At 70.9% G+C, this 57,671-nt stretch carries 48 protein-coding genes (2 of these 48 only partly in view); 11 read left to right on the top strand and 37 right to left on the bottom strand.

Going from position 1 to position 57,671, the window contains the following annotated elements; translation table 11 throughout:
* The 5 genes from KZ813_RS06270 to KZ813_RS06290 form a co-directional block, all read right to left on the bottom strand.
* Positions 1-815 carry the 5' portion of an N-acetylglucosamine kinase gene (locus tag KZ813_RS06270; RefSeq protein ID WP_219754107.1) on the bottom strand. Its footprint begins 118 nt before the window's first position, so the window shows 815 of its 933 coding nt (coding positions 1-815); it begins with the start codon at positions 813-815; the stop codon falls past the left edge of the window.
* On the bottom strand, positions 812-1,954 hold the full coding sequence (locus KZ813_RS06275; RefSeq protein ID WP_219754108.1) for an SIS domain-containing protein: 1,143 nt from the start codon (positions 1,952-1,954) through the stop codon (positions 812-814). Before KZ813_RS06275 ends, KZ813_RS06270 begins: the two co-directional genes overlap by 4 nt.
* Positions 1,947-3,230: a D-tagatose-bisphosphate aldolase, class II, non-catalytic subunit gene (locus KZ813_RS06280; RefSeq protein WP_219754109.1), complete on the bottom strand. Its 1,284-nt coding sequence runs from the start codon at positions 3,228-3,230 to the stop codon at positions 1,947-1,949. Before KZ813_RS06280 ends, KZ813_RS06275 begins: the two co-directional genes overlap by 8 nt.
* Before the next feature lie 71 nt (positions 3,231-3,301).
* The gene (locus tag KZ813_RS06285) at positions 3,302-4,246 is read right to left on the bottom strand and encodes a DMT family transporter (protein WP_219754110.1); all 945 of its coding nucleotides are present in this window, start codon (positions 4,244-4,246) and stop codon (positions 3,302-3,304) included.
* Complete coding sequence (locus tag KZ813_RS06290; protein ID WP_219754111.1) at positions 4,243-6,336, bottom strand: glycoside hydrolase family 36 protein; 2,094 nt, start codon at positions 6,334-6,336, stop codon at positions 4,243-4,245. The genes KZ813_RS06285 and KZ813_RS06290 overlap by 4 nt, the downstream gene beginning before the upstream one ends.
* Before the next feature lie 133 nt (positions 6,337-6,469).
* Between KZ813_RS06290 and KZ813_RS06295 the strand changes: the two genes are divergently transcribed.
* Entirely contained in the window at positions 6,470-7,555 is a 1,086-nt protein-coding gene (locus KZ813_RS06295) for an amidohydrolase family protein (protein WP_219754112.1), read from the top strand.
* A gap of 91 nt (positions 7,556-7,646) precedes the next feature.
* On the opposite strand, the gene agaR is transcribed toward KZ813_RS06295, so the two are convergent.
* Positions 7,647-8,426: a transcriptional repressor AgaR gene (gene agaR, locus KZ813_RS06300; protein ID WP_219754113.1), complete on the bottom strand. Its 780-nt coding sequence runs from the start codon at positions 8,424-8,426 to the stop codon at positions 7,647-7,649.
* Positions 8,427-8,581: 155 nt separating this feature from the next.
* Between agaR and KZ813_RS06305 the strand changes: the two genes are divergently transcribed.
* Positions 8,582-11,500 carry a TonB-dependent receptor gene (locus tag KZ813_RS06305; protein WP_219754114.1) on the top strand — a complete coding sequence of 973 codons (2,919 nt, stop codon included), beginning with the start codon at positions 8,582-8,584 and terminating at the stop codon, positions 11,498-11,500.
* 430 nt (positions 11,501-11,930) lie between these two features.
* Here the strand turns inward: KZ813_RS06305 and KZ813_RS06310 are convergent, their stop codons facing one another.
* From KZ813_RS06310 to KZ813_RS06335, 6 genes are read right to left on the bottom strand one after another with little or no spacing between them, the layout of a single operon-like run.
* Complete coding sequence (locus KZ813_RS06310; RefSeq protein ID WP_219754115.1) at positions 11,931-12,773, bottom strand: RDD family protein; 843 nt, start codon at positions 12,771-12,773, stop codon at positions 11,931-11,933.
* On the bottom strand, positions 12,760-13,770 hold the full coding sequence (locus KZ813_RS06315; protein WP_219754116.1) for a stage II sporulation protein M: 1,011 nt from the start codon (positions 13,768-13,770) through the stop codon (positions 12,760-12,762). The genes KZ813_RS06310 and KZ813_RS06315 overlap by 14 nt, the downstream gene beginning before the upstream one ends.
* Complete coding sequence (locus tag KZ813_RS06320) at positions 13,767-15,053, bottom strand: DUF58 domain-containing protein (protein ID WP_308461798.1); 1,287 nt, start codon at positions 15,051-15,053, stop codon at positions 13,767-13,769. Before KZ813_RS06320 ends, KZ813_RS06315 begins: the two co-directional genes overlap by 4 nt.
* Before the next feature lie 14 nt (positions 15,054-15,067).
* Positions 15,068-16,024, bottom strand: coding sequence for an AAA family ATPase (locus tag KZ813_RS06325; protein WP_219754118.1), 957 nt, complete (start codon positions 16,022-16,024; stop codon positions 15,068-15,070).
* Positions 16,021-17,238 carry a DUF4350 domain-containing protein gene (locus tag KZ813_RS06330; RefSeq protein WP_219754119.1) on the bottom strand — a complete coding sequence of 406 codons (1,218 nt, stop codon included), beginning with the start codon at positions 17,236-17,238 and terminating at the stop codon, positions 16,021-16,023. Before KZ813_RS06330 ends, KZ813_RS06325 begins: the two co-directional genes overlap by 4 nt.
* A complete protein-coding gene (locus tag KZ813_RS06335) occupies positions 17,235-17,960 on the bottom strand; it encodes a DUF4129 domain-containing protein (protein WP_308461799.1) in 726 nt (241 codons plus the stop codon). Before KZ813_RS06335 ends, KZ813_RS06330 begins: the two co-directional genes overlap by 4 nt.
* Before the next feature lie 141 nt (positions 17,961-18,101).
* Between KZ813_RS06335 and KZ813_RS06340 the strand changes: the two genes are divergently transcribed.
* Positions 18,102-18,863, top strand: a complete 762-nt coding sequence (locus KZ813_RS06340; protein WP_219754120.1) for a hypothetical protein — start codon at positions 18,102-18,104, stop codon at positions 18,861-18,863.
* Positions 18,864-18,948: 85 nt separating this feature from the next.
* Complete coding sequence (locus KZ813_RS06345) at positions 18,949-19,242, top strand: helix-turn-helix transcriptional regulator (protein WP_219754121.1); 294 nt, start codon at positions 18,949-18,951, stop codon at positions 19,240-19,242.
* A gap of 247 nt (positions 19,243-19,489) precedes the next feature.
* Here the strand turns inward: KZ813_RS06345 and KZ813_RS06350 are convergent, their stop codons facing one another.
* Positions 19,490-20,848 (bottom strand): sensor histidine kinase, encoded by a 1,359-nt coding sequence (locus KZ813_RS06350; RefSeq protein WP_219754122.1) that lies wholly within the window; start codon positions 20,846-20,848, stop codon positions 19,490-19,492.
* Positions 20,845-21,564 (bottom strand): response regulator, encoded by a 720-nt coding sequence (locus tag KZ813_RS06355; protein WP_219754123.1) that lies wholly within the window; start codon positions 21,562-21,564, stop codon positions 20,845-20,847. The genes KZ813_RS06350 and KZ813_RS06355 overlap by 4 nt, the downstream gene beginning before the upstream one ends.
* Positions 21,565-21,685: 121 nt before the next feature.
* Here KZ813_RS06355 and KZ813_RS06360 point away from each other — a divergent pair, with 121 nt between their 5' ends.
* Positions 21,686-24,028, top strand: a complete 2,343-nt coding sequence (locus KZ813_RS06360) for a porin family protein (protein WP_219754124.1) — start codon at positions 21,686-21,688, stop codon at positions 24,026-24,028.
* A gap of 211 nt (positions 24,029-24,239) precedes the next feature.
* Positions 24,240-24,587: a lysozyme inhibitor LprI family protein gene (locus KZ813_RS06365; protein ID WP_219754125.1), complete on the top strand. Its 348-nt coding sequence runs from the start codon at positions 24,240-24,242 to the stop codon at positions 24,585-24,587.
* Between the two features lie 180 nt (positions 24,588-24,767).
* On the opposite strand, the gene KZ813_RS06370 is transcribed toward KZ813_RS06365, so the two are convergent.
* The 8 genes from KZ813_RS06370 to KZ813_RS06405 form a co-directional block, all read right to left on the bottom strand.
* Positions 24,768-25,973, bottom strand: coding sequence for an ABC transporter permease (locus KZ813_RS06370; protein WP_219754262.1), 1,206 nt, complete (start codon positions 25,971-25,973; stop codon positions 24,768-24,770).
* Positions 25,974-26,336: 363 nt separating this feature from the next.
* Positions 26,337-27,272, bottom strand: a complete 936-nt coding sequence (locus KZ813_RS06375; protein WP_219754126.1) for an aspartyl/asparaginyl beta-hydroxylase domain-containing protein — start codon at positions 27,270-27,272, stop codon at positions 26,337-26,339.
* The gene (locus KZ813_RS06380) at positions 27,262-29,184 is read right to left on the bottom strand and encodes a tetratricopeptide repeat-containing sulfotransferase family protein (protein ID WP_308461800.1); all 1,923 of its coding nucleotides are present in this window, start codon (positions 29,182-29,184) and stop codon (positions 27,262-27,264) included. The genes KZ813_RS06375 and KZ813_RS06380 overlap by 11 nt, the downstream gene beginning before the upstream one ends.
* Positions 29,181-29,804, bottom strand: coding sequence for an aspartyl/asparaginyl beta-hydroxylase domain-containing protein (locus KZ813_RS06385; protein ID WP_219754127.1), 624 nt, complete (start codon positions 29,802-29,804; stop codon positions 29,181-29,183). Before KZ813_RS06385 ends, KZ813_RS06380 begins: the two co-directional genes overlap by 4 nt.
* Positions 29,801-30,439, bottom strand: a complete 639-nt coding sequence (locus KZ813_RS06390; protein WP_219754128.1) for a sulfotransferase family 2 domain-containing protein — start codon at positions 30,437-30,439, stop codon at positions 29,801-29,803. Before KZ813_RS06390 ends, KZ813_RS06385 begins: the two co-directional genes overlap by 4 nt.
* Before the next feature lie 23 nt (positions 30,440-30,462).
* A complete protein-coding gene (locus KZ813_RS06395) occupies positions 30,463-33,246 on the bottom strand; it encodes a TonB-dependent receptor (RefSeq protein ID WP_258046459.1) in 2,784 nt (927 codons plus the stop codon).
* A gap of 258 nt (positions 33,247-33,504) precedes the next feature.
* Positions 33,505-34,269, bottom strand: a complete 765-nt coding sequence (locus KZ813_RS06400) for a UTRA domain-containing protein (protein ID WP_219754130.1) — start codon at positions 34,267-34,269, stop codon at positions 33,505-33,507.
* A 68-nt stretch (positions 34,270-34,337) separates the two neighbouring features.
* Positions 34,338-34,904 carry a phosphonate degradation HD-domain oxygenase gene (locus tag KZ813_RS06405; protein ID WP_219754131.1) on the bottom strand — a complete coding sequence of 189 codons (567 nt, stop codon included), beginning with the start codon at positions 34,902-34,904 and terminating at the stop codon, positions 34,338-34,340.
* 88 nt (positions 34,905-34,992) lie between these two features.
* On the opposite strand from KZ813_RS06405, the gene KZ813_RS06410 reads away from it, so the two are divergent.
* Positions 34,993-37,107, top strand: a complete 2,115-nt coding sequence (locus KZ813_RS06410; protein WP_219754132.1) for a phosphocholine-specific phospholipase C — start codon at positions 34,993-34,995, stop codon at positions 37,105-37,107.
* 269 nt (positions 37,108-37,376) lie between these two features.
* On the opposite strand, the gene KZ813_RS06415 is transcribed toward KZ813_RS06410, so the two are convergent.
* From KZ813_RS06415 to KZ813_RS06430, 4 genes are read right to left on the bottom strand one after another with little or no spacing between them, the layout of a single operon-like run.
* The gene (locus KZ813_RS06415; RefSeq protein WP_219754133.1) at positions 37,377-38,114 is read right to left on the bottom strand and encodes a fimbrial biogenesis chaperone; all 738 of its coding nucleotides are present in this window, start codon (positions 38,112-38,114) and stop codon (positions 37,377-37,379) included.
* Positions 38,102-40,588, bottom strand: a complete 2,487-nt coding sequence (locus tag KZ813_RS06420; protein WP_219754134.1) for a TcfC E-set like domain-containing protein — start codon at positions 40,586-40,588, stop codon at positions 38,102-38,104. Before KZ813_RS06420 ends, KZ813_RS06415 begins: the two co-directional genes overlap by 13 nt.
* A gap of 1 nt (position 40,589) precedes the next feature.
* Positions 40,590-41,054, bottom strand: a complete 465-nt coding sequence (locus KZ813_RS06425; RefSeq protein WP_219754135.1) for a hypothetical protein — start codon at positions 41,052-41,054, stop codon at positions 40,590-40,592.
* A gap of 29 nt (positions 41,055-41,083) precedes the next feature.
* Positions 41,084-41,659 (bottom strand): hypothetical protein, encoded by a 576-nt coding sequence (locus tag KZ813_RS06430; protein ID WP_219754136.1) that lies wholly within the window; start codon positions 41,657-41,659, stop codon positions 41,084-41,086.
* A gap of 247 nt (positions 41,660-41,906) precedes the next feature.
* Here KZ813_RS06430 and KZ813_RS06435 point away from each other — a divergent pair, with 247 nt between their 5' ends.
* On the top strand, positions 41,907-42,167 hold the full coding sequence (locus KZ813_RS06435; protein ID WP_219754137.1) for a hypothetical protein: 261 nt from the start codon (positions 41,907-41,909) through the stop codon (positions 42,165-42,167).
* A 61-nt stretch (positions 42,168-42,228) separates the two neighbouring features.
* Here the strand turns inward: KZ813_RS06435 and KZ813_RS06440 are convergent, their stop codons facing one another.
* Complete coding sequence (locus KZ813_RS06440) at positions 42,229-47,061, bottom strand: YadA-like family protein (RefSeq protein WP_219754138.1); 4,833 nt, start codon at positions 47,059-47,061, stop codon at positions 42,229-42,231.
* Between the two features lie 683 nt (positions 47,062-47,744).
* Between KZ813_RS06440 and KZ813_RS06445 the strand changes: the two genes are divergently transcribed.
* Positions 47,745-48,128 (top strand): response regulator transcription factor, encoded by a 384-nt coding sequence (locus KZ813_RS06445; RefSeq protein WP_219754139.1) that lies wholly within the window; start codon positions 47,745-47,747, stop codon positions 48,126-48,128.
* A 569-nt stretch (positions 48,129-48,697) separates the two neighbouring features.
* Here the strand turns inward: KZ813_RS06445 and KZ813_RS06450 are convergent.
* Positions 48,698-49,417: a Crp/Fnr family transcriptional regulator gene (locus tag KZ813_RS06450; protein WP_219754140.1), complete on the bottom strand. Its 720-nt coding sequence runs from the start codon at positions 49,415-49,417 to the stop codon at positions 48,698-48,700.
* Between the two features lie 172 nt (positions 49,418-49,589).
* On the opposite strand from KZ813_RS06450, the gene KZ813_RS06455 reads away from it, so the two are divergent.
* Complete coding sequence (locus KZ813_RS06455) at positions 49,590-49,874, top strand: hypothetical protein (protein ID WP_219754141.1); 285 nt, start codon at positions 49,590-49,592, stop codon at positions 49,872-49,874.
* 47 nt (positions 49,875-49,921) lie between these two features.
* Here KZ813_RS06455 and KZ813_RS06460 read toward each other — a convergent pair whose 3' ends face one another.
* From KZ813_RS06460 to KZ813_RS06475, 4 genes are all read right to left on the bottom strand, one after another.
* Positions 49,922-50,104: a hypothetical protein gene (locus tag KZ813_RS06460; protein ID WP_219754142.1), complete on the bottom strand. Its 183-nt coding sequence runs from the start codon at positions 50,102-50,104 to the stop codon at positions 49,922-49,924.
* 78 nt (positions 50,105-50,182) lie between these two features.
* Complete coding sequence (locus KZ813_RS20465) at positions 50,183-50,608, bottom strand: BLUF domain-containing protein (RefSeq protein WP_373369260.1); 426 nt, start codon at positions 50,606-50,608, stop codon at positions 50,183-50,185.
* A gap of 445 nt (positions 50,609-51,053) precedes the next feature.
* A complete protein-coding gene (locus KZ813_RS06470) occupies positions 51,054-51,887 on the bottom strand; it encodes a kinase (protein ID WP_308461801.1) in 834 nt (277 codons plus the stop codon).
* A complete protein-coding gene (locus KZ813_RS06475) occupies positions 51,877-52,848 on the bottom strand; it encodes a 2-hydroxyacid dehydrogenase (RefSeq protein WP_219754144.1) in 972 nt (323 codons plus the stop codon). Before KZ813_RS06475 ends, KZ813_RS06470 begins: the two co-directional genes overlap by 11 nt.
* Before the next feature lie 165 nt (positions 52,849-53,013).
* Between KZ813_RS06475 and lldD the strand changes: the two genes are divergently transcribed.
* Positions 53,014-54,183, top strand: coding sequence for an FMN-dependent L-lactate dehydrogenase LldD (gene lldD / locus KZ813_RS06480; protein WP_219754145.1), 1,170 nt, complete (start codon positions 53,014-53,016; stop codon positions 54,181-54,183).
* Between the two features lie 76 nt (positions 54,184-54,259).
* Here the strand turns inward: lldD and KZ813_RS06485 are convergent, their stop codons facing one another.
* The 5 genes in view from KZ813_RS06485 to KZ813_RS06500 are tightly spaced (at most 6 nt apart) and all read right to left on the bottom strand, a layout consistent with a single transcriptional unit that may run on beyond the window.
* On the bottom strand, positions 54,260-54,670 hold the full coding sequence (locus KZ813_RS06485; protein WP_219754146.1) for an L-rhamnose mutarotase: 411 nt from the start codon (positions 54,668-54,670) through the stop codon (positions 54,260-54,262).
* Positions 54,667-56,754: a right-handed parallel beta-helix repeat-containing protein gene (locus KZ813_RS06490; protein ID WP_219754147.1), complete on the bottom strand. Its 2,088-nt coding sequence runs from the start codon at positions 56,752-56,754 to the stop codon at positions 54,667-54,669. Before KZ813_RS06490 ends, KZ813_RS06485 begins: the two co-directional genes overlap by 4 nt.
* Positions 56,744-56,905, bottom strand: a complete 162-nt coding sequence (locus tag KZ813_RS20060) for a hypothetical protein (RefSeq protein ID WP_258046460.1) — start codon at positions 56,903-56,905, stop codon at positions 56,744-56,746. Before KZ813_RS20060 ends, KZ813_RS06490 begins: the two co-directional genes overlap by 11 nt.
* A 1-nt stretch (position 56,906) precedes the next feature.
* Complete coding sequence (locus tag KZ813_RS06495) at positions 56,907-57,251, bottom strand: hypothetical protein (RefSeq protein ID WP_258046461.1); 345 nt, start codon at positions 57,249-57,251, stop codon at positions 56,907-56,909.
* Between the two features lie 6 nt (positions 57,252-57,257).
* Positions 57,258-57,671 carry the end of an MFS transporter gene (locus tag KZ813_RS06500; RefSeq protein ID WP_219754148.1) on the bottom strand. 882 nt of this gene lie beyond the right edge of the window, so only the last 414 of its 1,296 coding nucleotides appear in the window; its start codon lies off the right edge, out of view; the stop codon is at positions 57,258-57,260.

The following is a 57,671-nucleotide window of genomic DNA, read 5'->3' on the forward strand; positions in this document are numbered from 1 at the left end:
GCGGGCACGTTGGCGAGCACGCCGCCCGACCAGGACACCGGCACGCGCTCGCCCGGATCGAAGCCGAGCCGCTCGCGCAGCGCGGCGGCCAGCAGCACCAGCTCGGCGGCCGCCTCGGCCAGGATGGCGCGGGCGGCGGCGTCGCCCGCGTCCGCGGCGCGCGACACGATCGTGGCGAGCGCGGCGATCTCACCGCGCGCCATGCCGCGCTCCCCCATCACGCGCTCGCACAGCGCGAGGTCGTCGTCGAGCCCGAGCGCCTCGCGCAGCAGCGCGTGCAGCGGGCCGACCGAGATACGCCCGTCGCTCATCCGCGAGAAAGCGGCGAGCCCGGCGCGCGCGATCCAATAGGCCGAGCCCTCGTCACCGAACAGCTCGCCCCAGCCGCCCGCGCGCGCGCCGCGGCCGCCGCGCTCGCCGTAGGCGATCGAGCCCGTGCCCGCGACGACGTTGATCCCGTCGGCGCACGCCAGCGATCCCGCCCAGCCGCACACCATGTCATTGTCGCAGCGGTAGCGCGCGTGACCCAGCAGGTCGCGCACCGCGGCGTCGAGCCGCGGGTCGACGACGCTGTCCTCGCCGTAGGCGGGCAGGCCGAGGAAGACGTGGTCGAGGTGCGCGGGCGCGGCGCCGATCTGGGTGCAGATCGCGCTCACGCCCTCGGCGATGCGCCGCACCGCCTCCTCCTCGCCGACCTCGAGGTGGTAGGTGGTGCCCGTCACCGCGCGCGTGATCACCGCGCCCGCGGCGTCGATGAGGACGAACTCGGTCTTGGTCCCGCCGCCGTCGACGCCGAGGTAGCGGCCCGTACTCATGCCTCCTCGGCGTGGATCCGCACGCCCTGCACCACGCGGTTGACCGTGCCGCTCGCGTTGGGCTGGTCGGGCGTGAGCCCGAGCGCGAGCGAGACGTGGAGCGCGAACAGCTGCGCCGGCACGATGAAGGGGAAGAGCAGGTCGACGTCGGGCGCGTCTTCCATCCCGGCGAGCGCGATCGTGGCGCCCTCGTCCGCCCGCGCCGAGACCAATGCCACCTCGCCCGCGCGCGCGTCGGCGCGCAGCTCGGCCACGATGTCCAGGTCGTAGCGGCGCGTCAGCGGGTCGTTGGCGACGAACACCACCACCAGCGTACGGTCGGTGACGATCGTCTTGGGCCCGTGGCGGAAGCCGAGCGCGCTGTCGAAGGCGGTGACGACCGCGCCGTCGCTCAGCTCCATCAGCTTGAGCGCCGCCTCGCGCGCCAGCCCGCTGAACACGCCGCTGCCGAGATAGACGACGCGATCGAACCCGCGCGCCGCCAGCGCCGCGGCGACCGGCTCGGCGCGCGCCAGCATGTCCTGCACGCCTGCCGCGATCGCCTCGATCCGCGCGTCCATCGCGGCGATGCCGCCGAGCGCCGAGAGCGCCGCCAGCGTCATCGCGGTGAAGCTCGACGTCATCGCGAAGCTGCGGTCGTGCGTCGCCTCGGGCAGCACGATCACGTGCGCGCGCGCGCCGCCGCGTCGCGCCAGCTCGCCCTCGGCATTGCACGTCACGATCAGGTGATGCGCCTCGGCGACGCGGCGGTCGACCAGCTCGACCGCGGCGACGCTCTCGGGGCTGCTGCCCGAGCGGCCGAACGAGACCAGCAAGGTCGGCGCGTCGGCGCGCAGGTGCAGGTCGGGCGCGCCGACGATGTCGGTGGTGGCGATCGCCTCGACCGAGCGGCCGAGCGCGCGCGACAGCCAGGGCGCGAGGCACCCGCCGATGAAGGCCGAGGTGCCCGCGCCGGTCAGCACCACGCGCAGCTCGGGGCGGGCGAGCAGCGGCGCGAGGAAGGCCTCGATCGCCGCACGCGAGTCGCGCAGCAGCGCCTGGGTGGCGCGCAGCGTCGCGGGCTGCTGCGCGATCTCGCGCCGCGTCCAGGAGGAGTCGCCGGGCTCCGCGGAGGGGGCGACGATCAGCGTGTCAGTCATGGGGAAAGCAGGCTCCGTGATAGGCGTCGAGCGTGGCGCCGACGTGCGCCATCACGAGCTCGGCGGGATCGAGGCCGGCGCGGCCGGCGCGCACCGCGGCATAGGCCGCGGGCAGATACTGGCTCAGCAGCGGCAGCGGCGGCGGGGTCTCGCGCAGGTTGGCGAACAGCCCCTCCTGCGCCGCCACGATCTCCGCGTCGGGCCAGTAATAGCGGATCCGGTCCGACAGGCTGTACTGCAGCTGCAGGTCGAGCGCGGCACCGGTGGCATGATAGTATCTCGCCCAGTTCCTCGGCTCGGCGCGCAGCCGCCCGATCGTGACCGCGCGCAGGTTCGCGCGTGCCCCCTCGGCGACGGTCTCGCGCTCGATCGCGTCGAGCGCCCACAGCGCCTCACGCAGCGCGAAGGTGACGCCGGGGCCGACCTTGAGGATGGCGTAATGGTCGCGCACCAGCGCGGCGAGCGCCCGCGGAGTCTGATAGTCGGTCGAGTGCGCCTCGTAGACGAGGTGCGGCACCGGCTCGATCGCGCGGCTCAGCGCCGCCGCGCGCTCGGGCCGATAGTCGACCACCTTGTCATGGTCGAACTCGACACCGGGCTGCACCACGGTGGCGATCACGCGCTCCCAGGCATCGGCGAGCCCCGCGGCGCGGAACAGGTCGCGGTGCATGTCGACGGTGGCGATCGCCGCTACGGGGTCGGTCACCGCCAGCTCGTCGAGGTCCTCGGCGGCGCCGCCCGGCACGGGCACCTCGGTGCCGATGACATAGACCGGGGCGGCCGCGGGATCACCGGCATAGGCGTCCTCCGCGGCGCGGCACAGCCGCGCGGCGCGCTCGGCGATGGTCCGCTCGGGCAGCGGCACGGGATCGTCGGCGCAGCTCATCGAACAGTCGAGATGGATCTTGGCGAAACCGGCCCGGACGTAATCGGCGACCATCACCTCGGCCTTGTCCATCGCCTCGGCGGCGGGCAGCGCGGTCCAGGCGTTGGGGCCGAGATGGTCGCCCCCCAGTACCAGCCGCTCGAGCGGGAAGGCGATGCGATCCGCGATGCGCTCGACGAAGGCGCGGAAGTCGGCCGGGACCATGCCGGTATAGCCGCCGTCCTGGTTCACCTGGTTGGAGGTCGCCTCCACCAGCGCGAACGGCGCCTCATTCGCCAGCGCGTGGCGCAGCGCCGCCTCGATCACCAGTGGGTGCGCCGAGCAGACCGAGGTCACGCCGACGCGCTCCCCCGCCTTGTGCCGGTTCACCAGGTCGAGAAGTATCTGCACGTGCGTCTCCCTTAACGCGCCCGACATAGCGCCAGACACAGCAGAACACAAGAAAACGAAACTTGGCGAAACTAAATTGCTGCGGGGCTGGGCTCGACCTCGGTCTCCGGATCGGCCGCGTCGGGCTCGATCGCGAGCAGCAGCGACGCGGTCAGCGCGAGCACGATCCCCAGCGTCTTGAGCGGTCCCGGCACGACGTGCAGCACCGCGAGCGAGATCAGCGCGGTGGCGAGCGGCGCGCCCGCGTTGGCGAGCGGCGCGACGATGATCGCCTTGCCGTAGCGGAAGGCGAACACCAGGGTCAGCGCGCCGATCGCGTTGAGCAGCTGGATTGCCGCGGCCAGCCCCGGTCCGTCGAGCCCCCAGTTGATCGCGCGGCCGGTATCGGTCATCGCCCAGGCCACGGGCGCGAGCGCGAGGCCGGACAGCGTCATATAGACGAAGATGCTCTCCGCCGAGGTCACGTGGTTGGCCGCCTTCATGAAATAGGCCTGGACGCCCCAGCACAGCATCACCGCCACCGCGGGCAGCAGCCACGCCGCCGACGCCCCTGCTCCGCCCGCGCCGGGCGCGAAGTCGAAGGTGGGAAGCGCCAGCAACGCGAGCAGGATACCGATCGCGCCGAGCCGGCCGGTGCGCTCGCCCATCAGCAGGAAGGACATCGCGATCGTCACCACCGGCGACAGCGAGATGATCGGGAAGATCAGATAGGCCGGCCCGCGCGCCACCGCGTAGAACAGCAGCATCTGCCCGCCCGCGCCGAGCAGCCCCACCGCCAGCCCGTAGCCGACCGCGCGCGGCGAGCGGTCGAGCCGCCAACCCGCCTGCCTCAGCACCACCAGCGCAGGCGGCACCATCGTCAGCGCCCAGACGACATAGACCAGCGTCTCGGGGAAGCCGCGCTGCGGCGACAGGCCCGAGAAGGCGCCCCACACGCCCCACAGCACCACGGTGACGAGCGCGTTGACGAGCCAGCCGCGCCCCCCCGACCCCGCCCCACTCGCCCCCGCGCTCATGCCGCGCCCCGTGCGATCGGGGTGGCGCGCACCAGCAGCGCGCGCTCGAACGTCGCCGCCAGCGTCGGCCTCGCACGCGAGGCGGTGCCCAGCGAGCGGCCGGTGAAGCTGTCCACCAGCGCGTAGCTCCCCTCGCCCAGCCCGCGCAGCGCGATCAGGCCGGACCAGCTGTCCGCGTAGAAGGCGTAATGGAGCACGCCCTGCTTCTCGATCGCGTGCGCCTCGGGCTTGTCGAAGCCGATGTCGTACAGCCCGCCGAGATACTGGCCCTTGGGCAGCATGTGCTCGCGGTACAGCGCGACCCACTTGCCCCAGAGCGCCTCCTTGGCGGGGGTGAGGACGAAGCCGCCCGGCGGCAGCTTCTCCATCGGCCTGGGCGTGTCGCGCGGCCAGGTGAACTTGGTCGACGGGATCGCGCCGATGCCATAGGCCGAGGCGAAGTCGTCGCCGCCGTCGCTCAGCTCGACATGGTCGCCCGAGTAAGGCGCGGACGGGCCCATCAGCGCCTTGAAGGTCTTGCCCTTCAGCCGGATCTGCCAGGACGACAGCGGGTCCGAGGCGGGCGTGTTGTTGGTGGCGGGCAGGTTGTGGAAGGCGAAGCTGTCGCCGCACGGGCACAGCTCGAGCACGGCTTCCGAGTTGGCAGCGACCGCCTCGTCGTGGATCGCCTTCCAGAAATCCTGGAGCTTCTCGCTCGATTCCTCGGGACGCGCGTGCCGATGTGCGGGATTGTAGCAGGGCGCGACGCCGTTGAGATGCTGGCCGTCGAGCTTGAGCCCGTCATAGCCCCAGTCGGTGACGATCCGGCGGACCAGCGCGCGGAAATAGTCGACCGTCGGCTGATACGCGGGGCAGAGCGTGAAAGCGTTCCAGAAGCTGACGTTCTGCGCCGAGCCGTCGCGGTCGAGCAGCAGCATGTCGGGATGGTCGCGCAGCAGGTCGGTGCCGGGATCGACCGCGAGCGGCGCCAGCCATAGCCGCGGGCGCATCCCGTCCGCCTTGATGCGATCGGTGAAGGCGCGCATGTCGGCGTCGCCGCGCGGGAATTTGGCGGGGTTGAGCTTCCAGTCGCCCTCCGCGGTCTGCCAGCCGTCGTCGAGCACCGCCCATTCGAAGCCGAGCGCCTTGGCCTTGGGCAGCGTGCCGTAGACCTGGTCGAGCGTGAAGTCGCGCTCATAGCCCCAGGCGCACCAGATCGGCCCGTAGCTCGACTCGGGGATCGCGGGCGCCGCGACCCCGCGCTCCGCCATCAGCCGGCGATAGGCGTCGAGCGGGCGGAAATGGTCGCCGGTATGCGCCATCAGGAAGGCGGTCGGCAGCGTCAGCGTCGCGCCCGGCGCGAGCAGCGCGGGCTGGTCGCCGCTCAGCCCGATCCGGGTGGCCCCGGGCTGCGCCGCCACCGGCAGCGCGACTTGGCGCGGGCTGGTCTCGAGAAGGCCGACGGCGAGCCCGACGTCGCGCCGCCACACCACCGCCACGGGCGTGCCGCCGCCATAGTCGGAGGCGTTCATCCCCATGAAGTTGCGCTGCTCGAACCCGGGCGCGACCTTCTGCACCCAGTCGCGCCGGTCGGGGTAGGAGGCCCCCGCGAAGGTCCAGGCACCGTCGGCGTGTGCGCTCAGGTCGTGCGTCGCGACGCGCCAGCCGGCGACCGCGAGCGGCGCCGCGCCGGTGTTGCGATAGCTCACCTCGTAGAGCGCGAGGCCGGGGTAGGCGTCGAGGAAGGTCACCGCGAGCGTCTGCTCGACCTGACCTCCGGCGGTGGCGCGCAGCAGGTGGCGGCGCCCGTTGCCATGTGCGCCGGCGGCGGCCTCCTCGCGGTGGTCGAGCAGCAGGAAGCTGCCGAGCGGCGCGCCGCCCGCGAGGAACAGCGCCTCGGGCCGCGCGCGCGGCGTGATCGCCAGGCCGCGATACGAGACCGTGGCGCGCATCGCGCGGTCATAGTCGATCGTCAGCGTGCCGTCGCCCAGCCGCACGCCCGCGGGGGCCGCCGCCCACACCGCGCCGCCGAGATCGGGCAGCGACACCGCCGCGCCGCCGACGAGCAGGCGAGCGAGCAACGATCGGCGCGTGACAGGGGTGAACGGCATCGCTGACTCTCTCCCGTGCGGCTCGACGGCCGATGAGAAAGAGCTTGCACCAACGCGGACGCGCGCGCAAACGAAAACCGCAACATCAACGCGCGTTTTCTTTCGTTACGTGCGAGTGTGGGAGAGAGAGACGATGAGCCTGATCGCGGCCCTGCTGATGGCGAGCGCGGCGACGCCCGCGGCGCATTATACCGAGGCCGACTTCGCGCGCGTCGCCAAATTCGACTCGCACTTCCACGCCAACGTCGAGGACCCGCGCTTCCTCGCCTTGGCCCGGCGCGACCGTTTCGAGGTGCTGTCGATCAACGTGGACTATCCGGATTTCCCCGCGCTCGCCGATCAGGCGCGGATCGCGCGCGCGATGCGCGCCGCCGACCCCGCGGATTTCCGCTACGCCACCACCTTCTCGATGGCGGGCTTCGGCACCCCGGGTTGGACCGAGCGCACGATCGCGCAGCTCGACCAGGCCTTCGCGCGCGGCGCGATCGCGGTGAAGGTGTGGAAGAACATCGGGATGGTCGCCAAGGATCCGAGCGGCAAACGCGTGTTCCTCGACGATCCGCGCTTCGACGGCGTGATGGCACACCTGGAGCAGCGCCATATCCCGCTGATCGCGCACCAGGCCGAGCCCAAGAACTGCTGGCTGCCGCTCGACCAGATGACCACGGACAACGACCGCGACTATTTCAAGGCGCACCCGGAATATTACATGTACCTCCACCCGGAGGAGCCGAGCTACGAGGCGCTGATGGCGGCGCGCGACCGCTTCGTCGCGCGCCACCCCAAGTTGGCGTTCGACGGCGCGCACATGGCCAGCCTGGAGTGGAGCGTCGACGAGCTGGCGCGCTTCCTCGACCGCTATCCCAACGCCGTGGTCGACCTCGCCGCGCGGCTCTCCAACCTCCAGGTCCAGTCGAACGCGGACCTCGCCAAGGTACGCGCCTTCTTCATCAGATATCAGGACCGTATCCTCTACGGCACCGACCTCACCGACAGCCCGCCCGACCCCGCCGCGCGCGCGCAGAACCCGCCCGCGACCAGCGACTTCCCCAGGGAGGCCGACCGCGTCTGGCGCGCCGACTGGCGCTATCTCGCGACGCCGCTGCCGCAGCGGGTCGAGGCGATCGGCGCCGATGCCCGGGGGCTCAACCTGCCGCGCGCGGTGATCGACAAGATCTACTGGGGCAACGCGCGGCGGTTCTTCCATCTGGCGGGGTGAGGCGGCGGGGCGGGATGACGGGCGTTCCTACCAGCCCGCCACCCCGGCGTCCGCCGGGGTGGTCAGCGTTGGGGAACGGCGGCCGCGCCGCTCAGGCCACGTGCAGGCGGAACCCCAGCCGCTCGGCCGCGGCCTGCAGCCCCTCGGGCGCGCTGGCGTCGGTGACGAGGTCGTCGATCTCGGCGACGTTGAGGATGCGGTGGAGGCAGACGCGACCGAATTTCGACTGGTCGGTCACCGCGATCACCTGGCGCGCCGCGCGCACCATCTTGCGGTTGAGCATCGCCTCGGGCTCGTAGTGGGTGGTGATGCCGCGCTCGAGATCGAAGCCGTCGACGCCCAGGAAGAGCTTGTCGACGTGCAGGTCGTCGAGCGCGGCCTCGGTCTGTGCGCCGTAGAAAGCGCGGTTGCGCCGGCGCAGCGCGCCGCCCAGCATCACCACGCGGATCCGCTCCTTGCGCGCGAGCGCGCACAGGATGTCGAGGTCGTTGGTGAGGACGGTGATCTCCTCGTCGTCGGGGAGATGGTGCGCGATCTGCAGCGTGGTGGTGCCCGAATCGAGCACCACCGACTCGCCCGGCCGCACCATCGCCGCCGCCAACGCGCCGATCCGCGCCTTCTCGTCGACATGCGCCGCGCGCTTCGCTTCCACCGCCGGTTCGGCGATCACGTTGACCGCGTCGGCCACGATCGCACCGCCGTAGGATCGCTCGGCGACGCCGCGTTTCGCAAGGAAATGCAGGTCCTTGCGGATCGTCTGCATCGACACGCCGAAGCGCTCGGCGAGCGGCGCGACCTGCACGCTGCCGCGCTCGCGCACCATCGCGCTGATCTGCTGCCGCCTGCCGCTGGTGTCCCGTGCCGTCGACATCGCATCCTCCCGCTCACGCGCCGGCTTACCAGCCGCGACCGATGGCTACAATGCTCCGTCCAGGTTTCGTTTCTTTTCTATTTGACAGTATTGCTACGCTCACGATAGCAAGTCGCAACGTATCGCACTGGGTGCGGGGAAGAGGGAGAGTGGCGATGACGCAGCTGCAGCACGGGCGCGGCAAGATCCTGGCCGGCGCGAGCCTGGTCGCGCTGCTCGTCGCCGGTCAGGCCGCGGCGCAGGACGCCACCGCCCCGGTCGACGGCACGCAGCGATCCTCCACCGCCTCGCCCGACCCGCAGGCGGTGCTGTCCGACCCGTCGCAGCAGCCCGGCGAGACCGGCCAGCCCGACGGACCCGTGACGACCGGGGGCGATATCGTCGTTCGCGGCGTCCGCGGCAGCCTGCTCCGCTCGATCCAGGCCAAGCGCGACGCCGACACGATCGTCGACGCGATCTCCGCCGAGGAGCTCGGCAAGTTCCCCAATCGCAACGTCGCCGAGGCGCTCGCCAACATCCCGGGCGTGACGGTCGGGCGCGACGGCCGCGGCGAGGGGCGCGACATCACCGTACGCGGGCTCGGCTCCAATTTCGCGATCACCACGCTCAACGGCCGTATCCTGCCGACCGACGGCACCGATCGCTCGTTCCAGTTCGACGTGCTGCCGTCGGAGATCATCTCGGGCGCCGAGGTGAAGAAGGCGGTGCGCGCCTCCGAGCTGGAGGGCAGCATCGGCGGCAACGTCGACCTGCGCACCGCGCGCCCGCTCGACCGCCCCGGCTTCCACGCCTCCGCGGCGCTCGAGGGGCAGTACAACGATCTGGTCGACAAGGGCGGCTATAAGGCGAGCGGGGTCGTCAGCACCACCTTCGCCGACGACACGATGGGCGTGCTGGTCGGCGCCAGCTACAACAAGTACAAGTTCCGCACCGACAATTTGGGCGAGTACTCGATCACCGACGGCACCGAGGCGGGCTATGGCCTCGACTTCAACCGCGACGGCAAGGTCGACCCGAACGCCGCCGGCCCGGCCTATATCTGGCCCGATTACTACAGCGTCGGCTATGTCACCGGCGAGCGCGAGCGGATCGGCGCGGCGGGCGCCTTCCAGTGGAAGCCGTCGAGCCGCTTCGAGCTGACCATCGACGGCGTCTACAGCCATTTCAACGTCACCCAGCACAATTACCGCTCGTCCAACTACCTCAACCCGCTCGGCGACGACGGGTCGCCGCGGTGGGACCCCGCCTCGATCCAGGTCGATCGCAACAACGTGGTCACCGGCTTCGCGATCAACGACCTCGTCTCCGAGGTGCTGACCACCGACGAGCCGCGGCAGAGCCAGACCTATCAGATCGGCGCGCGGATCGACTGGCGCCCGGTCGACCAGCTCAAGCTCGCCGTCGACGGCTATTATGGCAAGGCGACCGACACCACGGGCGGCCGCAACCGCTTCGTGGTCGCGGGCATCCCCGGCGCCTCGGCGACCTTCGCCACGCGCGACAACGGTCTACCTGACCTGGCGATCACGCTGCCGGGCGGGCGTACGATCGACCAGGCGACCAACGACGACTATCGCGCGCATTATATCGGCATCCAGGGACAGGATGTCGCGGACGAGATCAAGAGCGCGAAGGTGGACGGCGAGTATCGAGTCGACAACGGTGCCTTCAAGGCGATCAGCTTCGGCGCCGCCTGGACCGACCGCCGCAAGACCGTCACCACGATCGACAATCAATATACTACCTCATGCAATTATTGCGGCTATCCCTTCACCTTCGGCCAGATCGGCGCCGACGTGGTGCGACCCGGGCAGGCGAACATCCTCGACAAGCTGCCGGGCAACTTCCCGCGCAACTTCCCCTCGTTCGACATCGACACCTATCTCGCCGCGCTGCCGCGCGCGGACAACAACCCGGCGGTGCTCAACCCCAACAGCTGCCTCGACTCGAGCGGCGCGACGATCGATGGCTGCGCGCTGTCGCCCTATCCCGCCGGCTACTCGACCCAGATCATCCAGGACGACCTGCCGGCTTCCTATCGCATCCGCGAGCGCACCTGGGCGGGCTACGTCCAGTTCAACCTCGCCGGCGAGCGCTGGCGGGCCGACATCGGCGGCCGACTGGTCGCGACCAAGGTGTCCTCGGTCGGCTACGGCGCCTCGATCGCGACGATCATCCCGCGCGCGGGCACGCAGGACAATGCGGTGGCGTTCAACCCGGTCGAGCCGATCACGGGCGGGGGCGACTATCTGCGGCTGCTGCCCGCCGCGAACTTCGCCTATGACCTGACCGACGGGCTGCGCGTCCGGCTCGCCGCGTCGCAGGCGATCTCGCGCCCGACCTTCGCCGAACTGTCGCCGGCCAAGGACGCCACCTCGGCGCAGTCGGGCACCTATATCATCTACGACGCGGGCAACCCGAACCTGAAGCCGACCGAGGCGAACCAGCTCGACCTGTCGCTCGAATATTACCCGTCCAACCGCCTCGCCCTGACCGCGGCGGCCTTCTACAAGCATATCACCAACTTCGTCTCGACCGTGCCGGTCGACGTGGTGGTCACGCCGACCGCGCAGCCGGCCAACCAGCAGCAGAACTTCGACTTCGTCGAGTATCAGGTGCGCAACGGCGACAGCGCCGACGTCTACGGCGTCGAGGTCGGCGGGCAGTACTTCCTCGACAACGGCTTCGGCGTACAGGCCAACCTCACCTACAATCGCTCGCGCGCGACCTCGGGCGACGTCACCACCGACCTGCCCGGGGCGATCCCCTTCTCGGCCAACGGCAAATTGTTCTACGAGAACCACGGGATCGGGGCGCAGGTCTCGTACAGCTTCCAGTCGCGCTTCACCTACGCCCAGTCGGGCAACCTCGCCTATCTGCCGGTCAAGGAGGATCCCTATCACGAGGTCTCGGCGACCCTGTCCTATGACCTCAACAGCCACCTCACCGTCTACGCCCAGGGCTCGAATCTGCTCGGCCAGGCCGTGAAGCGCTTCAACGACCTGCGCAACGTCCCGAACTTCTACGAATATTCGGGCCGCGCCTTCTTCTTCGGGGTGCGAGGACGGCTGTGACCGGGATGAGCGCTAGGTCGGGCCCCGTACGGGCACGATCGTGATCGGACGAAGATCGGGGCGGAGGCACTGACCTGATCAACCCGGCGCACGTGGACGCCTCCGCGATCTCCCATGAACCACCAGAGCCGATATGGTGGGACGGAGCGGCTGTACGGTTGGGCGATCGCTCATGTGCTCCGCAGCGGCCGTCGCACCTCCGATGGCGTCAGCCCCGCTTACTTCCTGCGCGAGGCGTAGAACCTCGCCTCGCCGATTCCGCTCATCGGAAACACCTCGCCGACGCTCGTGCCATCCCCCGCCTGCCTCGGCACGAAGGTGATCTGCGCCTGCGAGAGACCGCCTCGTCGCTCGCTCCGCTTCCTTGCCCTTGCTCACGGCTGGTAGTCCCCGTTCGAAGCGGTCCGGGGAACGAGCAGCAGGTCACGCGTCAGCCGCGCCCCTGCCACTTGTCCGCGACGCTGCGGCCGAGCACGCGGCGGCGCTCCAGCCGGGCACAGAGCGCGGCGTAATAATCGGCGAGGAAAGCGGCGTCGTCGCCGTCGTCGGCGAGGCCTGCCTTCGCGCGGATCGCGCTGGCCACGATGCTGAGCCGCGTGCCATGGCCGGCGCGAAGGACCTCCTCTAGCGCGTGCAGCTCGTACTCGCCGTACAGGTCGAGCGTCTCCTCCGTGAAACGGCGCGACGTCGACGCGGCGGCGAGGTCGCTGCCGAGCGGCCGGCGCTCGTCGCGCACCACCCACGTGCCCGCGAGCACGTCGCCCATGCGCAGCCGGTCGCGGTTGAAAAGCGGGAACAGCAGGAAGATCGCCGACCAGCCCAAGGCGGCGATCGCGAGCCACGCGTCCGCGCGCTGTGCGCCGGCCTGCATGATCAGGAAGGTGAGCGGCAGGAACACCTCCACCTCGCGGACCGCGTTCCGGGCGACGATCGCGCTGCCCGTCAGCCGCACGCCATCCCGCGCGATCACGCGGAGGCCGAGCGCGCGCTTCCCCGGCGTGGCGCCGCGCACGCCGAGCTCGAAGAGGATAAACCAGCCGTTGCGCAGCGCGAAGGCGCCGAGCAGCCAGAGGATCGCCATCGGCTCCGCCGCGCGCGGCCGCAGCAGATAGGCCATGGCGGCGCTGCCGACCACGAGGATCAGCAGCATCATCAGCAGGTCCAGGCCATAAGCGGTCGCGCGCGCGCCCGCGCCGCCCAGCTCGACGCCGAGATCGACGCCCTCGGGCGTGACCAGGCGCCGCCGCAGGTTGCGCGGTTCAGCGCGCGTCATCGCGGGACCGCGGCAAGTAAAAATAGAGGAGCCACGCGCCGAGCATCACGACGCCGATCAGCGCGCGCGCGTTCCCGCCGTCGATCGTCTGTCGCCCGATCCCCTCGAGCAGCCCGGCGACCGCGAGCATGAGGACGGTACCCAACATCACCGTGGCGCCGGCACGACCCGCGTCGAGTGCGGCGTCGAGCCGGGCCTGGCGGCCGGGAAAGGCCAGCGCGGCGCCGATGCGAAAACCGGCGGCACCCGCGAGTATCACCGCGAACAACTCGGTGGTGCCGTGGATCGCGAGCCATTGCGCGAACTCCACGCCCACGCCTCTCCCCGCGAACACCGCCATCATCGCCCCCAGTGACAGACCGTTGTACGCGATCAGAAGCGCGGTCGGTACGCCGAAGGCGATCCCCAGCGCGAACGAGAAGATCGCGATCTGGGCGTTGTGCGTGAAGAGAAAGGCCGCGAACACCGCCAGCATGCCCTGCTCGTCCTTGGGATGGAGCGTGGCTCGCAGCGTGGCGGCGCTGGCGCCGGGCGCGCGTCCGCCGGCGAGACCGTCCGGGACCAGTCCGTAGAACCAGCTCGCCTCGCCGCGCACCAGCAGATAGCCGGCGATCACCCCCGCCAACGTGAGCACCAGCGCGGCGAGCGTCTCACGCCACAGCCCGCGCACTGCGGCCGGCCAGTCATGGCGGAAGAAGCGGATCACCTGCGCCGCCGCTGGCTCCGCCGGACCGTAGAGCTGGAAGTAAGCGCGCGCGCAGAGCTGTTCCAGATAGATGATCAACGAGCGATCGAGCGAGGTGGCGCGCGCCGAGGCGAGCGACGACAGCGCGGTGCGGTACAGCAGCGGCAGCGCGAGCAGGTCGTCGTCGTCGAGCGCGCGGACCGAGCGGCGCTCCGCCCGCGCCAGCAGCGCGTCGAGCCGCGTCCAATCGGCCTCGTGCGCGGCGCGGAAGCGGCTGCCCGCCACCGTGGAGGAGGTGGTAGGCGCGCTCACTGCAGGTGCCGTCGCTTGAGGTCGAGATAGGCGGCGACCAGCCGCTCGCCGACCTCGTGGTGCGCGGCCTCGACGACATGGGCGCCGAGATGGCGCAACCGCGTGAGCACCAGCAGCCGATCACGCAACAGCGCCGCGGCGGTGACCGCCCGCGTGATGTCGACGGGACGCGCGGGCGCGCGCGCGATGATCTCCTCCAGTTCGGCGTCGCGCAACACGACGAGCAGCAACAGGTGGCGCTGAACCAGCCGAGCCGCGGCGCGCACCAGCGCGTCGGCGGCGACCTGGTCGGTCACCTCGGTGAACAGCACCACGGTGGAACGTCGCGTCAGCCGTCCGTGGAGATCGGACAAGGCGAACGTATAGTTGCTCTCGGTGGCGCTGTAGTCGATCGCCGCGGCGCGGTGCTGCAGCGTGGCGAAGGCGCGCGCGCCACCGACGAAACCGGTCGACAACCGCGGCCGGTCGTCGAACGCCTCCAGCGCGACGCGGTCGCCGAGCTTGAGCGCGACCCAGGCGGCCAGCAGCGCCGCGGTGACGGCGCGGTCGATCCGCGGCACGTCGTCGACGGGCTCGCTCATCTGCCGCGCGGTGTCGAGCGCGAAGACGATCTGGCTGTTGCGCTCCGGCCGGTAATCCTTGGCGTAGAGCCGGGTGTGACGCGCCGACTGCTTCCAATCGATCGCGCGACGGTCCATGCCGGGGCGGAACTCGACCAGTGCCTCGAACTCGCTGCCGTCGCCTCGCTCGTGCTGCGCGACCAGCCCCTCGAAGGCGAGCCGACGCAGCAACTCGGCGCCGCGCTGCCGCACCGGGCGGATATCGGGGAGGATGGGGAGCGCGGCCCCGATCGGCAGGGTGCGCTGGTGCCACGTCAGTCCGAGCGGACCGCGCCAGCGCAACCACAGCGTCGCCGGCCGCGCGGTGCCGCGCCGCCGCGTCGTCACCGTCACGGCGGCGGCGCCGACGCCCTCGACCAGCGGAACGCGACGTCGACCGTCGTCCGCCAACGCGAGCAGCGGGTCGGTCGCGAGCGCCACCTCGGCGGTGCGGACGCGCGGGTCGGTGCGGACGCTCACGGCGAGGTCGAGCGTCGCGCCGACCGGGGCGCTGTCGGGCAGCGCGATCGCCGCGGTGGCGCGACCCGCGCCGCGCCAGGCATCGACGAGCACCAACAGCGACACCGCGGCGGGCCAGGCAAGCGCGGCATACCAGCGCGCGGGGAACGCCAGCGCGACGATCAGCGCGACCGGTGCCCCGGCCGCCGCCGCGAGCGCGGCCACGCGCGCCGGGTAGATCACCGCGGCGCCTCGATCGCGGCGACGATCGCGGCGACCACGTCCTCCACCTGCTGGCCCTCGATCTCGGCCGCGGGCGAGAGCAGCAGCCGGTGGCGCAGCAGCGCGGGGGCGAGCGCCTTCACGTCGTCGGGGATGACGAAGTCCCGCGCGTCGATCGCAGCACGCGCGCGCGCGGCCGTCGCCAGCATCGCGCCCGCGCGCGGCGAGGCGCCACCCTGCAGGTCGGCATGATCGCGCGTCGCGCGTATGAGCGCGGCGATATAGTCCACGACTTCGTCCACCAGCCGGACGCCGGCCACCGCCTCCGCGGCCGCCCCGATCGCGGCGGCGTCGGCGCAGGTGGTGACGCCCCAGGTCTCTGGGACCATCGCCGCGTCGCGGGCGCCGTGGGTGGCGATGATGCGTCGTTCTTCCTCGGCGGTGGGATAACCCACCAGCTGCTTGAACAGGAAGCGGTCGAGCTGCGCCTCCGGGAGCGGGTAGACGCCCTGCTGCTCGATCGGATTCTGCGTGGCGATCACGGTGAAGCGTTCCCCCAGCGGCAGGCTCTTGCCGTCGATCGTGACGGTACGCTCCTGCATCGCCTCCAGCAGCGCCGCCTGGGTCTTGGGTGGGGTGCGATTGATCTCGTCGGCGAGCAGCAGGTCGGTGAAGATCGGGCCGCGCGTCAGTGTGAAGCTGGACGTCTGAAAGTTGAACAGGTTGGCGCCGATGATGTCGCCGGGCATCAGGTCCGGGGTGAACTGGATGCGTCCGAACGCCAGCCCGGTCGCCCGCGCGAAGCTGTGCGCGATCAGCGTCTTGGCGGTACCGGGCGGGCCCTCCAGCAGGACATGTCCGCCCGCGAACAGCGCCACCAGGATCGTCTCCACCGTGTCGGCTTGGCCGACCACCGCGCGCGCCACCTCGCGCCGGATCGCGGCGGCCAGCGCCGCCACTTCCTCGATCGTCACTCTCTTTCCCCCATCCAGTCGTGCAACGCGCGCGCGGCGCGCGTCATGTCGGTCGCGTCCTCGGCCGCGGTGACTGCGTCGGCCAGTGCGGTGAAGCGCGCGCGCCGGTCGAGTCCGTCGAGATAGCGGTCGAGCGAGGCGCCGCGCAGCCGTCCCGGCGCGGCGAACGCCCGCGCCGCCGCCTCGCGCACCACCTCGACGTAGCGGTGGCCGAGCCGCGCCTCGCGACCCGCCTGGCGCACCAGCGCGGCGGTGTTGTCGACCAGCGCGGCCTTGCCCAGCGCCAGCGCGCGCGGCCGTTCGCGCGGGCTGCCAAAGCGTGCGGCGGTGCCGAGCACGGCGAGCAGCAGCGCCACCGCGAGCGTCAGCGTCAGCGCCAGGAACGGCGGCTCGAACAGCAGCTTGAGCGGACTGGCGCCGACCGCGAGGCCGTTGAGCGTCACGTCGAAGGCGATCCCCTGCGCCTGGTTCGAGTTCATCCAGTCGAGCAGCGCCAACGCCGCGGCGGCGGTGCGCGGGTCGCGCATGCCGCGATTGTCGAGAAGGTCGGGATCGGCCAGTACATAGATCGGCCGATCGCTGAAGCGGCCAAGCACGATGTCGCCGCGGTCGTCCATCACGATCGGCTCGAGCGTGCCGAACGCCGCGGAGCGCGCGGGCGCGCGGATCGCCTGGAGCGGCCGCGGCGCGCGGAGCCGTAGCCCGGCGAGCTCGGGGGTGGCCACGCGCAGCGGGCGCCCGCCGCTCGCGCGCTGGATGATCGAGAAGCGCGTGGTCGGCGCGAACACGCCGGACGGCTCGGCTCGGTCGTCGAGCGAGTCGACATGGACCCAGCCGGCGTGCGCCGCGTCCGCGCTGGTCGACCATTTCGGCAGCACGAACAGCGTCGGCAGCGACTCGCGGCGCTCGAGCACCGGATCGATCGGGACCGAGCCGCGCTCGGGCGTCGCGACCAGCAGGTCCTCGGTATCGAAGTGGTGAACGTCGCGCACGACGCGAGGGTGGCGTCCGGTCGCCTCGGCGAGCCGGACGATCGCGCTATAGCCGGTGACCGAGTCGGAGAGCGCGTGCCCGCCGGCGCTGCCGCGGCCGCGCCAGTCGGGCGCGTAGGCACTCAGCAACAGGGTGGCGACGAAGCCGGTGATGCCGAGCGCGAGCAGCAGCGCCACCGTCGTCGGCGCGAGCAACCGCGCGGGGCCGGCCGTGTCGCTCATTCGCGCCACGCCGCGGGCAACGCGAAGGCGGCATAATCGGCGCGGGTGGCCGCCCAGCAGGCGGCGTCGACCGGTCGGCCGCCATACAGGCTGCGCTCCACCTGCCCCGCGATCGCGGCGAAGCGCGCGCGCGCTGGCGGCGGCAGCGCCGGCGCCGCGGCGAGCTCGCGCGCGGTGAGCGCGGGCTGGACCATACCGGGGCGGCGACGCGCGAGATCCTCGATCGAGCGGAACAGCAGGAGGTGCACGGCCTCCGCGAAGCGGCCCGCCGCGGCGAGCGCGTCGGCCTCGCGCAGCCACGCGCGCACGGGCGCCGGGTCAAACAGCGGCGTCGCGTCGGGTGTCTCCGGGATACCGTCGCGGCGGCGACGCCATCGCGGCCACCGCCAATGGCCGAAGCGGAGCCGCTCCACCGCTGCCCATGTCACGCCCGCCAGGAGCAACGCGATCACGGTCCACAGCAACACGCGGGCATAAGGTAGATCGGGCAGGTCCGGCAGCCACGCGCCGAGCCAGCGGAGCGCGCGCGCCAGCGGACGGAGCCCGGCCTCGATCCACTCACCGAGCCGGCGCAACCACATCGGCGGTTCGGGCGGGGGCGGACGGCGCGTGAGCTGAAACTGCACCGCCGGGTCGGCGAGCAGGGCGCGATGCGCCTCGGCGAAGCGAGCCGACGCGAGCTCGCGCGTGCCCCCCCCGTCGTTGATCGTCGCTGCGCCCACCCGTTCCCCAATCGATCCCCGCTCGACAGCTTATAAGAAGAGTGGCGTCGAGCAACCGGCATTCACCACGATTCTGGCTGGACTTCGCCGCGACGATGCGTCGTGATGGCACGGGGAGATCGAGACGTGAGCGGGGGAACGATGGCGACGGTGTTGGACGGGCAGGTGACGGGGTCGTTCAGTGTCAGCAATGTGCTGGCAAGGACGACGGAGACGGTGCGCGCCGCGCCGGGATTGTTCTTCGGAGTCAGCTTCGTTCTCGCGGCGCTACCCTCCGCATTGTTTCAGCTGATCGCGGCAAGAGCGGGCGGCGCGGGTGCGCTCCTGTCCGCCGTGTCGGGCGTCGCTTGGTTCGTGATGTACGTCGCGGCGCAGGCGATCCTGTTGCGCGTGGCGGTGACCCGGCTGGACGATCGGCCCGAGCCGCTCGGCACGCTGGTACCCGCCGCGCTGGCGACGATGCTCCCCCTCGTGGGCGTGACGATCGACTATTGGATCGGCGTGACGCTGGGCGTGGCGCTGCTCGTCGTGCCCGGCCTGATCGTGGCAACGATGTGGTCGGTCGCGATGGTCGCCGCGGTGGCCGAACGCGAGGGCGTGTTCGCGGCGCTCTCGCGCAGCCGCGCGCTCACCAAGGGTGCGCGCTGGCGTGTCTTCGGGCTGTTCCTGCTCGTCGCCGTCCTCTACTCCGTCGCCTTCGCAGTGGTCGGCGTGATCCGGACGACCGTGTTCGGACAGGCGTTCGTGCAGACGGAGGTGACGTTCGCCGGCGTGATCTTCTCCGCGCTAATGTCGACGCTGCTGCTGCCTTTGTGGCTGGCGCTTCAGGCCGCGCTGTACGTCGAGCTGCGCGACTGGAAGGACGGGCCCGCCGCGGATCGCCTGGCCGATATCTTCGCCTGATCGGCCCGGTCGACGCCCGCGGTGCGGCGGCATGCCTAGCTTCCGCCCGCGACCGTCCGCCAAGCCCTTCACGTTAGCTTCAAGGATGGCGGACGCGGGCGGCATGAGCGGCACCTCGTTCCACCGCCATGTCAAGGCGGCGACCGCGAGCGGTCCGCTCGCCTATCAGCGCTATATCCGCCTGCTCGAGGCCAGGCGGATGATCGTCTCCGGCGAGGCCGACGTGACCGGCACCGCTTTCGCGACGGGCTATGGGAGCAGTTCCCAGTTCAGCCGGGAGTATAAGGAGATATTCGGCACTCCGCCGATCGAAGACCGGCGGTCGACGCTCCGTTCGCCACGACCTTGCCCCTATCGGGAAGAGGCGGCATCGGCATGACGCCCAATCCCTGCCTTATCAGCGTAGCCGGCTGTCCTCGGGGATAAGCCGTGCCGGACAGCGCGGCCTTCGTCCCGATCGTGCCGCCCTCGACGAGACCGAGGAACAGGCGCAGCGTCGCCGAGCTCCGGTCGGCCCGCGACCTCTGCCAGGATCACCGTCACCGCGCGGACGCGATCATCGCGCCTCTGCCGGGCCCGTGCCTCGCCTCGTTTCCGTCCATGGTTTCCCATCTGCCGGCGACACCTCAGGCGGCGGGAAGCTCGAGGATCGCGCGCGTGCCGCCCCCCGGCGCATCGGCCAACGTGAAGCTGCCGCGTTGGCCGATGGCGAAATCGCGGACGATGCTCAGCCCGAGACCTGCCCCGCCCGTACTGCGGCTGCGCGACGTTTCGCCCCGCTCGAACGGGCGCAGCAGGCGGTCGCGATCCGCGGCCGCGATCCCCGGCCCCGCGTCCTCGACACTGATGCGCACGATCGCCGCGCTCGGCTCGACCGACACGGTGCCGCCGCCAGCGTAATCGAGCGCGTTACGCAGCAGGTTCTCGACCGCGCGGCGGAACGCGGGCGCCGGCGCCGAGATCCGCGCTGCCGCGCCGTCGCGGAGCCGCAGCGCGCCGTCGCGCGCAGGCATCCCCGCGACGATGTCGGCGAGCATCGGCCGGACGTCGAGCAGCTCCGGCGGTCGAGCCGCGGCGCGCGCGAAGCCCAGTACCTCGTCGATCATCGCCTGCATCCGCTCGACGTCGGCGATCATGCGCGCGCGCTGGGACTCGTGCACCGCCTCGATCCGCAGCCGCAGCCCGGTCAGCGGAGTGCGCAGGTCGTGCGCGATCGCGGTCAGCATGCGCGCACGCTCGCCCGCCTCCGCGGCGAGCCGGTCGCGCATCGCCGCGATCGCCGCGGCGGCCTCGCGTAGCTCGCGCGGCCCGCCCTGCGGGATCGCTTCCGCACGATCGACCAATGCACCCGCGAGCGCCCGGAAGGGATCGGTCAGGCGCCGGGCGAAAAGCCAGGCCAAAGGCGCGAGCAGCAGCAGCGTCACGACGAGCGAGGCCAGGACGTTGCGTTGCCAGACGGTGAGCCAGGGCCGCGGCGGCGCGACCGACCACCAGCGCCCGTCGGGTCGGCGAACGCTCAGCGTGAACGGCGCATGCGGCACGTCGAGCAACATCGCGCGGTACGCCGCCGACTCCCGCGACGCGTCGAGCCGCTCGAAGAGTCCCTTGCCGCGCGCGCGGAAGATCATCGGCACGCCCTGCCCCGCGCCGCCCGACGGGTCGGATCGAGCGCGCTCGCGTTCCTGGCGCGATCCGACCGTGTCCAGCCACGTCACGCGGACCGTGGTCGGCGGGCGATGCAGCTGGTCCGCGACCAGCGCCTCGAGCGCGGGCGCTCTTGCCCCGGCCCGTGGTTCGCCGGAGAGCTCACGCGACAGCGTCGGGGTCGGTCGACGCAGCGCTCCGATCGCCTCTGCCGCGCTCATCCGCGCGGCCGGTGGGGGGGGCGCCACCAGCACGATCGTCGCGGTGGTGGCGACGCTGAGGGTTGCCACGGCGACGCCGAAGCCGCCGATCGAGACCAAGGCGCTCGGCGCTCGCCTCATGCCGAGCGCACCGGCGGCACGAGACGATAGCCGACCCCCCGCACCGTCTCGATGATCGTCGCCGTGTCCGATTCGGCCAGCTTGCGCCGCAGCCGGCTCACCGCGATGTCGATCGCCCGATCATAGGGCGCCGCGTCGAGCCCGCGCGCGAGATCGAGCAGCACGTCGCGCGTGAGGATCCGGCCGGGCCGGCGGACGAAGGCCGCGAGCAGCGCATGTTCACCCTCGCTCAGCGCGACGGCACGACCGGCGGGGTCGCGCAGGCGGCGCTCGCTCATGTCGAGCCACCAGCCGGCGAACGTGACACTGCCGTCGGTCGCGTCGGTACTGCTCGCGACCGCAGGGCGACGCAGCAGCGCGCGCACGCGGGCGAGCAGCTCGCGCGGCTCGAACGGCTTGGTTAGATAGTCCCATGCGCCCACCTCGAGGCCGACGATCCGGTCAGTGACGTCGTCGAGCGCGCTGAGCATGAGGATCGGCGCCCCGGCGGGCGATAGCCGCCGACATAGCGACAGGCCATCCTCGCCCGGCATCATCACGTCGAGGACGAGCAGGTCCGCGGGCGCCTGCCGCCAGGCATGCTCGCCCGCGACGGCATCCGCCGCGGTGCGGACCGCATAGCCGTGCGCACCCAGGAACTCCGCGAGCGCGTCGCGGATGCTGGCGTCATCGTCGACGACGAGGATCGTGCTGCGGACGATGTTCCCTGGCTCCATGCCGGCTCGGTAACGGCGTCGTGTAGCATTCGCGTATCAGCGCCCGCTACCGCCCCGCCATCGTCGCGCTACCAGGCGCCGCTTCAACGCCCCCCCGACGAGGCGGATCCGGGATGTGACGATGAGAGCGAGGAGCAGGCTGGCGATCGGGTTGTGGGCGACGATCGGCGCGGGTAGCGCGGCGGCGCAGGCGTCTTCGGCGGTGGTCTCCGCACCCGCCGTGAACGCCGCCGGCGAGGAGGACGAGGAGGAGGTCGTCGTCGCCGGTGGCCGGGCGCGCGGCTCGATCGTCGCCGACGTGCGCCCCGAGCGCGTCTTCCGTGCCGCCGACATCAGGGCGTTCGGCGCCGACGACGTCGTGGCGCTGCTCGGCGTAATCGGCACGCAGACCGCGAGCAACCGCGGGCGCGGTGACGAGGCCCCGGTGACGCTGCTCAACGGCCGACGCGTCTCCAACCTCGCCGAGATCGCGCGGATCCCGGCCGAGGCCATCCAGCGGATGGAGATTTTCCCCGAGGAGGTGGCGCTGCGATACGGCTATCGCGCCGACCAGAAAGTGGTGAACGTCGTGACGTTCCAGCGCTTCCGCTCGGTCGTTGGCCAGGCCGGCTACGCCGCGCCGACCGCGGGCGGACGGCGGCGCGGCGACGGTGACGCGGACGCGCTGGTGATCCGCGGCGACACCCGCCTCGGTCTGGGCGCGACCTACTCGCGCGCGGCGAACCTGCTTGAGCACGATCGCGGGCTGATCCAGCCGCCCGGCGCCGCGGCGCTCGGCCGCGACCGCACGCTGCTCCCATCGACCGAGCGACTGCGGGTGGAGGGCGTCGCGAGCGGGCCCGTCCTGGCTGCGGTCACGGCGACGCTCGACGCCAGCGTCGAGCGGGATCGCTCGCGCGGCCTGCTGGGGAGATCGCCCATAGGCACGCTGCGCCGCGACGACGAGCAGGACGCCGTGCATGTCGGCGCGACACTCGGCGGCAGCGCGGGCACGTGGCGCTGGACCGCTCTCGGCAACCTCGATCGACGCTCCGCGCGGACGCTGGTCGACCAGGCGACGGGCGGACGCGAGTCGGTGCGGATCGACGACGCGCTAGCCGGTGCCGACCTGATCGTCGCTGGCCCGCTCACGAGCGTGCCCGCGGGCACGATCATCGCCACCCTGCATGCCGCGGCGGAGACACGCGACCTCGCGACCCGGCCCGGGCGGGGTTCCGGCTCACCGCCGGGCTCGCTCGGCCGCGACCGTATCGGCGTGCAACTGAACCTGGACGTGCCGCTGCTCGGCGACGCCGCACCCGGCGGGTCGCGGCTCGGCCGGCTCTCGGCCAATCTCGACGCCAGGGTGGATCGTCTCTCCGACGCCGGCACGAGCTGGAGCTACGGCGCGGTGCTGAGCTGGTGGCCGGCGCGCGCGCTCGGCGTGATCGTCGCCGGTACCAGCGAGCAGGCGGCGCCCGATCTCGGCCTGATCGGCGGCGCGGCGCTGTCGACCCCTAACGTACGAACGCTCGACGGCGCGCGCGGCGAGGTCGTCGAGGTGACCCAGCGGTCGGGCGGCAACCCGCTGCTGCGGCGCGACGAGCGCCGCGTCACGCGGCTGGGCGTGAACCTTCGCCCGCTGTCGCACGCCGACCTGACGCTGAGCCTCGACTATGCCGCGACTCGGCTCGACGATCCGGTGACCACCCTCCCGCTGGCGACGCCGCAGGTGGAGGCCGCGTTCCCCGACCGCTTTCGGCGCGACGGCAGCGGCCGGTTGGTCGAGGTGGACGCGAGACCGCTCAACGCGGCGTCGTCGCGCCTGCGGCAACTCCGCTGGGGGATCAACCTGACGAGGCCGCTCGGCCCGACGCCGCCCGGCATGGCGGACGGCACGATCCGCATCCCCGCGAACCAGGCTGGCCAGATGACACAGGAACCCAATGGCAGCGTGACGTTCCGGCCGATGCCGGGCAGCGACCTGGCACGCAACATCACGCGGGCCTCCAGCCGTATCTTCGTCAGCCTCTACCATGACTGGACGCTCGAGGACTCGCTCCTGCTGCGCCGCGGCCTGCCGACGCTCGACCTGCTCTCGGGCGACGCCGTCGACGTCACCGGGGGGCGGCGACGTCACCGGGTCGAGTTCCAAGCGGGCGCGTTCCGGCGCGGGCTCGGCGCACGCCTCGACGCGACTTGGCGAAGCGGCCTGACCGTCGATCAGGGCGAGGCGGGCGCCGGCGCGCTGCGCGTCGATAGTCTCGTGACCGTCGACCTAGCCCTCTTCGTCGATCTGGCGGAGCGGCTACGGGCGCTGCCGCGCTGGTTGTCGGGCGCGCGCGTGAGTGTCGATATCGACAACGTGTTTGACCGGCGCGCCGACGTGCGCGACCGGCTCGGCGCCACGCCGCTGACCTACCAGCGCGGCTATCTCGACCCGCTCGGACGGACCGTCGCCGTCAGGCTCCGAAAGCTATTATGAGTCCATCGGCACCGGCGCTTCGCCGCTCGAGAACTGCCGGCAACGTTCACGTCGCCACGCCCGCGATAGCGTGCCTATAGCCGATAGGCATGCACCGGCCCGTTCAAAGGTCCCTGGGGCGACCGACGGCGGGCGATCGATGGGCGAGGCGGAAACGCGACGCCCCATCTCGCATTCTAGTCGCATTGTTCACCGCTGATGGAGCATGGAGATGCTGTTGCTCGCCCTGACACTGGCTGGGTCCACGCCACTGGACCGCTGCCTCAACAGCGGCGAGGCCGCCGCGGGTGTGACGCCCGCGATGGCGGCCTGCTTCGTGGCGGACTATCAGCGAGCCGACGCGCAGCTCAACGAGGTCTATCGCGCGACGATGAAGAGGTTGCCGCGGTCGCGCCAGGCCGCGCTGCGTACCTCGCAACGGGCCTGGATCGCGGAGCGCGATCGCGCCTGCCCCATCGACGATACGCCGGGGACGGGGACGATCGAGACGCTCAACCATCCCGGCTGCCTCACCAAGGTGACCGAGCGCCGGACCGCTTGGCTCAGGCGCGTACACTGACGCGGTCGGCGTCGCCGCGAAGACCGACGACGGCGGTCGCGGCGCGCCACCACCTGCTGCCATCGGAGGTTTGGCCGATGGCGTCCGCTTCCTCGCACGCCGAGATCGGCGTTCGGCAGACCGGCGCCGGAGGCTCGGCACGCTGATCTCCCTCGCGGAGTACCGCGCGGGTGAGCTCAGCTACTCGTGGCGAAGCGCGTCGATCGGGTCCAGCCGGGCTGCACGACGGGCGGGCACGAAGCCGAAGACGATCCCGATCAGGGCCGAGAAGCCGAAGGCGAGCGCGTTGATCGCGGGATTGAACGACCAATCGAGCGACATCAGCCGCGACAGTCCGGCGATGGCCAGCTGCGCCAGCAGCAGGCCGGCGACCCCACCGAGGCATGAGAGCGTCACCGCCTCGACGAGGAACTGCAGCAGCACCTCGCGCGCGACGGCGCCGATCGCGAGACGTATGCCGATCTCCCGTGTGCGCTCGGTGACGGCGACCAGCATGACGTTCATGATGCCGATGCCGCCCACCACCAGGCTGATCGCCGCGACCGCAGCGACGATGCGGGTGAGGGCCGCGGTGGTGCCGGAGAGCGTCTCGGAGATCTGGCGCGTGTCGATGATGAGGAAGTCGTCATCCTCCCCCGCCTCCACATGCCGCCGCTCGCGCAGCAGGCCGGTGAGCGAGGCCTTGACCTGCTCAGTGTCATAGGCCGGATCCACACCGACCAGCAGCGCCTTGATCTCCCTCGTGCCGAGGAAGCGGCGCGCCACGGTCTTGATCGGCATGATCACCAGATCGTCCTGGTCGCCGAACTGTCCCTGCCCCTTGGTGGTGAACAGGCCGATAACCTCGCAGCTCACCGGCCCCGCGCGGAAGCGGCGACCGATGGGATCGAGCTCCTTGAACAGGTTCCTGCTGACGGTGCTGCCGATCACGCAAACGGCCTTGCCCGCGCTCTCCTCCGCCGACGTGAACACCCGCCCCGCCTGTAGCGGCCAGGGCTGGATGACGAAATAGGTCGCGTCCATGCCGAAGATGCTCGTCGACCAGTTGTTGCCCTCGTAGAAGACCGCCGAAGTGGCCTGGGCCTGAGGTGCCACGCCGGTGACGCCACTGACCTGCCGCTCGATGGCGACCACATCGCTGGGATCGAAGCTAGCCGGGGGTGGTCCACCTCCCCCGCGGCGGGTCGCTTGCCCGGGATGGACGTGCAGCAGGTTCGTGCCGAGATTGGCGATCTGCTTCTGCACGGAGGCCGACGTCGCGTCGCCGAGCGTGACCATCGTCACGACCGCCGCGACACCGATGACGATACCGAGCACGGTCAAGAAGGACCGGAGCGCGTGCCGCCGGATCGAACGCGCCGCGAGCAGGACCGTCGTGCCAAGCATCTCGCTGACTTTGCGGCGATAATGGACGCGCGGCAAGGTTCGAGCGCCTCTCGCGCGTGCCACGCTCGACGACGGCTCTGGCGACGGCTCAGAGCCGTGCTCTGAAACCGATCGTGAACGTGGTCTCGTCGTATCGCAATCCATTGCCGTGCTGTCAGGCCGATGCGAACGCGTCTCGCGTCGATGCACCTCGGGCGTCGAGTCGAAGGGGCGAACGGGCTGGCCGACTCGCGCGGGGCGAGGCATGCCCCTCCCTAGCCCGCCACCATCGCCGCTGCATCCGCTTCGCCAGCGCCCCGATCACCACGGCCAGTCCCCTTCCCATCGCGGCTTCCCTCGCGCGCCGCGGTCCGGCCATGGCGCTCAGGCGACGAGCTGCGGGAGCAGCCGTGCCTCGACGACGCGGAGCGCCGACACACCGTTGGTGCGCATCGCCACGCCAGCCGCGCATTGCTGCACCAGGACATGCAGCGCCTGCCCGCATCGGATGAAGTCGGAGCGGCCGCTGCCGTCCGTGCCGTGGCGCGCGCACAGGTGTCGCCACTCGAGCGCGAAGCGGGCAAGCACCTGATCCAGGCGGCGGACCCTCGACACGCCGTCGCCCGTCGCCGGTGAGGCGACGAGCTCGCCGCGCAGCGTGTCGACGAGCGCTTGCACGTCGGCCGCCGGCATGATCGGCACGCTCCTGTCGGCCTCGGTCAGCGGCGCGGCGTCGCGCGTGGGTGTCCACGCCACGCTCTGCCATGGCCCATGCGGCGGCGCGCCACCGCGCGCCATCGACCCGAAAGCGGCGGAACCCTCGGTGTCCGCCACGAGATGGATGCGATCGACCGCGCTCGCATTCTCGACCCGGTGGCGCCGCCAGGTGTCGAGCACCCACGCCGCGCCGGCCGCCATATGGAGCGCCTCGCCGCCGCAATGGACCAGCACCGCAGGATCGGTGACGACGGGAAGGTGAACCCGCACCCGCGCGCACCAATAATGCCCGACGTCGGCATGCTCGGGCACGCGCGCGCCCGCCGCCAACCGCATCAGCCGCGCGCGGCCCCACACCACGCCGCAGGACGCGAGCACCTGGCGCGCGTAAGGCATCGCTGCCAGCCACCTGGTCGGCCTCATCGTGCCGCCCAGGACGTCGTTCTCGCCACCGTCCGCGCTGATCAGACGCACCGCGGCATTGCCCGGCACGCGGTCCGGGTGCGGCACCCAGGCTGACTGCGGCAGCGCCGCGACCTCGTTCGCCAGACGCGTCGCGTCGAAGAGGATCGGCAGCCGCACGAACGGTCGCTCAAGCCGCATCGTCGCTCGCCCCCTCGTCGCCCAGCACGGCGCGCACCGGCGCGAGCCAGCGCTCGTACGGCCGCCAGCGCGTCGGCGCGTCACGCTGAAGCGGCTGTCGGACCTGCTCGGCGCTGGGCGTCCGCACGCTGCGCGCGTTGGTGTGATAGGCGAGGCAGCCGGGATCGAACGTCAGCCCGGCATGGGCCAGCAGGCGGCGGACCTGTGGTTCGGGTGCGGCGACGAGCTCCTCGTGGAGGACGCGGATCACACGACCCGGCAACACGGCGTCCCAGTGCCGCGTCATCGCCGCATATGCGCGATAGTGGCGCGCGCTATCCTCCAGCGTGTAGCTGAATTCGTGATGGCCGTCGCCGAACAGCTGCTTGAAGGTGGCGAAGCAACTCGCCATCGGCGCGCGCCGCACGTCGACGATCGTGGCATCGGGCAGGATGAGCTGGATGAACGCGACATGCCAGATGTTGTCCGGCGTCTTGTCGATGAAGCGCACGCGTCCCGCCCGGCGATGGCGCACGGTCGCGGCGAGATATCGCTCGCCGAGGGACCGCACCTCCGCCGCGGACAGACGCAGCAGCGCGGAGGGATCGACGGGCAGCGCACAGGCGTGATCGCCGCCGCAGACCTCGCGCGCGAGCGCGGGCAGCTCGGGCAGCTCGTACGTCCCCTCCACGTCGGGGTGCGACGCCAGCATCTGCTCGATCAGCGTCGAGCCCGAGCGCGGGAGGCCGGTCACGAAGATCGGCGCGGCGTCGGCGACGCCCCAGCCGGCGCGCGCGGCGAAGACCTCGGGCGTGAACGACGCCCGCATGTGCGCCACGCGCTGCTCGACCACCTCGGCGCTATAGTGGCTGGTGCGGTGCCGCAGCGCGTTGCCGCGCGCGTAATGCTGCCAAGACGCGGCATGGTCGCCGCGATCCTCCAGTGCCTTGCCCAGCGCGAACGCGCGATAGATCCGGTCGCGCGGGTCGGCGTCGTGCGCCGCCTCCGCGGCGGTCATCGCCGCTACGTCCGCCGCGGTGAAGGCGTAGGTCTTGAGATTGGCGAGCGAGAACCAGGCCACGCCGTGCTCCGGCCGCACCGTCAGTGCCGCGCGATAGCCCGCCACCGCCTCGGCGCCGCGACCGACCGCCTTGAGCGCATTGGCCCGCCAGACGTGGAGTTCGGCCACCTCGTCGCGCGGCGCCGAGGTCGCGCGCAGCAGCTCGTCGTAGACGGGGATCGCCGCGGCCTCGTCGCCGAGCAGCACGCAGGCGGCGGCGTAGAGCTTCAGGGCGCCGCGCCGGTGCGGCGCCCGCGCGAGCAAGGCGTCGGCCACGCCCCGCGCCGCCGCCCCGTCGCGGCGTCGAAGCTGGACCAGCCCGAGGTCGAGCCGAGCGTCGTCATAGTCCGCCGCTAGCACGAGCACGCGTCCGAGCAGCCCAGCCGCCTCGTCGAGCGCGCCGGCCTCGCCGCGCACGCGCGCGAGCAGGCGGAGCGCGCCGACGTTCTCGGGATCGTCGCGCAGATAGGTGCGCAGCGCGCGCTCGGCAGCGGCACCGTCGCCCTCGGCATGGCAGCTGTTGGCCACGACCAGCGCCGCGGGCAGCTGTGCCAGGATCGCGGCCTGACCCGCCGCCCGGCGCGCGCCCTCGCGATCGCCCGCCGCGGTACAGAGCTGTTCCAGCAGCCGCCAGCTCGCCGGCAGCGTCGGGTTGAGGCGCACCGCCACCCGCAGCGCCGCGCGCGCGGCGGCGGTGTCTCCCAGCAGCGCGAGGCAGTGCGCCCGCTCCTCGTGGCCGCGCCCGAACCCCGGATCGCGCGCGAGCAGCCGCGACACCGCGGCGAGCGCGGCATCCGCCCGCCCGCGCGAGCGCAGCGCGCGCGCGCGGGTCAGCCGCGTCTCACGCCCGAGCGAGGGGGCCAGCAGGGTCACGCCGACCTCGCCAGCAGCGGCGCGAGCCAGTCGGGTTCGGGCTGATCGGGATCATAATATTCGAAGATCAGATGAATGCGATCGGTGTCGCCGGTGTTGCGCACGCTATGCGGTGCGAGGTTGTCGACCTCCACCGCGATATCCGCGGCGAGATGCCGGTCCGATCCGCCGAAGTGGCAGATCACGCCCGGATTGGTCACCAAGGGCACGTGGATCTTGTGCGGCCAGCGCGCGGCGGGATGGCCGTCGACATGGGGCTGGATGATGCCGCCGGGCCGCATCCGCGCCAGCATGACGCGCGGGAACAGGCCGTGTGCATAGCCATAGCCGCGCACCGCCGCCTCGAGCACGGGCGCGAGCAGGGGACGCCACGCCGGCCATAGCGCGCGATCGTGCGAGCGGCGCCAGTCGCGCGGATCGTCGACGAAGCGGAAGACGATGTGCCGCGTGCCGTCGAGCACGCCGAAGCGATTGGGCTTGGCGGCGTCCTCGGCGTCCCACACCGTCTCGGGCAGTGCCAGCACCGCCGCGCGCAGCGCCGTCGTCGTCACCGCGCCGAGCGTTCGGACGGAGTCCGTCTTGCGCGGGTTGGCCCCGGCGAGGCGTCCGCCCACGCTCATCGTGCGCCGTCGAAGTCATAGCCGAACAGGGTCAGATCGCTCGCGTAACGCGCCGCCACCCCGTCCGCCAGATCGGCGTCATAGTAGCGCCGATAGTCGCCGTGCCGGCTGGCGTTGACGCGCTCGAGCCGCCGCGATGCCAGCCCGATCCGCGCGCAGATCGCGTCGTAGGAATGCTGCATCGCCTCGACCCGGCCTACCATGTCGGTCAGCAGCGTCGTCCCGTCCGTGTCGACGAGCAACCGTGCTTGCGGCTGGAAGAGGACGTGATCCTCGGGCGGCGCCACGAACAGGAGATGGCGCATCGCCGCGCGCGGGCGCCGCTCGAACAGATCACCGCCGCGCAGCATGAACGCGCAATAGGACACGAATCGGTCGAACGGGTTGCGCACGAAGGCGAACTTCACGAAGTCCGCGAACAGCGCCGCGCCCAGATGCGGCCGTACTTCGCGTAGCGCGATATGGCCGTGGCGCAAGGCCGCGAGCTCGGGCCAGGGAAGCGCCCGCTCGACGAACAGCCCGACCTGCTCGAGGTCGGCCTCGTCGAGCTCGGCGCGCAGCGCCCGCCGCACCGCGTGCGTCCCCGTCTTGGGGACGGCGGCGAAGACGAAGCGGTGGCGGTACGAGATGATCATGGACCGCGCCCTCACGGCTCCCCTCAGAACTTGAAGCTGAACCCGCCCATGTACGTCGTCCCGCTCTGGGTCTGGTTGTAGAGATAGCGGTTCTGCCCCCAGAACTGCGTCTCCTTCTGGTTGGTCAGGTTGATCGCGTTGAAGGTGAGCTGGACGCCCGCGGTCAGGTTCACGAAGGCGGCGGCATCGACGTACGTGGTGCCCTCGAAACCGCGTGTGCCCGCGTTCATCACCTCGTCGCTGCGCCCGGTGTAATATCTCGTGCGATGGCTCACCGCGCCGCGCAGCCCCCAACGGTTCGTCTCGTAATAGAGCGTGGCGTTGTAGCTGCCGCGCGAGATCCCCGTGATGTCCTTGGGCGCGTCGACGAAGGTGTAGTTCGCGACCACGCCGAGGCCGTCGAGCGGCTTGGGGAGGAAGCTGAACTGCGCCTGCGCGGCCAGCTCGACGCCGGTCAGGCTCTTCGTGCCCGGCACGTTCACCGGCATCGAGAATTCGCTCACGATCGTGTCGGCGGTCGCCCCCGCTATCGTGCTGAACGGGATCCCCGTCTGGCTGAACGGCACGTTCTCCAGGTTGACGTTGCCGATGAAGTTGGTGATCCATTTCTGGAACACGCTGGCCGACAGCAGGCCGACGCGGCCGAAATAATATTCGGCCGAGAAGTCGAGCGTCGTGTCCTTGTACGGCTTGAGCCCGGGGTTGCCGCGCGACGCCGTGATCTCGCCATTGTCGTCGTCGCGGAAGGCGCTGCCCTCGGCCGCGATCGACGACAGGCCGGGACGATTGAGGTTCTTGGTCGCGGCGAAGCGCAGCAGCATCTCGGGCGTGAGCTCCAGCACGGCGTTGAGCGCGGGCAGCACGCCGGAGTAGCTGCCTTCCACGTCGGTCGTGCCGAGATAGGCGTAGCTGTCGCCCTGGATCCAGCCGGTGCTCTGGGTGTCGGTGTGATAGCCGCGCGCGCCGACGTTGCCGCGCAGCCGCTTGCCGAACACCTCGGTGTCCCAGTCGAGCTGGAGGTAGCCGGACTCGGTCTCCTCGGTCGTGGTATAGACGTTCTCGATATCCTGCAGCGCGCCGCCCGAGCCGTCCGCGTTCGGCCCGAGCCGATGATACTCGTTGTACTTGGCGAACCCCTTGGCATAGTCGCCGATGAGCCAGGCACCGAAGGGATTGCGGAAGACGCTGGTGATGTCGGCGACGCTCGTGCCGCGCGCCTTCGCCCGCGTGCCGTTGACGTTGTCGTCGTAGAACAGGTCGATCCCGTCCTGCCTGAAGCGGTGATAGGCGATCCCGGCGCGCAGTGTCAGCGAGGGGCTTACCTTGAGGCGCAGGTTGCCGACGCCCTCGCGCAGTTCGGACTCGTTGTTGAACGAGCGGTAATAGAAGGAGTCCATCGCGTAGTTGGCGGGGTCGGTGGGGTCCCAGCCGGGATAGTCGAACGCGGCCGAGCGCCCGTCCTCGCCGTAATCCGCGATCAGATTGCCCTTCGCCCGCATGTAGAATTTGTCGTCATAGGGCGTCCGGTAGGTCGATTTCTGATAGCCGACGTGGCCGTCGATCGTCAGCGCGTCGTTGGCCTCCCACGTACCGGTCAGCTCGAGCGAGCGGAACCGGGTCTTGTTGAGCGAGCGGCGATTCTCGCTGCCGAAGGTGGTGCCGGTGACGTCGGTGCGGGTGACGTAATCGCTGCCGTCCCAGCGCAGGTCGTTGATCGTCGAGCCGGTCTGGAACAATGCCGGCCAGGGCGTGCCCGCCGGCGTGTCGAAGGCGACCGACCCGTCCGACTCGAGCGGCCGCGTGGCGAGGTGCAGTTCCTCGCGCGCGGTGGTGAGCCGCCCGTACAACCCGTCGAGCGTGAGAAGCAGGTTGGAGGCCGGCCGCCATTGCACCGCGGCGGTGATGCCGAGCCGCTCCTGCCGCGCGTTCCACGACGACAGGCGGTTGCCGTCGGCGAAATAGAGGTCACCCGAGAGAAACTTGCTCTGCTGCGCGGCGCTGAGCGACGAGATGTCGAGGCCCTTGTCGACCAAGTCTCGCAGCGTCTCCGCGTCGGGCCGGTCGTAATTGTAGGTGTTGTGGCCCTGCTCGGTGGTGCGGCGGCGCGACCAGGCGGCGGACACGAGCACGCCGACTTCATTGTCCCAATTGTAGCTCAGCAACCCCGCGACGCGCGGCTGCGCATCCTTGGTATATTGGTTGGTGCCCAGTCGCCCTACCAGCGCGCCCTTGCTGCCCGGCGCGTAATCGAACGGCCGGCCGGTGAAGAGACCGACCGTGCCCGCCATGCCGCCCTCCTTCTGCGCCGCCTGGAAGGTCTTCTCGACCTCCACGCGCGAGAAGAGTTCGGAGGCGAAGATGTTGAAGTCGAAGGCGCGATCGCGCGTACGCTGGCCGCGGCTGTCCTGCGCGGAGTCGACGTTGCCGAGCACTTCCATGCCGTTGAGCTGGACGCGCGCGAAATCGGGACCGAGACCGCGCAGCGAGATGCGGCGGCCCTCGCCGGCCTCGCGCGTGATCTGCACGCCGGCGACGCGCTGCAGCGACTCGGCGAGGTTGAGCTCCGGGAATTTGGCGATGTCCTCGGCGACGATCACGTCCTTCTGGATCACCGAGTCGCGCTTGATGTCGCGCGCCTCGCTGAGCGAGCGACGGTAGCCCGTGACGACCACCTCGCTCTCCGGCGCCTCGCCGCCGACCTGCGCGCGCGCCTGACGCGGATACAGCGTGACGAGCACCGCGGCCGTCGTGGCCAGCAGGAGTCCTCTCAGCTTCGAGCGGGTCGCCCGGCGCTGCTGCGTCGTCATCATGATCGTCCCCCGACTGGTCTGTACCACTAAGGGTTAAGCAGATCACCGCGTCAGCTTCGTGACACGTTCGTCGCCGGTGCGATGGTGCCGGAAACAAGCGCCATCTTCACAGCTGGTCCAGTCCAACGGCGGGTAGGGCCGGTCGGACGACCCGTTCGCGTCTCCCTCCGCACGCGACGCCCGCGCGCCGGCGGTAGTCGACCGCGTCGCCGATCTGCCCGCCGCGCTGGCGTCTCGACCGATCGGCCGAGCCGCTCAGTCGCGCACGCTCAGGTCGACGTGGACGCGTACCGCGTCGTGCCGCCAGTGCTCCTCGTCATATTCGACTACGCGCCCCTGCGCGTCGAAGCTCGTCCGCACCACCAGCAACCCCGGCGTGCCCGACTTGGCGCCGAGCTCGTCCGCGATCGACTTGATCAGCGCGCACGGCCGCATGTCCACCCGGTTGCGCGCGACGGTGATGCCATAGACGGAGGTCAGCACGCGGGTGAGCGACCCGTCGAGCGCATGGTCGAGCAGCCCGGGCGCGAGTGTCGGGTCCACCATGATCCGTTCGACGAGCACGGGTCGCCCGTCGATCGATCGCCGTCGGCGCAGCACGTGGAGCGGGCGGCCGGGCACGAGCCGGAAGATGTCGGCCACGACGGACGACGCCGGCGCCGTCTCCTGCGCGAGCACCTCCGTGGTCGGAGTGCGGCCCTGCTCGGCGATATAGGTCATGAAGCCCGCCCAGCGCGTCGGGTCGTAGGTCACGGCCGGCGGCGAGACGTACCAGCCGCTCCGGTCACGACGGTAGATCAGCCCCTCGGCCTCGAGCTGGGACAAGGCCTCACGCACCGTCCCGCGTGCCGAGCCGGTGCCGAGCTGGAGCTGACGCTCGGACGGCAGCCGCTCGCCGGGCGCGATCTTGCCCATGCCGATGCCCAGCGCGATCTGGTCGCGCAGGGCGATGTAATGCGGTGAACCGTCGAGCGCGGGCGGCGCGATCCGCAGCGCGTCGGCGAGGCTGGTCGTCGGCATCATCCATCCGTCTCGGCTGAGGCGACGGCATCGCGACACGGTGGGCGCGGGTCAAGCCCGCTTCGGGATCAGACCGCCGGCGGCGGGGCGGCGCGCACCACCACCCGCTCGAGCAGAGCGCGGTACGAGGCCAGATCGGCGCCGTCGGGATCGGTCGCCTTGCCGTCGTCGTCGAACCGCCGCAGTGTCACCGCGTCGGCGAAGAACGGCTCGCGCTCGAACCCGGCGCATTCCGCCGCACTCATCGCGCCGCCCTGCAGCCGCAGACTGAGATGAGATGCCGCGCTGAGCGTCGCGGCATAGTCGGGATCGACCGCGCAGAGGTAACGTTTGGCCGCGACGTGGAGGCGGATCGGCTCGATCACCGCGGGCGGAAAGTGCGTCGACAGTAGCGCATGCCCGAGATCCTCGTGCCGCGCGTCGACCCCGCGCCGCTCGGCGAGCACGCCCGCCTCGTCGATGAACTGCCCGATGTCGTGCAGCAGCGCGGCCGCCACCAGCGTGTCAGCGCACCCACTCGCCCGCGCCAGCGCGGCGCATTGCAGGGCGTGGCTGAGTTGCGTCGTGTCCTCGCCGTAATGATCGTGCCCGTGGCGCTCGAAGAGGTCGAAGATGAGATCGATCACGTTCGCCATGCTGCACCACCCGAGCCGACACCATCACACAAGTGTCTCAATTGGACTATACCAATGTCATTAGCGGGATCGGCGGAGGCAGGCAAACATGAACCGGACGACGCGACGCGGTTTCATCGGCGGTGCGGCAGGCGCGACGGCGCTGCTGCCAGGCCTGCTCGACCGGGCGTTGGCGATCGCGCCGAGCGGCCGCACGGGGACGATCCGCGACGTCGAGCACGTCGTGATCCACATGCAGGAGAACCGCTCGTTCGATCACTATCTCGGCATGCTCAACGGCGTGCGCGGCTTCGGCGACCCGCGCCCGGCGCGCCTGCCGGGCGGCCGGACGATCTGGGCCCAGCCGTCGCAGCAGCACGCCGACGGCTACGTGCTGCCCTACCATGGCGACTCGACCACGACCCGGTCGTTCAAGGTCGATGGCGGCGATCAGTCGCACCCGCATCACATGCACATCCTTCATCAGGGCCGCTGCGATCGCTGGGGCGCCAGCGAGGAGCTGCACCACCGCATGCTCCACTACGGGCCGGGCGACCTGCCGTTCTACTACGCGCTCGCCGACGCGTTCACGGTCTGCGACGCGTACCACGCCTCCACGCTGACGCAGACCTATCCCAACCGGCTCCACCTCTTCTCCGGCTGCAACGGCGGCGGTGCGGTCGGGGGCGAGCCGGAGATGAGCAACTACGGCGAGGACGAGACGCCCAGCGCCGACATGCGCACCGACAAGCCGCTGCGCGAGGAGGCCTATCGCTGGACCACGTACGCCGAGCGCCTCCAGGCGGCGGGCGTCACGTGGAACGTCTATCAGGAATACGACAATTTCGGTGACAATCTGCTCTCGGTATTCCCCGCCTTCCGCCCCTGCGCGCGCGACACCCCGCTGTACCGGCGCGGGCGCGGCTGGGTCAGCGAACATGCGACGGGCGCGGACCGCACCCGCTCCGACGGCGAGCAGCTCGTCGCCGCCTTCCGCGCCGACGTCGCCGCCGGGCGGCTGCCGCAGGTGTCGTGGATCGTGACCGCGGCGGATCTCTCCGAGCATCCGAGCGCGGAGCCAGCGAAGGGCGAGCACGTCACCGCGCGCCTGATCGAGGCGCTGGTCGACCATCCCGCGGTGTTCGCCAAGACCGCCTTCCTGCTGATCTACGACGAGCCGGGTGGGTTCTACGACCACGTTCCCCCGCCCGTGCCGCCGATCGGCGCCTGCCGGGGCCATAGCACCGTGTCACTCGACGGCGAGGCCAAGACCTATCCCGCCGACGCTCAGCCCTCGCCGGGAACGCACCCGATCGGCCTCGGCATCCGCACACCCACCATCATCGTCTCGCCGTGGACCCGCGGCGGGCACGTCTGCTCCGAACTGTTCGACCACACCTCGGTGCTGCGCTTCCTCGAGGCACGCTTCGGCGTGCGCGAGCCCAACATCTCGACGTGGCGCCGCGCCGTCTGCGGCGATCTCACCTCGGCCTTCGACTTCCGTGACGGTGGATCGAGCGACGTGCCGCCGCTGCCGCGGGTCGACGACTTCCGCGAGCGGGTGGCGCGCTCCGCCGCGGGGACGGCCTGCGCGATCCCGGCGGTACAGCGGCCGACCGTCCAATTGCCGGGACAACGCGGCGCGCGTGCCCTCCCCTATGCGATCGACATCGTCGGTCTGGTGACCGAGGCCGGGCGGCTGCGGCTCGAGATGATCAACCGGGGACGACAGGGCGCGGTATTGTGCGCGCGCGACAATCGCGATCGCGAGGCGCCGTGGCATTTCACCATCGGTGCGGGAGAACGCCACGCGCACGATCGCTGGTCGGACGATGCGGCCTACGATCTCACGCTCAGCGGCCCTGACGGACTCTACCAGCGCTACGCCGGTGACCCGGCCGCGCGCGCCGACGTGCTGCTGACCCGGTCGGTCGCGGCCGGGGCGGCGGCGCTGACGTTGGTGAACCGCGCGACGTTCCCGCGCGTTTTCGTCGTGACGCTGGATGCCGCCTACCCCGGTGCGGAGCGCGAGCGCCGTCACCGGATCGCGGCGGGGAGCTCCCTCGACGATGTCTGGGCGCTTCAGGCGAGCGATCTGTGGTACGACCTGCTCGTCCGGATCGAGGGCGACGCGACCTTCGTGCGTCGGTTCGCGGGGAGGGTCGACAGCGGCGCACCGGGCCGGACTGATCCGGCAATCGGCGCGATGCGCCTCACGGTCTAGGGCCAAGCCGCGAGGCGGGACGACCGTTCGCATCAGCAACGGCACGAAGCTTCGTGTTGACGCCGCCTTGGGTGCCGCCGATCACGCGCCCGGTTGTGGTGATAGCGACTGCCGATAGCGCGCCATCGGCGAGTCTTCGCGCCGGCGATCTCGACGGCAGCTCGAGGGAGTTCGCGGCGCGGACAGGCTCAGGAGACGGGCTGAGACACCTTGCGATGAGCAGGCCTTCGCCGCTCGCGGCGGCGGGGGCGTCTGGATCGACGGGGCTGTCAGAAGCGCTCCTCGTGGCTCGATGCGCCGACCGCGACCTTATAGGTCACCTTGCCGGGGCCCGGCAGCGTCTGCGACCATGTCGCCCCGGGATAGAGCCGGCGCGACGGCAGCGCGCGGCAACTCGCCGGGCTCGCGTCGGCGCACAGCTTGCCGTCGTACAGCTCGGTGTTGGTGTTGCCCTCGTTGCGCAGCAGCAGGGTCTCGCCCGCGCGGGTGGCGACCACGCGGCTGGCCGGGGCGGCGGGGCGCTGGATCACCAGCACGTCGTAGCCGATCAGCAGCTTGAGCGCGGTCACCGTGGCCGAGACGGGCCCGGCGACCGGCTTGACGGTGACTCGATAGACCCGATCCGTCGCGGCGCGCGGGCGGATCGCGGCGACGCGGATCGCCTTGCGCTCGCCCGGCTGGAGGATCAGCCGCTGGGGCGAGACCAGCAGCCCGCCCGCCTCGGGGTCGACGATCGCGGTCCGGCGCTCCTCGGGCGTCCCAGGAGCGGTGATCTCGAACGGCGCCACCGCGACATAGGCGACGTCCTTGCCGTCGTTGGCGACCTCGATGTCCTGCGCCAGGTCGCTGCCCGCGGTGAAGTCGACCACCACCTGGCTCAGCACGATATTGGCGTGCGCGGGCGCGGCGAGCGTGGCGGCGGCCAGCGACACGGCCGCGAGACGGGCGACGAACGGGCGGGCGACGAAGCGGCGGGCGGCGGCGGACGGGCGGGTCAGGGCAGGCATGCGACGTCTCCGAGGCGGGTATAGGTCGTGGTAGGAAGCGCGGCGGTCAAGTGCGCGGTGCAGGCGAGGCCGGCGCCGGTGCGCGCGGCGAGCCGCGCGTCGGCCGCCGCCTGGATCTGGAAATAGCCGTTCGAATCGGTCGCGGCGATCGCGTCGTCGGCGGTGATGTCGGCGTCCGCGATCGGCAGGCCGCCGCGGTCGACGAGCCGGCCGAACATCGCGCGGACCGAGCGCACCTTCCAGTCGAGCGCCGCGACGCTGCCGGGGAACACGTCGATCGTGCGCGGGCGCGTGTCGAACGCGATCAGCTCGGTGGCGATCGCGCGCAGCCGCACCTTGTAGCGGCGGTAGGGCTGCACCGCGAGCGTGAGCCGCTGCCCGCCGCGCAGCGTGCCGCGCACCGCGTCGTCGACCAGCAGCTCGAAGGTGGCGCGCGGGTCACCGCCGACCGTCACCGCGATCAGGCTGTCGTTCTGCCCCTCCGCGCCGAGCCCGAGGCCGCGCCGCGTCACCGCGAACGAGGTCTGCGCGGTGAGGCCATATTGCAGGCCGCTGCCCATGGCACCGCTGCGTCCGGTGAGGTTCAGCGCGGCCATGCCGAGCGCGCTGCGACGCTCGCCGCTGAGCTGGACGATCGTGCCCGCCGCACCGCGCTGGACCAGCGCGCCGGCGTCGACCGCGCCGCCGAGCGCGTCGTCGCGGTGGAGCGAGGCGGCGGTCTCGATCGCGGGCGAGAGGCCGCGGGTGTCGCCGCCCGCGCCGCGTTGGACCCCCAGCGCGGTGCTGAGCGCGGCACGCGGCCCGAGCAGCTGGAGCTGCACGCCGAAGGCCACCGCGTCGCCGCGCTGCGTGCGCGCATATTGGCCCGTGAGCGAGAGCTGGAGCCGGTCGCGCTGCAGCACCGACCAGCGCGCGCTGGGGCCGACCGAGTAGCTCGCGCCGCGCCCCGCGGTGCGGAACAGATAGCCCGACAGCCCGAGCTGCGCGCGCGGCAGCGAGTAGGACAGGCTGCCCAGCATCTGGGTGTAGCTCGACCCCGTGCGATCGTCGCGCGCGGGCATCAGCGGCGTCATGTCGCGCGCGGCATCGTCCGCCGCGATCAGCGCGGTGCCGTCGGCGCTGCGCACGTGCCGCACATCCAGGCTGTAGCTCAGCGGGCTGCCGCCGCTCGAGCTCAGCTGCGCCGCCACGCCGCGGTCGCCGCGGCGCGAGCCGAGCAGCGCGACCCGCGCCTGCGCCGTCGCGGTGAGCAGCGAGAGGCCGCCCTCCACCAACGCGTTGTCGCGCGTGACCATCGCCGACGCGTCCCAGGCGAGATGGGCGCCGAACCGGCCCCGCGCGCCGCCGGTGGCGATGGCGACGCGCTCGCCGGCGCGGTCCTGCCGGTCGCGGGTGAGGACGCCGAGCTGCGCGTCGAACACGACTCGCCCGGCGGGGGCGAGCGCCGCGCTCTTGGTGAAGAAGCGCTGCTCCACCCGGGTCGCGCCGCCCGCCTCCTGGACGCGCAGCTCGACCGGATAGGAGCCGTCGGCGAGGCCGCTGGTGTCGAGCGCCTGGTTGCCGCTCTCATAGGTCTGCGAGCTGACCAGCCGTCCCTGGACGTAGACGTCGACGCGCGAGCGCTGCGGCAGGAAGACGACCAGCGGCGTCCCGCTCAGCGCGACCCGGTCGGCGCGCGTGTCGAACTGGGTGGCCACGCCGACGCCCAGGATGCGCCGCCGCCCGACCAGGTCCGCCCCCGGCGCGTAGAACAGCCCGCCACGCAGCCGCAGGTCGCGGCGGTCGACCTCGGCGGCGAGCGTGTCGAGCCGGCCGCCGTCCCAGGAGGAGAGCGACGTGTCGGAGAGCAGGTGCACCGCGCCGCGCCCCGCCACCAGCCGGTTGCGGATCGCGTAGCTGGCGCCGAGCCCGCCGCCGCCGGCCAGTGCGACCCCGATCGTGTCGACCGCCGAGGGCGCGGCGTCGGCGTCCTCAAGGTAGCGCGCCTCCTCGCCGCGCACCGCCAGCAGCCGCGGGTCGAGCGCCAGCGTCAGCCGGAAGGCGGCGGGGTCGTAGGACGCCGCCACTCGCGCGCGCGCCGCGGCCACGCAGCCCGACGTGTCGTCGCAGCGCGGCCGGGCGCCGACCGCCAGCGGCGGCGTCAGCGCGGCGGCGACGAGGGCGTGGTCGAGCAGGTCGGGGATCGCCGCCGCGACGGCGGCGGGGTCGAGCAGGCGCACCTCGGCGAGACCGACCTCGGCGGCATATTGGCCGATCCGCCGGTCCGCGACATAGACGTCGACCACGGTATGCTGGGTCGCCGCCAGCGCGGCGAACTCGGCCGGCATCGCCGCGGTGACCTGCGGCGGCGCGGCGTCGGCGGCGTGGGCGGCGCGCCCGGCCAGCACGGCGCACAGCAGCGCCAGCAGCAGCGCGCCGCCGCGCCGGCGCGCCCACGCCCCCGGCCGGACGCGTCCGTGCGCGCGCGCCGCCATGTCAGTTGGCCGACAGGATCACGGTCAGCGTCCCCGTGAAATTGCCGGCGGTGGCGGTGCTGAGGCTGGCGGCGCGCAGGATCACGATCAGGCTGGTGTTGGTGGCCTGGAGCACGGGGCAGCTCAGCAGCATGGTCTGCCCGGCGAGCGGGACGTTGGCGGTGAGGCCGGTGCCCGAGCTCTGGCCCGCCGAGTTGCTCCACTGCACCTCATAGGGGAGCACCGCGGCGCCGTTGGACAGAGTGAAGGCGCCGCCCGCGCCCGAGCCCGAGGCGGTGACGGTGTAGCGGCCGCCGAGCAGTCCGCTGTAGGCGCAGATCGACTGGCTGCGGACGAGATCCGCGCCGAAGCCGGTGATCGTGCCGAAGGCGACGTCGCTGAGGCCGCTGACCTGGACGCTCTGTGCCCCCGCGGGGGTCGCCGCGGCGGCGAGCGCCAGGGCCGCCGCCGCCGCGAGGCGCCGCATCGCCGACACCGCTGGCCCCGCGCCGCCGGTTACTGCGGCGTGACGAGCAGCGTCAGCGAGCCGGTGTAGCTCGTCGCCGAGGTCATGCCCTGCAGGTTCGAGGCGGCGATCGAGATGATCAGGCTCGACGTGGTCGCCGCGCCGGTGCTGCACGTCGGGTTGGCCGCGGTGCTCGTCATGCCCGCCAGCGCGGTGCCGGCGGTGAGCGCGGTGCCGCTGGTCTGACCGCCGCTGGCGTTCCACTGCACCGAGTAAGGCACGCTGAGGCCGCCGTTGGCGAGGGTGAAGGCGCCGCTGGTGCCGCTGCCGGTGGCGGTGATGCTGTAACCCTTGGTGGCGGTGTTGCTCCACACGCAGTTGCTCTGCGCCGCGGTCGCCGCGCTCGCGGGATCGACGTTGGTGAAGGCGACGTCGGTGAGCCCGGTGATCTGCGCGCGGTTGGCGACGCTGGCGGTGATCGTGACCGACCCGGTCGAGGTCGCGCCCAGGCTGCCCTGGGTCGACGCGCCCGCCGGCGCGGCGCCAGCGATCGCGGCGAGCAGCGTGACGGCGGCGAAGATCCTGGTCCTGGCCGGACGACGACGCGCCGAAACAACATAAGTCATGGCAATATCCCCCCGAATATACGCGCGGTGGCGAAAGAAGTGGTCGGCGCTCTGGGTAGATGAACACCCTTAACAAGCCGGAAGGCTTGCGCCGCACTTAGACCAAGGTCGAAGGATCACGTTGGCTTTGTCGCCGCCGAGGAACGTGGGTCGGCCGCGGCGGGATCATGCCACGCGTGTTCCGCCTTGCGGGCGCGGCGTCCGATCATCATGATGCGGCGCGGACGAACGAGATGAGGGCCCTGACGTGGCGGTAGCCGACGTTCACAAGATCGCGGGTGCGATCGAGGCGGTGATGCACCAGGCCGACACCGCCTATATCGGCGTGGTCGCGCTGTTGCAGACGCTGCACAACCGCGGCGCGCTGACGCAGGACGAGATCAGGGCGATCGCGGACGCGATGGTCGCCTCGGTGCCGATCGATCGTCACCACGCGTTCGCCCAGTCGTTCGCTGGCATGCTGCCCGGCTACAGGTCGCCCAAGGCGGGCACGATCGCGCAGGACTGACGGGCGGGCGCCGGAAGGCACCCGCCCGCTGGTCGCTCCGGCGCTTCGTCGCGGCGGCGGCTCAGAACTGATAGCCGATGCCGACGTTGGCGCCGACGCGCTTGCGACTGTTGTAGGTCGCGCCGAGCTTCACGATCGTGTGGCCGTCCTCCATGATCCGCGACACGCCCATCGCCACCGCCGACTGGCCCTGGAAGGTGCCGGCGCCGAGCGAGAACATGCTCTTGCCCTCTTCATAGGGCTGCGGCATCCCCGCCATCGCCAGCGCACCGGCGACGCCCGCGCTCACGTCGCGGTTGACGCGGCCGAGATCGAACGAGAGCGCCGCGACGCGCTGGTCGGTATAGCTGTTGGCGGCCTCGACCGCGGCTCCCATCGCGCCGTTGAGCTGCGCGACGTTGACCGCGTCGCCGTCCGACGTGCCCGGCGCGAGATTGTGCAGCGCCACCGCCTTCTCGCCGCCGAGCGTCACCGAGGCCTGGCCGTCGCCGTCATACTGGATCGAGCGGCTGCTGGCGGCGAGCGCCGCCTCCGTCTTGGTCTCGACCGAGCTGACCCGCGTCTCGACCGCGGCGACCCGCGCGGTGGTGGCGGTGCCCTGCGCCGGCGTGGAGGCACCGTCGGTGGAGCTCGCGGGCGACAGCGACGCTTCGCCGCCGCTGGGCGGCGTACCGGCGCCGGGAGCGGAACCGGTCTCCGTGCCCGTGGCGGTGTTCGTGCCGGTGTTCGTACCCGTGCCGGTGCCCGTGCCCCCACCCGCGCTTCCGCTACCCACGCGCGCGTTGATCGCCTGGAGCGCGTCACCCACGCTCGAGTAGGTCACGCCGTTGAGCGTGTAGCTGGGCGCCGCCAGCGCGCCGGTCGCGCCGTCGTAGCTCGCGCCCCCGCCGAAGCCGGCGACGAACGCTGCGCCCAGCGTGCCCGAGACGCCGCGCAACTGAGAGACGTTGACCGCGTCGGTGGCGGCGGCGCCCGCCGCCACACCGGTGATCTGGCGGTTGCCGGTCGGCGAGTAGCCGTTGGTGCCGGGGTCGAGGTAGGCGATGTTGCGCGCGATCGCGATCTCGCCCAGCGAGTCCTGCGCGCCCGCCAGGCCGAAGGCGCTGTAGCCGCTCACCGCGCCGCGCGTCGTCTGCGACGCCGAGCCGAGCGCGACGCTGCCGTCCTTGTCGGCGATCGCGCCGGATCCCAGCGCGCTGGTGGCGAAGCCGCTCGCCCGTGCCAGCGTGCCGACCGCGGTCGAGCCGAAGCCCTCCGCCTGCGCGACCGTGCCGACCGCGGTCGAGTAGGAGTCGCGCGCTTCCGCGCTATAGCCAAAGGCCGCGGCGTAGGTCGCGGTGGCCGCGGCCATGTTGCCGATCGCGACGGCGCGACTGCCCTTGGCGCTCGCGGTGTTGCCGATCGCGAGCGTGTCGGCCGCGTCGGTGACGACGTTGGCGCCGATCGCGAGCGCGCCGTCGCCGGTCGCGCTGTTGTTGGTGCCGATCGCGATCGCGCCGCTGCCCGACGCCACGTTGGTGAAGCCGAGCGCGGCGGCGCCGAGGCCGGTCGCCTGGTTGGTCGAGCCGATCGCGGTGCTGCCGTCGCCGCTCGCGACGTTGACGTTGCCGAGCGCGATCGCGCCGACACCGGTGGCGTTGTTGTCCTTGCCGAGCGCGGTCGCCCCGGCGCCGGTGGCGTAGTTGGGGTCACCGATTGCAACCGCGCCGTCGCCCGAGGCGACGTTGCCGAGGCCGATCGAGACCGCCTTGCCGTTCATCGCCTGCGCGCCGTCGCCGATCGCGACCGAGCTCTGGCCCCCCGCGACCGCGTTGCGGCCCACCGCGATCGCGGCGACACCCGACGAGGTCGACGCCGGGCCGATCGCGGTCGAGTCGAAGCCCGAGGCGTCGCTGTCGGACATGGTCGAGTTGGCGTGGAAATATTTGGCGCCGGCAGGGTCGGGCGCAGCCGTGCCCCCGCTCGCCCCCGTGCCGCTCGCGGTGCCGAGCGACGTCTCGATCGCGCCGAACACCGATTGCACCGAGCCGTAGGACTGGCCCTTGAAGGTGAAGTTGCCCGAGAAACCGCCCGCGGGATCGTAGCGGAAACCGCTCCCCAGCGCGCTCGCCACGGCGTTGCCCATCGCGAAGAGCTGGCCGCCGTTGACCGCGTCGAACGACCCCGCCGCGACCATGCCGTCGGCGACGTCGTGCAGCCGGACCGGTCCGCTCCCCGCGCCGACCAACGTGAGGTCCTGCGAGACGCGGCCGCCGTTGGGCATCGTCGGGCTCGCCTCATCGGCGTAGCGGACCGGCCCGCGCGCGCCGGTGTCGAGCGCGGTGCCGAGCTGGCCCAGGTCCTGCGTCAGGCCGCCGACGCGTGAGTCGAGCGCGCCGATCAGACCGGCCTGGAGCGCGGCGACGTTGGTCAGCGTGCCGACATTCTGGTTGGTGTCGAACAGCTGGCCGGCGGTGGCGGCATCGCTCGAGCCCGCCGCCAGCGTCCCGGCGGCGACGTTGCGCAGCGCGACCGGCACGCCCGCCGACCCCAGGGTCACCGCGGCATGGCCGGCGTCGTCGTAGCGGAGCGCGAGGTCGCTCAGGCCCTGGTAGCTCTGCGCCAGGGCGAACAGCTGGCCGCCGTTGACCGCGTCGGTCGAGCCGCTCGACAGCTGCGCCTCGGCGACATTGTGCAGCGCCACCGGCGCGGGATCGCGGCCGACCAGCGCCAGGCTCTGCGTGACGGTGCCGCCGTTGGGTACGGTCGGGGTCCCCGGGTCCGAGTAGCGCACCGGGCCGATCGCGCCGCGCGCGGTGTCGTCGCGCAGCGTCGCGATCGCGCTGGCGTTGGTGCCCAGCAGCACGCCCTGCGCGCTCACCGTCGTGCCGAGCGCGGCGAGGCCGGTCCGCGCGGTCGCGAGATCGCTCGCCTGGGCGGTGACGTCGCCGCGCAGCGCGGTGACCGCGGCGTCGGTGTCGGCGAGCTGCCCGCCGTTGACCGCCTCGGTCGATCCCGGCGCGACGCTGCCCGGCGCCACGTTGGCGAGCACCACCGGCGCGGCGTTGGCGCCGCCGAGCGTCACTCGCGCGCGGGTCGCGTCGTCATATTGCACCGCCGCGGCGGCGAGTCCGCTGACCTGCTGGCCGACGTCGTACAACTGACCGCCGTTCACCGCGTCGGTCGAGCCCGCGGCCACCTGACCGTCCGCGACATTGTGGACGCGGACCGGGCCGGGCTGGGCGCCGAACACCGCGACGTCGTTGGTCGCGGTGGTGGTCGCCACCGTCGGCGCGCCCGGGGTGGTATATTGCACCGGGCTGGCGTTGCCGCTCACGCTCATGTTGCGCAGCGACAGGATCGCGTCCGCGTTGGCGGTGATCCGCGCGTCCTGCGCGCCGAGCAGCGTGCCCTGCGCCGCCACCGCGGTGCCGAGCGTGCCCAGCGTGCCGGCCTGCGCGGTGACCAGCCCCTGGAGGCTGGCGATATTGGCGGCGGCGGTGGCGAGGTCGCTGCCCTGCTGCGTCAGCGTGACGCCCTGCGTGCCGACGGTGGCGCCGAGCGTGCCGAGCTGCGCGGTGTTGGCGGTGATCCGCACCTCATGGTCGGCCACCTGGGTCTGCAGGGCGGTGACGTCGCTGCCGGTGGTGCCGAGCGTGGCGCGCAGCGCCGCGACGTCGGTGACATTGGCCCCCACGCTGGCCTGGAGCGCGCCGATATCGGTCGCCTGGCGCGCGATCTGGGTCCCCGCGGTCGCGACGTCGCCGGCGAGCGTGCCGACGGTGCCCTGCAGCGTCTGCAGGTTCTGCCCCTGCCCCGCGACGGTGGCGGTGAGCGCGGTCACGCCGTCGCCCAGCGCGGCGAGCGTCCCCAGGTTGGCGCTGATCTGCGCGCCCTGCTGATTGACCGAGGCGGACAGTGTCGCGACGTCGGCGACGTTGCCCGACACCGTCGCCTGGAGCCCCTGGAGCGCGGTCGCCTGGGTCGCCACGGTCGTGCCGAGCGTGCCCAGCCCCGCGTTCACCGTGCCGAGCAGGGCGGTGTTGGCGCTGACCTGCGCGCCCTGCTGGCTGACCGTGGTCGACAGCGCGGCGAGGTTCGAGACGTTGCCCGACACCGTCGCCTGCAGGTCCTGGAGCGCGGTCGCCTGGGTCGCCACGGTCGTGCCGAGCGTGCCCAGCCCCGTGTTCACCGCGCCGAGCAGGTTGGTGTTGGCGCTGACCTGCGCGCCCTGCTGGTTGACCGACGCGGACAGTGTCGCGACGTCGGCGACATTGCCCGACACCGTCGCCTGGAGTCCCTGGAGCGCGGTCGCCTGGGTCGCGACGGTCGTGCCGAGCGTGCCCAGCCCCGCGTTCACCGTGCCGAGCAGGTTGGTGTTGGCGCTGACCTGCGCGCCCTGCTGGTTGACCGTGGTCGACAGTGCGGCGAGGTTGGAGACGTTCCCGGCGACGGTGGTCTGCAGGCCCTGGAGCGTCGTCCCCTGCGCCGCCACCGTCGAGCCGAGCGTCCCGAGCCCCGAGCTGACCGTGTTGAGCAGGCTGGAGGTGGCGGTGAGCTGCGTCTGCTGCTGGTTGACCGAGGCGGTCACCGTGGCGAGGTTGCTGGTGTTCGCGGTGGTCGCGGCCTGCACCGTCTGCACCGTCGCGGCCTGGTTGGCGACCGTCGCGGTCAGCGTGTTGAGGCTGGTGTTGAGCGAGTTGGCGAGGTTGGTCGTCGCGGTGAGCTGCGTGCCCTGCGCGGTGACGGTCGTGGTCAGCGCGTTCAGATTGTCGTTGAGCCCCGACAGCGTCAGGAGCTGGGCGGACGCGGACGCCGGCTGCAGGGCGGCCACGCCGGCGAGCAGCGTGAGGCAGGTCGACTGACGCAGCCGGAAGCGAATGGCATGACGCGCGGCGCGAATGGGAACGGACATTTCAACCCCCGTCTGAGCGATGGAGACGGGATCGGGTCCGCTGGTTAACAATATGAAACTAGATAGGTTACCCGCTATATACTCATACCATGGTCGTAGATCCACGGTATGATTTACGATTTACTAACCATGGTACAAAACCAACGGGTGGCAGGGGGCAAACACCATTATAGTGCGCCTTGTCGCTATTATCCTCCTCTCGCGTCTCAATACTATGCCCATCAACGAGGAGTGGCGGGATCCTTGAGGGATTAGGCTCGCGTGAGTCCCTGATGACCGATCTTCGTGTAGCGACCACCCACGGACGGCCGCCCAGCAGCCGTTCTCGTCTTGCCGAGCCGGATGTTCTTTTATGGTCTCGCTCGAAGTGCGAACGCGCGAACCTGCCAGCTCTTGGCTGCATCACGTCGCGAGAGTCGCGGGAACATGGCTGGGGTGGCTCGGGATCAGACCGCAGCGGCGGCGCCGACTCTGTCGAGCGCAGTCGCACTGGCTCGACCTGACAGCCTCGATCAGGCTGTCATCGATCAGGAGCAGCGGTGAGTAGCGCCTCGCGGCATCAGCCTTTCCACCTCTCCGCGATACGTCCCGCGTCGCCGCCTCACCAACATAGGTTTGTAAGAACGAGGTTGACCAGGGAAGCAGTTTATTGATCCTAGGCTATAAAGAGCATCAAGGTTCACATGCTTCAGCATATTATCCACGTGCTGCTTGTAGAAGACGATCCGGACATCAGCGCCATCGTGACCCTGGCCTTACACATGGCGCCTGATTTTTCGGTCGTCGCCGTGCCGACCGGCGGCGACGCGATCAACCACCTCTCTGTTGCCCCGCGGCCCGACATCATCCTCATCGACAACAACCTGCCCGACATGGATGGGGTCGCACTCGCCAGCGCGATCCGCGCCGCGGATCCCGATATGCCTCCGTTCGCGTTCCTGACCGCGTCGGTACGCCAAGCCGATCACGACCGCTTCGTCGCGTCCGGCGCACTCGGGGTCATTGCCAAGCCGTTCGACCCGATCTCGCTGGCAACACAGGTGCGAGCGCTGCTGCGTTCGACCTAAGACGAACCCGATCGAATGTTAGACGCTCGTTAAGGCGGCCACATATAGTGGGGCCGAAAGTATCGCATTGCCACTCTTCAGGTCGGGGCAGAAGCTCGTCATGCTAGATCACGCAGGTCTGTTGATCGAATTCGTCCGCGCCTTCGGTGAAGCGTTCGGCAGCCAGGCTGTGATCGTAGCCCAGGATCAGCGGGACAGGGCGACGGGTCCTGCCCGACAAGGCTGGCAAGACGTCATCGCCGCACTACATATTCAGGCTCAAAGGACATAGTCGTCTGCGCCACGTCGAATGAGGATCGCCGCCTGCTGCAAGGCTAGTCCTGCGGCGGCTTCTCCCACGCATGGCGATGATAGCAAAACGCTTTAGAGACAAGCTTCGGCCAACATGGATAATGCACAACGACCCGGCTAATGCACCAAGTCGGCCTTCGGTTTTATTTAAGAACCTAGGAATTGAGAGCCTAGTACGATTCCGAGGCCGCCGAAGAATGCTATGCCCCATCCACCGTCTAGCCGGCTCGTGGTGACGCATTTACCCGGAGACGGTGAGGGAACACGCGCGCGACCGATCAGGCGGGAGAGCGCGCGCGGCGATGAAGGTAGTTCTCATCGAAGCCCGCGACCGAGGCGAGAGCCGATGGATTGATAACGGAGATCGACCCGCGGCGGAGGCTGATGATGTCGCGCGTTCGCAGCTCACGCAGCATGCGGTTTATATGAACGGGTGTCATGCCAAGCGCGTCGGCGAGGATGATCTGGGAGAAAGGCACCTCGAACTCCGTCGAGGCAAGGTCTTCGCCGCGCGCGCGCACGAACAGCTCGCAGATCAGATGCGCCACACGCTCGATGCTCGAGCGCCGTCCCATGCTGACGATCCAGGCTCGCAGGGTTCCCTCGTCAGCTAGCTGGGCGATGTACATCGCCCTGGCGATGCCGCGGTGCTTGTCGAGCAGGTCATCCATGTGCGTGCGCGATATGGCCGCGACGCGCGCGGGCGTGATCGTCTGGATGCTGTGATCCATCTGCGCGAGCAGGCCGATGTGCAGGTCGCAGGCGTCGCCCGGCATGAGGAACGCCGTGATCTGACGCGAGCCGTTCGGCAGCACCTTGTACCGCATCGCCCAGCCTTCGAGCATCACGAAGACCGGTCCGGGCCGGTCCCCCTCACGGATCAGGTCTGTCTTCGCGGCGATCTTCCGGCTCGCGGACGTCGCGCGCGCCAGCGCATCGACTTCCGCTTCGCTCAGCGCGACATATCGGCCAAGCTTGTCGATGAACCGGTTCTGCATCGAAAAAAGCCTACTGGCATCATCAGCTGATAGATATTGCTGGTTTTTATTAAAGAATATCAACAAAAGGATGGGCAAATAGGTCCATTCCTGTCATTCTTGTTCCATCGTCGACACGTGCATGGGCGCCGGCGGCTGGGAGCACCTTACTCTCGCCTGCTTGTGGAGCGCGATGAAAGTCATGGAAGAGGCCATGTCGACCACCGGTCGCCTGAACCCCGGTTTGAGCGAACAAGGCGCCGGTGAGGCCGCACTGCTGCTGATCGAGAGCCTCCTACACGGGCTCATCGCGCGCGCCGTGCTCTCGACGGAGGAGGCGATCAAGATCGTTGAGATCGCGGCTGACGCCAGGCGCGAATTGGCCGACGACCGCATCGACGACCTCAGCCTGAGCGAACGATCGATCGGTGCGTTGATGGCGATCGCCAGCAGCCTCCGCACTGACATGCCGGATTGAGGCAGGTCAGCCGTTGACTAGCTCGTCATCGGAGCTACCGCGATTTCTCAGTGCAGCCCCAACGACTGCAGTCGTTGCTCGAGGATGTCAGCACGCTCGCTCATCTCACGATCCATGATCAGCAGCGCCATCTGCGCTGAGCCATCGTCGATCGCACGTGCGATATCTCGGCACCGCAGCGCCATGCGGCGCAGTAGCGCAACATCGCTCTCGTCGCCGCGCTCAGGCACGTCGTAGGTGACCGGACTGGCATTCCCGCGACGTGACTGAGGCAACGTCCGCCAGCGACGCGCGCATGCACCATGCTTTCATCTGAGGAACTTCGCAAATCCGATGAAATATGCTCTGCTCTTGATGTCTGTCAGGTTCGCGACCGATGATTTTACTGAATCGAGGACGTTGGCGACACCCGCGTGATCTTGGAACAAGAGGCAGCTCATCGGTGATCGGTCAAACTCTCGATGCCGCACGTCTCTTCGACTCAGTATGTCGACGCCGAAGTGTCGGCCATCGGACATGATCCGCGCGAAGGTATTCTCAACCACTTTCCGCTCACCCTCGAGAGCGCATAGAAACCTAGCTCCGTCGCACAGGAACAACCCGGTGACCTGCTCGGCTGCATTCCGCTGCCACGATCGGTCACATAGGAGCCAGATGTCGTCGCTCGAGAGGCACCTGGCAGCCCTGCTAGAGAAGATGATCTGGTGCAACGTGCCTCGTCCTGCCCCGATCAACGGGTAGATCGCGCATTGCTCTCCTCGTTATAGACCGGAGTCTATATACTTGATCAGTAATGTAAAATTTGTCGGCGGGGCAGTGACGATCTCGATCGGGCGTTCGCGCTGCCGCTAGGCACGCTTTAACCCACGGACCCACGTGCCTGGAGCGCCGCACATCACACCGACGATCAAATCCCCTACGCTGGGTGTGGCGATTGCCGAAGCCGCGAGATCGCCGAAGGCCCAGGCGGTGTTGTCAAAGCAACTGCACATGGCGCGAGATAGCCGAATGTCCGGCCCGTTCACCTGCTCGATGGCGAGGAAACGACGGCGATCTCGAAAGCGGCGCGACGAGTTCACCGCGCTGACAGCTCCACGAAAGTAGCTGAGCGATCGCGTGATGCGCTAGCAAGCCAAGTCACAAAATCTCGGTCCTATTCGATCCATGCGTCTTAATTGGTTATGTCAGCTTTGCCGATCCGTCACCGAACGGGCTTACAGCTTTGACAGACGCGACGTTGCGGTGCTCATCCAGGCGCAGGCACAGGTCGGCGCGGGTCGGCATCTCAGACCAGATGTGCCGCGTGAGCCGTTCGTAGTGAGCGACAAATCTCTCGACCTGAGCGTCGTCCATCACACCCGCGCCCCCGCCGCGCGCGCGGCGTAGCCCCTCCTCCTGCTCGATGCGCCAGCGCAGGACGGTCGACCAGTCCGGCGGGATCGTCAGCGCGAGAAGGTCGACGTGCTCGAACAGCTGTGCATAGTCGGTCGCCAGCGCGGCGTTCGCGTAACGCCGCCACCGTCCCTCGGCATCCTCCTCCGCCTCCAGCCCGTTCAGCGGCGCCGCCAGGCTCGCCTCCGCCTGCGGGCGCGCGCCGACGCACCATCCCTCGAAGACGACCAACTCCGTCCGCTCGGGCGCGCTCGGCCAACGGCCGCGCGGCAGGCGATCGTCGGTCGCTTTGTCGAAGCGCGGTAGCGGCGCCGGCTCCCCGCGCGCGATCGCGGCGAGCGTCGCCGCACCGAGCGCCACGTCATGCGTGCCCGGGACGCCTCGGGTGGCGAGCAGCGGATGGACCTCGTACGCCAGCCGCTCCCGCTCGGCGCGGGTGAGATAGAGATCGTCGAGCGACAGGATCGCGCTCCGCTCGAACCGCTGCGCCAGCCGCGCGGCGACGGTCGACTTCCCACTGCCCTGCGCGCCGCACAGCCCGAGGACGAGAGGCGGATCGCCGGACGCGCGCTCGGCCAGCCGACCCGCGACCAGGTCGGCGATCGCCGCCTCAGGCGACACGATCGCCGGGCTCCTCGCCGCGCCGATGCGCCGCCAGATTGTCGGCGACACGCAGGCCCATCGCGGTCCGCGCCTCGATGGTCGCGCTTCCCAGGTGCGGCAACAGCACCGCGCGGGGATGCGCGAGCAGCTCGGGGTGGACGATCGGTTCGCGCTCATAGACGTCGAGCCCGACGCCGCCGATCCGGCGCTGGCGTAGCGCCTCCGCGAGCGCGGCCTCGTCGATCACCGACCCGCGGGCGGTGTTCACGACGATGGCGTGCGGTCGCATCCGTGCGAGTAGCGCGGTGTCCACCAGATGGCGGGTCGCCGCGCCGCCCGGCACGTGCAGCGACAGCACGTCGCACTCGGCGGCCAATGCCGCGGGCGACTCGGCCCGGGTGGCCTCGAGCGCGCGTTCCACCTCGGGCGCCGCGGCCGAGCGGCTGGCATAGCGGATACGCATGCCCAGACCTCTCGCCTTGACCGCGGTCGCCTGCGCGATCCGGCCGAAGCCGATCAGCCCGAGGGTCTTGCCGCAGAGCCCCTGTCCGATGAGATGCGAGGGCCGCCAGCCGGTCCACTCCCCCGCACGCACCTCGCGCTCGCCCTCGCCGGCACGTCGCGCCGCCATCAGCATCAGCAGGATCGCGATCTCCGCGGTCGCCTCGGTCAGCACGTCGGGCGTGTTGGTCACCACCACCCCCGCGGCACGCGCCGCCGCCAGATCGATGTGGTCGACGCCCGCGCCGTAATTGGCGAGGATGCGCACGCGGCGACCCGGCGTCGCCAGCAGGTCGGCGTCGATCCGGTCGGTGATCGTCGGGACCAGGGCATCGTAGCCGGTCATCGCCGCGGCGAGCGCGGCGCGATCGAGCGGTCGGTCGTCGGCGCTGAGCGTGGTCTCCCACGACCCCGCGAGGTGGCGCTCCACCGCCTCGGGCAGGCGGCGGGTGACGAGAAGCTTGGGCCGGTCGGTCATGGTCAGCGATGTTCCAGTGGCAGTGAGGATACCGACGTGTAGCAGGCTCGGCCGGTATCTAGACCGTGATCGCTTGTTCCCACCGGCACATGTTGTACAACATCATCTGATATTTCAGTTAGACCCCTCGCACGACACCAGCCCTCCTGTCGAGTGCCTGCCGCCATGACCATCATCTCGTCGCCGATGGATTTCCGACGTGCGGCACAGGCCCGTCTGCCACGCTTCCTGTTCGACTATGCCGACGGCGGCGCGGGCACGGAATCGACGCTACGCGCCAACGTAGAGGATCTCGCCCGACTGCGCGTGCGTCAACGCGTGCTGCGCGACGTCGCCGACATCGACCTGTCGACCGATCTACTGGGTGACCGCAGGCCGCTTCCGGTGGCGCTCGGGCCGATCGGGATCGGCGGCATGTTCCGCCGTCGCGGCGAGGTGCAGGCGGCCCGCGCGGCCACGCGGGTGGGCATCCCCTTCACGCTGTCGACGGTCAGCCTCTGCTCGCTGCCGGAGGTGCGCGCGGCGACCGACGGCCCCTTGTGGTTCCAGCTCTACGTCATCCGCGACCGCGCCTTCATGCGCGACCTGATCGCGACGGCGAAGGTCGCCGGCGCCGAAGCGCTGGTCTTCACCGTCGACATGCCCGTGCCGGGCACGCGCTACCGCGACGCCCACTCCGGCATGGCGGGGCCGCACGCGGCGCTGCGACGCGTCTGGCAGGCGATGGGCCGGCCGGGCTGGGCCTGGGACGTCGGCGTGCGCGGGCGCCCGCACGCGCTCGGCAACCTCGCGCCGGTGCTGGGCGCGGCGTCGGGCATGGATGATTATATGGGCTGGCTGAGCGACAATTTCGATCCGTCGGTCGCCTGGAAGGACATCGCCTGGATCCGCGACGCCTGGGACGGTCCGCTCCTCATCAAGGGCATATTGGACCCCGACGACGCGCGCGCCGCGGTCGACGCCGGGGCGGATGGGATCGTCGTCTCCAATCACGGCGGACGGCAACTCGACGGCGCGTCGTCGAGCGCGCAGGCGCTGCCGGCGATCGCCGCAGCGGTCGCGGGGCGACTGACCGTCCTGGCGGACTCGGGCATACGCTGCGGGCTCGACGTCGTCCGTATGCTGGCGCTGGGCGCCGACGGGGTGCTGCTCGGCCGCGCCTGGCTCTACGCGCTGGCGGCCCGGGGGGAGGAGGGCGTCGTGACGCTGTTGCGCCTGATCGAGCAGGAGATGCGAGTCGCGATGGCGCTGTCCGGCGTCCGCAGCGTCGCGGAGATCGACCCCGCCATCCTCGAGCGGGCGCGCGACCCCGACATGTCCCCGCCCCGCGGATGAGTACCTCCGCCGCGCGGCACTCCTGCCGCCGCTCGCCCGGCTCCTCGATGCCGAGTCGGATGACATCCCCCCGGCGTCAGATACCGGGGCGAGGGTTTCCGCCCCGGCCCGACTCCCGGCGGGGTGCCGGATGCTCGCTCTGCCGGAACACGCGGCGCGCCTCCGGCCAGTCCCCGGCCGCGCCCGCCGGCCGACGCTGCAGCGCCCCCATGCGGCGGTGCCAGTCGATCAGCGCGGGCAGAGTGGCGCTCGCGCGGTCGAGCCCGTCCGGGTCGTAGTCGGCGGTGACGGTCATGATCATCACCAGCCGGTCCGCGACGCGATAGATCTCCAGCTCGGCGATGCCGTGGCGACGCTGCACCTCGAGCACCGCCGCGGGCGTGTGACCGGGCGCATGTGCCTTGTCATAGGCGGCATAGACCGCGTCGTCCGCGACGAGGTCCTGCACGCGGACGATCCGCCGTGGCGCCGGCGACGCCTCGCTCACTTGGCCTCCGCTTCCGGCCCGGACCGGGCGATCACGTCGCGCGCGCCCGCGGGCCAGGTACCCTTGCGTACCAGCGTGTTGCCGGTCTCGCTGTTGTGCAGATAGTCGGTCCAGGCGCCGCTGCGCCGGCCCGAGTCATACCAGTTGCCGAACACATTGTTGTCGAGCGCGGTGCGGCGCGGGGCGATGTCGTTCTGCGAGTTGAGGTTGAGCCACACGCCGACGTCGCTGATCACGTCGTCACGCATCGTCACGTAGCGCGAGCCCTCGTCGAGGTAGAGCGCGATCCCGTCCTTGACGTCGTAGACGTAATTCTCCGCGATCAGCGCGCCCGGATCGGCGGAGAGGTGGTAGATCGCGCCGCCGTCGGGGAACCACTGCTTCACGTCGTGCACGCGATTGCCCACCACCACCGTGTCGTGGAGGATCGTCGGCGTGTTGTAGATCAGATTACCCGGCTGGTCGTAATAGCCGCGGTTGGCGGTCATATAGGCCGAGGAACCGCCGGGGTCGTTGGTGCCCCAGCCCCAGCCCACGTCGATGCCGTCATAGGGCGTGCCCGACACGTCGTTGTGCCAGATCGTCGCCGCGCTGGCGTAGGTGACGAGGATCGCCGCCTGCTCCCGGTAATGCTGCGACACCGTCTTCACGATGTTGTTGCTGATGAGGATGTCGCGCACCGTCATCGCCGGGTCGGACGGATGATGCGCGTCGGCGCGGACGCCGCCCACCATGATCGCGCCGCCCGCGAGATCGGTGAAGCGCGAGCGTCGTACCTCGATCGCGCTGGCACCCAGCCCGATGCCGCTCTCGTTCGCGTCCGGATTGTTGCCGATGCCGAGGCCGATCTGCCCGAGCTGGGTGAACTCGTCGTGATCGAAGATGACGCGCGTCGCGGCCGCCACCTGGACCGCGGCGGGCTGCTGGTTCCAGCGATTGCGCATCGCCTCGAACGGCCAGCACCCCCAGGAACAGTCGCGGATCGGGTCCTTGGGATAGCCGGCCCAGTCACCGACCAGATAGGAGCCGCTCTGCTGGCTGGCATAGCCCTCCGGCCCGTTCGGGAACAGCCAACTGGTGTGCCGGAAACTCAGGCCGATGAAATGAAGATCCCTGATCGGATCGGCATAGCTGCCGGCGATCGACATCAGCGATTCCAGCCGGGGCAGAACGACCTCCAGCCGCGCGACATCCTCCCCCGCCCTGGGCTTGTAGTAGATCTTGCCGGCGCCGGGATCGGCGAAATACTGCCCCGGCTCGCGCAGGAAGGCGAGCGAGTTGACGAAGAAGAGGCCGGCATTGTCGCCCCACACCGATCGCGCGAAAGTGTCATAGCCGACGATGTTGTTGCGCCAGCCGGGCTGCTGCATGACGATCCGGTCGCCCTCGACGCGCTCGACCATCGCGTGGCGGTCGGTGAACCAGCCGGTGCTCTCCGCCTCGATCCGGCGCTGGTCGGGCAGGTCGGCGAGGAAGCGCCAGGCGGGGTCCTTGATCTCCATGCCCCAGTCGTGGAACGCGAAGGCGGTGCGGGGCGCGCGCACCGCGGCGCGCGACGCCATATGGCCGTCGACCCACAATTGCCGCGGATCGAAGCCCTGCGGGACCGCCGCGCTCCAGATGCCGCGCGCGGCGTCGGCGAGCGTCCAGCCGGTCACCCGCGTCCCACCCGAGAGCACCGGATGCGCGCCGGACGCCGCCTGCCAGCGCACGACATAGCCGTTCTGGCCGCCGTCCGGCGCGCCGAACCGCAGCGGCGCGCGCAGCGGATAGAGCCCGTCGCCGAGCTCCACCGTCACGTCGTGATCGCCGTTGAGCCGCCGCACCGCGGCCTGCGCGCGCGTGAGCGAGCCATAGGGCCGTGCCACCGAGCCGTCGCCGTCGTCGGACCCGTGCGGCGACACATGGATCACCACCGGCACCGGGGTAGGCCGGCGGCTGATGTGGATCACGCCGGGCGAGTGCGCCCGATCGGCGGCGGACGGCACGAACGTCGGGATGACGGGGGCCGGTGTCTGCTGCGCGAGCGCCGGCGCGGTCGCCGCGGCCGCGAGGAGGACGGGCACCGCTCGATCAATCAGCATCGTCAGTCTCCAGACCGTAGAAGCGGCGGGCCGCGCCCGCGAAGAGGATCGCCGAAGCGGCACCGGCCGCGCGCGCGGGGCGCCCCGCGGTCGCCCGCCACGTCGCCCCGTCGTCGCCGCTGAGCAGCAGCCCCGCCGGTCGCTGCCCCACATCAGCCGATCGCCGAGACAGGCGACGAGATGGTCGACATAGGGCGCCAGCCGATCGGCCGGCTGGCCCGGCGCCTGCTCGGTGCGCAGCCCCGATCATTTGCAACAGGCGCCGCGATCGGCGGGCGCCGCGATCTCGCGAGCGCGAGCAGCCACTCGGTGTCCGCGTCGGTCGGCTGGGATTGGACCAGCACGGTCCCGCGCAGCCCGCTGCCCGTCGCGGCGCGGCGCAGGCCGTCCATGCCGACGTCGCGGTGGATCGGCGCCTCCACCGCGGTCGGCCACTCGTGCCCGGGCGTGCGCAGCGACCAGAGATGCTGGCGCGTGTCGGTGACGGGATCGCTCATCTCGGGTCAGCGCACCGATCGAATCGGGAGGACGAAGAGCGAGCCCGCGACCACGAACCCCGCCGCGGCGACGAACAGCAGGGGGTAGTTATTGTGCGTGGCGCCCAGCAGCGCCGCCGCCATCACCGGGCTGATGATCTGCGGCACGTTCACCGCGGTGGTGAGGATGCCGAGATCGCGCCCGGTCGTGTCCTCGCCGACGCCGCGCTTCGGCAGGACATGGGTCATCAGTGCGAGATCGATCGACATGAAAGCGCCGTAACCGAGCCCGATCAGCACGGCATAGCCGAACATGCCGGGCAGGTCCGGGCTGATCAGCGGCGCCATCACCGCCGCCGCCATCAGCAGCCCGGCGACGAACACGAGCGGCTTCAGCCGCCCGATCCGGTCCGACAGCCAGCCCGACAGCAGCCCGGAGAT

The organism is Sphingomonas folli (assembly GCF_019429525.1).
In the GTDB taxonomy this organism is placed as follows: domain Bacteria; phylum Pseudomonadota; class Alphaproteobacteria; order Sphingomonadales; family Sphingomonadaceae; genus Sphingomonas; species Sphingomonas folii.

What these genes read in the sequence shown, in the direction of transcription:
- KZ813_RS06495 (WP_258046461.1), bottom strand. Translation starts at nt 57,251, where the DNA reads ATGAGCGATCCCGTCACCGACACGCGCCAGCATCTCTGGTCGCTGCGC.
- KZ813_RS06285 (WP_219754110.1), bottom strand. Translation starts at nt 4,246, where the DNA reads ATGAGCGCGGGGGCGAGTGGGGCGGGGTCGGGGGGGCGCGGCTGGCTC.
- KZ813_RS06340 (WP_219754120.1), top strand. Translation starts at nt 18,102, where the DNA reads ATGGCGACGGTGTTGGACGGGCAGGTGACGGGGTCGTTCAGTGTCAGC.
- KZ813_RS06310 (WP_219754115.1), bottom strand. Translation starts at nt 12,773, where the DNA reads ATGACGCGCGCTGAACCGCGCAACCTGCGGCGGCGCCTGGTCACGCCC.
- KZ813_RS06445 (WP_219754139.1), top strand. Translation starts at nt 47,745, where the DNA reads ATGCTTCAGCATATTATCCACGTGCTGCTTGTAGAAGACGATCCGGAC.
- KZ813_RS06490 (WP_219754147.1), bottom strand. Translation starts at nt 56,754, where the DNA reads ATGCTGATTGATCGAGCGGTGCCCGTCCTCCTCGCGGCCGCGGCGACC.
- KZ813_RS06330 (WP_219754119.1), bottom strand. Translation starts at nt 17,238, where the DNA reads ATGAGCGACACGGCCGGCCCCGCGCGGTTGCTCGCGCCGACGACGGTG.
- KZ813_RS06375 (WP_219754126.1), bottom strand. Translation starts at nt 27,272, where the DNA reads ATGCGGCTTGAGCGACCGTTCGTGCGGCTGCCGATCCTCTTCGACGCG.
- KZ813_RS06360 (WP_219754124.1), top strand. Translation starts at nt 21,686, where the DNA reads ATGAGAGCGAGGAGCAGGCTGGCGATCGGGTTGTGGGCGACGATCGGC.
- KZ813_RS06390 (WP_219754128.1), bottom strand. Translation starts at nt 30,439, where the DNA reads ATGATCATCTCGTACCGCCACCGCTTCGTCTTCGCCGCCGTCCCCAAG.
- KZ813_RS06425 (WP_219754135.1), bottom strand. Translation starts at nt 41,054, where the DNA reads ATGCGGCGCCTCGCGGCGGCGGCGGCCCTGGCGCTCGCCGCCGCGGCG.
- lldD (WP_219754145.1), top strand. Translation starts at nt 53,014, where the DNA reads ATGACCATCATCTCGTCGCCGATGGATTTCCGACGTGCGGCACAGGCC.
- KZ813_RS06420 (WP_219754134.1), bottom strand. Translation starts at nt 40,588, where the DNA reads ATGGCGGCGCGCGCGCACGGACGCGTCCGGCCGGGGGCGTGGGCGCGC.
- KZ813_RS06290 (WP_219754111.1), bottom strand. Translation starts at nt 6,336, where the DNA reads ATGCCGTTCACCCCTGTCACGCGCCGATCGTTGCTCGCTCGCCTGCTC.
- KZ813_RS06400 (WP_219754130.1), bottom strand. Translation starts at nt 34,269, where the DNA reads ATGCCGACGACCAGCCTCGCCGACGCGCTGCGGATCGCGCCGCCCGCG.
- agaR (WP_219754113.1), bottom strand. Translation starts at nt 8,426, where the DNA reads ATGTCGACGGCACGGGACACCAGCGGCAGGCGGCAGCAGATCAGCGCG.
- KZ813_RS06370 (WP_219754262.1), bottom strand. Translation starts at nt 25,973, where the DNA reads ATGCTTGGCACGACGGTCCTGCTCGCGGCGCGTTCGATCCGGCGGCAC.
- KZ813_RS06455 (WP_219754141.1), top strand. Translation starts at nt 49,590, where the DNA reads ATGAAAGTCATGGAAGAGGCCATGTCGACCACCGGTCGCCTGAACCCC.
- KZ813_RS06365 (WP_219754125.1), top strand. Translation starts at nt 24,240, where the DNA reads ATGCTGTTGCTCGCCCTGACACTGGCTGGGTCCACGCCACTGGACCGC.
- KZ813_RS06305 (WP_219754114.1), top strand. Translation starts at nt 8,582, where the DNA reads ATGACGCAGCTGCAGCACGGGCGCGGCAAGATCCTGGCCGGCGCGAGC.
- KZ813_RS06395 (WP_258046459.1), bottom strand. Translation starts at nt 33,246, where the DNA reads ATGACGACGCAGCAGCGCCGGGCGACCCGCTCGAAGCTGAGAGGACTC.
- KZ813_RS06350 (WP_219754122.1), bottom strand. Translation starts at nt 20,848, where the DNA reads ATGAGGCGAGCGCCGAGCGCCTTGGTCTCGATCGGCGGCTTCGGCGTC.
- KZ813_RS06345 (WP_219754121.1), top strand. Translation starts at nt 18,949, where the DNA reads ATGGCGGACGCGGGCGGCATGAGCGGCACCTCGTTCCACCGCCATGTC.
- KZ813_RS06415 (WP_219754133.1), bottom strand. Translation starts at nt 38,114, where the DNA reads ATGCCTGCCCTGACCCGCCCGTCCGCCGCCGCCCGCCGCTTCGTCGCC.
- KZ813_RS06355 (WP_219754123.1), bottom strand. Translation starts at nt 21,564, where the DNA reads ATGGAGCCAGGGAACATCGTCCGCAGCACGATCCTCGTCGTCGACGAT.
- KZ813_RS06410 (WP_219754132.1), top strand. Translation starts at nt 34,993, where the DNA reads ATGAACCGGACGACGCGACGCGGTTTCATCGGCGGTGCGGCAGGCGCG.
- KZ813_RS06430 (WP_219754136.1), bottom strand. Translation starts at nt 41,659, where the DNA reads ATGACTTATGTTGTTTCGGCGCGTCGTCGTCCGGCCAGGACCAGGATC.
- KZ813_RS06440 (WP_219754138.1), bottom strand. Translation starts at nt 47,061, where the DNA reads ATGTCCGTTCCCATTCGCGCCGCGCGTCATGCCATTCGCTTCCGGCTG.
- KZ813_RS06275 (WP_219754108.1), bottom strand. Translation starts at nt 1,954, where the DNA reads ATGACTGACACGCTGATCGTCGCCCCCTCCGCGGAGCCCGGCGACTCC.
- KZ813_RS06405 (WP_219754131.1), bottom strand. Translation starts at nt 34,904, where the DNA reads ATGGCGAACGTGATCGATCTCATCTTCGACCTCTTCGAGCGCCACGGG.
- KZ813_RS06450 (WP_219754140.1), bottom strand. Translation starts at nt 49,417, where the DNA reads ATGCAGAACCGGTTCATCGACAAGCTTGGCCGATATGTCGCGCTGAGC.
- KZ813_RS06295 (WP_219754112.1), top strand. Translation starts at nt 6,470, where the DNA reads ATGAGCCTGATCGCGGCCCTGCTGATGGCGAGCGCGGCGACGCCCGCG.
- KZ813_RS06475 (WP_219754144.1), bottom strand. Translation starts at nt 52,848, where the DNA reads ATGACCGACCGGCCCAAGCTTCTCGTCACCCGCCGCCTGCCCGAGGCG.
- KZ813_RS06385 (WP_219754127.1), bottom strand. Translation starts at nt 29,804, where the DNA reads ATGAGCGTGGGCGGACGCCTCGCCGGGGCCAACCCGCGCAAGACGGAC.